Source organism: Alphaproteobacteria bacterium (assembly GCA_033762625.1).
In the GTDB taxonomy this organism is placed as follows: Bacteria; Pseudomonadota; Alphaproteobacteria; order UBA9219; family RGZA01; genus RGZA01.
Window position 1 is genome coordinate 56,345 of sequence record JANRLI010000007.1, and the last position, 56,676, is coordinate 113,020.

58 protein-coding genes and 6 tRNA genes (1 of these 64 running past the window's edge) are annotated in these 56,676 nt (G+C 48.9%); 38 read left to right on the plus strand and 26 right to left on the minus strand.

Annotated features, from left to right (window positions below; all coding sequences use genetic code 11):
- Positions 1-38: 38 nt before the first annotated feature.
- Positions 39-698, minus strand: a complete 660-nt coding sequence (locus tag SFW65_03955) for an SDR family NAD(P)-dependent oxidoreductase (GenBank protein ID MDX1922270.1) — start codon at positions 696-698, stop codon at positions 39-41.
- Positions 699-807: 109 nt separating this feature from the next.
- Between SFW65_03955 and SFW65_03960 the strand changes: the two genes are divergently transcribed.
- Positions 808-1,224: a hypothetical protein gene (locus SFW65_03960; GenBank protein ID MDX1922271.1), complete on the plus strand. Its 417-nt coding sequence runs from the start codon at positions 808-810 to the stop codon at positions 1,222-1,224.
- On the opposite strand, the gene purF is transcribed toward SFW65_03960, so the two are convergent.
- The 4 genes from purF to SFW65_03980 form a co-directional block, all read right to left on the minus strand.
- Positions 1,202-2,701: an amidophosphoribosyltransferase gene (purF, locus tag SFW65_03965; protein MDX1922272.1), complete on the minus strand. Its 1,500-nt coding sequence runs from the start codon at positions 2,699-2,701 to the stop codon at positions 1,202-1,204. The genes SFW65_03960 and purF overlap by 23 nt on opposite strands.
- Positions 2,698-3,327: a CvpA family protein gene (locus SFW65_03970; protein MDX1922273.1), complete on the minus strand. Its 630-nt coding sequence runs from the start codon at positions 3,325-3,327 to the stop codon at positions 2,698-2,700. The genes purF and SFW65_03970 overlap by 4 nt, the downstream gene beginning before the upstream one ends.
- A gap of 136 nt (positions 3,328-3,463) precedes the next feature.
- A complete protein-coding gene (radA, locus tag SFW65_03975; GenBank protein MDX1922274.1) occupies positions 3,464-4,918 on the minus strand; it encodes a DNA repair protein RadA in 1,455 nt (484 codons plus the stop codon).
- 80 nt (positions 4,919-4,998) lie between these two features.
- Positions 4,999-5,157, minus strand: coding sequence for a hypothetical protein (locus tag SFW65_03980; protein ID MDX1922275.1), 159 nt, complete (start codon positions 5,155-5,157; stop codon positions 4,999-5,001).
- Positions 5,158-5,329: 172 nt separating this feature from the next.
- Here SFW65_03980 and SFW65_03985 point away from each other — a divergent pair, with 172 nt between their 5' ends.
- Positions 5,330-6,511 carry a M20/M25/M40 family metallo-hydrolase gene (locus SFW65_03985; GenBank protein ID MDX1922276.1) on the plus strand — a complete coding sequence of 394 codons (1,182 nt, stop codon included), beginning with the start codon at positions 5,330-5,332 and terminating at the stop codon, positions 6,509-6,511.
- A gap of 1 nt (position 6,512) precedes the next feature.
- Here the strand turns inward: SFW65_03985 and SFW65_03990 are convergent, their stop codons facing one another.
- The 4 genes from SFW65_03990 to SFW65_04005 are packed head-to-tail and all read right to left on the minus strand — an operon-like array spanning position 6,513 to position 10,751.
- The gene (locus tag SFW65_03990; GenBank protein MDX1922277.1) at positions 6,513-7,292 is read right to left on the minus strand and encodes an ATP-binding cassette domain-containing protein; all 780 of its coding nucleotides are present in this window, start codon (positions 7,290-7,292) and stop codon (positions 6,513-6,515) included.
- A 6-nt stretch (positions 7,293-7,298) separates the two neighbouring features.
- A complete protein-coding gene (locus tag SFW65_03995) occupies positions 7,299-8,135 on the minus strand; it encodes an ABC transporter permease (GenBank protein MDX1922278.1) in 837 nt (278 codons plus the stop codon).
- A complete protein-coding gene (alr, locus tag SFW65_04000; GenBank protein MDX1922279.1) occupies positions 8,132-9,229 on the minus strand; it encodes an alanine racemase in 1,098 nt (365 codons plus the stop codon). The genes SFW65_03995 and alr overlap by 4 nt, the downstream gene beginning before the upstream one ends.
- A gap of 22 nt (positions 9,230-9,251) precedes the next feature.
- Positions 9,252-10,751, minus strand: coding sequence for a replicative DNA helicase (locus SFW65_04005; protein ID MDX1922280.1), 1,500 nt, complete (start codon positions 10,749-10,751; stop codon positions 9,252-9,254).
- A 230-nt stretch (positions 10,752-10,981) separates the two neighbouring features.
- Here SFW65_04005 and SFW65_04010 point away from each other — a divergent pair, with 230 nt between their 5' ends.
- Entirely contained in the window at positions 10,982-11,446 is a 465-nt protein-coding gene (locus tag SFW65_04010) for a hypothetical protein (GenBank protein ID MDX1922281.1), read from the plus strand.
- Here the strand turns inward: SFW65_04010 and SFW65_04015 are convergent.
- The 3 genes from SFW65_04015 to SFW65_04025 all read right to left on the minus strand — a co-directional run bounded on the left by SFW65_04015 (position 11,443) and on the right by SFW65_04025 (position 13,219).
- The gene (locus tag SFW65_04015; protein ID MDX1922282.1) at positions 11,443-12,060 is read right to left on the minus strand and encodes an NUDIX domain-containing protein; all 618 of its coding nucleotides are present in this window, start codon (positions 12,058-12,060) and stop codon (positions 11,443-11,445) included. The genes SFW65_04010 and SFW65_04015 overlap by 4 nt on opposite strands.
- A 58-nt stretch (positions 12,061-12,118) precedes the next feature.
- Positions 12,119-12,193 (minus strand) — tRNA-Asn (locus tag SFW65_04020).
- Positions 12,194-12,313: 120 nt separating this feature from the next.
- Positions 12,314-13,219, minus strand: a complete 906-nt coding sequence (locus SFW65_04025) for a hypothetical protein (protein MDX1922283.1) — start codon at positions 13,217-13,219, stop codon at positions 12,314-12,316.
- 176 nt (positions 13,220-13,395) lie between these two features.
- Between SFW65_04025 and SFW65_04030 the strand changes: the two genes are divergently transcribed.
- Positions 13,396-13,482: transfer RNA gene (locus tag SFW65_04030), tRNA-Leu, on the plus strand.
- Positions 13,483-13,572: 90 nt separating this feature from the next.
- Here SFW65_04030 and SFW65_04035 read toward each other — a convergent pair.
- Together SFW65_04035 and SFW65_04040 are read right to left on the minus strand one after the other, a co-directional pair.
- Complete coding sequence (locus SFW65_04035; protein MDX1922284.1) at positions 13,573-13,977, minus strand: hypothetical protein; 405 nt, start codon at positions 13,975-13,977, stop codon at positions 13,573-13,575.
- 322 nt (positions 13,978-14,299) lie between these two features.
- Positions 14,300-14,884 carry a methyltransferase gene (locus tag SFW65_04040; GenBank protein MDX1922285.1) on the minus strand — a complete coding sequence of 195 codons (585 nt, stop codon included), beginning with the start codon at positions 14,882-14,884 and terminating at the stop codon, positions 14,300-14,302.
- Between the two features lie 133 nt (positions 14,885-15,017).
- On the opposite strand from SFW65_04040, the gene guaA reads away from it, so the two are divergent.
- Complete coding sequence (guaA, locus tag SFW65_04045; protein MDX1922286.1) at positions 15,018-16,619, plus strand: glutamine-hydrolyzing GMP synthase; 1,602 nt, start codon at positions 15,018-15,020, stop codon at positions 16,617-16,619.
- Here the strand turns inward: guaA and SFW65_04050 are convergent, their stop codons facing one another.
- Positions 16,620-17,450 (minus strand): hypothetical protein, encoded by an 831-nt coding sequence (locus tag SFW65_04050; protein ID MDX1922287.1) that lies wholly within the window; start codon positions 17,448-17,450, stop codon positions 16,620-16,622.
- Positions 17,451-17,583: 133 nt separating this feature from the next.
- Here SFW65_04050 and SFW65_04055 point away from each other — a divergent pair, with 133 nt between their 5' ends.
- The 9 genes from SFW65_04055 (at position 17,584) to atpC (ending at position 24,795) form a co-directional block, all read left to right on the plus strand.
- Positions 17,584-18,051: a hypothetical protein gene (locus tag SFW65_04055; protein ID MDX1922288.1), complete on the plus strand. Its 468-nt coding sequence runs from the start codon at positions 17,584-17,586 to the stop codon at positions 18,049-18,051.
- 36 nt (positions 18,052-18,087) lie between these two features.
- A complete protein-coding gene (locus SFW65_04060; GenBank protein MDX1922289.1) occupies positions 18,088-19,017 on the plus strand; it encodes a branched-chain amino acid ABC transporter permease LivH in 930 nt (309 codons plus the stop codon).
- Positions 19,018-19,019: 2 nt separating this feature from the next.
- Positions 19,020-20,282, plus strand: a complete 1,263-nt coding sequence (gene livM, locus SFW65_04065) for a high-affinity branched-chain amino acid ABC transporter permease LivM (protein ID MDX1922290.1) — start codon at positions 19,020-19,022, stop codon at positions 20,280-20,282.
- Between the two features lie 12 nt (positions 20,283-20,294).
- Positions 20,295-20,612, plus strand: coding sequence for a ferredoxin family 2Fe-2S iron-sulfur cluster binding protein (locus tag SFW65_04070; GenBank protein ID MDX1922291.1), 318 nt, complete (start codon positions 20,295-20,297; stop codon positions 20,610-20,612).
- 143 nt (positions 20,613-20,755) lie between these two features.
- Positions 20,756-21,646 carry a F0F1 ATP synthase subunit gamma gene (locus tag SFW65_04075; GenBank protein ID MDX1922292.1) on the plus strand — a complete coding sequence of 297 codons (891 nt, stop codon included), beginning with the start codon at positions 20,756-20,758 and terminating at the stop codon, positions 21,644-21,646.
- A 57-nt stretch (positions 21,647-21,703) separates the two neighbouring features.
- Positions 21,704-23,131 (plus strand): F0F1 ATP synthase subunit beta, encoded by a 1,428-nt coding sequence (gene atpD / locus SFW65_04080; protein ID MDX1922293.1) that lies wholly within the window; start codon positions 21,704-21,706, stop codon positions 23,129-23,131.
- 113 nt (positions 23,132-23,244) lie between these two features.
- A complete protein-coding gene (locus tag SFW65_04085) occupies positions 23,245-23,787 on the plus strand; it encodes a hypothetical protein (protein ID MDX1922294.1) in 543 nt (180 codons plus the stop codon).
- Between the two features lie 16 nt (positions 23,788-23,803).
- The gene (locus SFW65_04090) at positions 23,804-24,349 is read left to right on the plus strand and encodes a hypothetical protein (GenBank protein MDX1922295.1); all 546 of its coding nucleotides are present in this window, start codon (positions 23,804-23,806) and stop codon (positions 24,347-24,349) included.
- A 26-nt stretch (positions 24,350-24,375) separates the two neighbouring features.
- Entirely contained in the window at positions 24,376-24,795 is a 420-nt protein-coding gene (gene atpC, locus SFW65_04095; GenBank protein MDX1922296.1) for an ATP synthase F1 subunit epsilon, read from the plus strand.
- Between the two features lie 3 nt (positions 24,796-24,798).
- Here atpC and SFW65_04100 read toward each other — a convergent pair whose 3' ends face one another.
- The 3 genes from SFW65_04100 to glnA all read right to left on the minus strand — a co-directional run bounded on the left by SFW65_04100 (position 24,799) and on the right by glnA (position 27,476).
- The gene (locus tag SFW65_04100; protein ID MDX1922297.1) at positions 24,799-25,068 is read right to left on the minus strand and encodes a hypothetical protein; all 270 of its coding nucleotides are present in this window, start codon (positions 25,066-25,068) and stop codon (positions 24,799-24,801) included.
- A 35-nt stretch (positions 25,069-25,103) separates the two neighbouring features.
- A complete protein-coding gene (locus tag SFW65_04105; GenBank protein ID MDX1922298.1) occupies positions 25,104-25,919 on the minus strand; it encodes a hypothetical protein in 816 nt (271 codons plus the stop codon).
- A 144-nt stretch (positions 25,920-26,063) separates the two neighbouring features.
- Positions 26,064-27,476: a type I glutamate--ammonia ligase gene (gene glnA / locus SFW65_04110; GenBank protein ID MDX1922299.1), complete on the minus strand. Its 1,413-nt coding sequence runs from the start codon at positions 27,474-27,476 to the stop codon at positions 26,064-26,066.
- Positions 27,477-27,755: 279 nt separating this feature from the next.
- Here glnA and SFW65_04115 point away from each other — a divergent pair.
- The 5 genes from SFW65_04115 (at position 27,756) to SFW65_04135 (ending at position 32,444) form a co-directional block, all read left to right on the plus strand.
- Positions 27,756-27,831 (plus strand) — tRNA-His (locus SFW65_04115).
- A 115-nt stretch (positions 27,832-27,946) separates the two neighbouring features.
- Positions 27,947-29,641 carry an NAD(P)H-hydrate dehydratase gene (locus SFW65_04120; protein ID MDX1922300.1) on the plus strand — a complete coding sequence of 565 codons (1,695 nt, stop codon included), beginning with the start codon at positions 27,947-27,949 and terminating at the stop codon, positions 29,639-29,641.
- 1 nt (position 29,642) lies between these two features.
- A complete protein-coding gene (locus SFW65_04125; protein MDX1922301.1) occupies positions 29,643-31,013 on the plus strand; it encodes a hypothetical protein in 1,371 nt (456 codons plus the stop codon).
- A 127-nt stretch (positions 31,014-31,140) separates the two neighbouring features.
- Positions 31,141-32,283: a hypothetical protein gene (locus SFW65_04130; protein MDX1922302.1), complete on the plus strand. Its 1,143-nt coding sequence runs from the start codon at positions 31,141-31,143 to the stop codon at positions 32,281-32,283.
- 76 nt (positions 32,284-32,359) lie between these two features.
- Positions 32,360-32,444: transfer RNA gene (locus SFW65_04135), tRNA-Leu, on the plus strand.
- A 3-nt stretch (positions 32,445-32,447) separates the two neighbouring features.
- Here SFW65_04135 and SFW65_04140 read toward each other — a convergent pair.
- Positions 32,448-33,353 carry a glycosyltransferase family 2 protein gene (locus tag SFW65_04140; GenBank protein MDX1922303.1) on the minus strand — a complete coding sequence of 302 codons (906 nt, stop codon included), beginning with the start codon at positions 33,351-33,353 and terminating at the stop codon, positions 32,448-32,450.
- Positions 33,354-33,364: 11 nt separating this feature from the next.
- On the minus strand, positions 33,365-34,279 hold the full coding sequence (locus SFW65_04145; GenBank protein ID MDX1922304.1) for a glycosyltransferase family A protein: 915 nt from the start codon (positions 34,277-34,279) through the stop codon (positions 33,365-33,367).
- Between the two features lie 187 nt (positions 34,280-34,466).
- Here SFW65_04145 and tig point away from each other — a divergent pair, with 187 nt between their 5' ends.
- The gene (gene tig / locus SFW65_04150; GenBank protein ID MDX1922305.1) at positions 34,467-35,798 is read left to right on the plus strand and encodes a trigger factor; all 1,332 of its coding nucleotides are present in this window, start codon (positions 34,467-34,469) and stop codon (positions 35,796-35,798) included.
- A gap of 70 nt (positions 35,799-35,868) precedes the next feature.
- On the opposite strand, the gene SFW65_04155 is transcribed toward tig, so the two are convergent.
- Both SFW65_04155 and SFW65_04160 read right to left on the minus strand, forming a co-directional pair.
- Positions 35,869-36,255, minus strand: coding sequence for a TonB family protein (locus tag SFW65_04155; GenBank protein MDX1922306.1), 387 nt, complete (start codon positions 36,253-36,255; stop codon positions 35,869-35,871).
- A gap of 28 nt (positions 36,256-36,283) precedes the next feature.
- Complete coding sequence (locus SFW65_04160) at positions 36,284-36,937, minus strand: hypothetical protein (GenBank protein MDX1922307.1); 654 nt, start codon at positions 36,935-36,937, stop codon at positions 36,284-36,286.
- Positions 36,938-37,102: 165 nt separating this feature from the next.
- On the opposite strand from SFW65_04160, the gene clpP reads away from it, so the two are divergent.
- Positions 37,103-37,753 carry an ATP-dependent Clp endopeptidase proteolytic subunit ClpP gene (clpP, locus tag SFW65_04165; GenBank protein MDX1922308.1) on the plus strand — a complete coding sequence of 217 codons (651 nt, stop codon included), beginning with the start codon at positions 37,103-37,105 and terminating at the stop codon, positions 37,751-37,753.
- 124 nt (positions 37,754-37,877) lie between these two features.
- On the plus strand, positions 37,878-39,146 hold the full coding sequence (clpX, locus tag SFW65_04170; protein ID MDX1922309.1) for an ATP-dependent Clp protease ATP-binding subunit ClpX: 1,269 nt from the start codon (positions 37,878-37,880) through the stop codon (positions 39,144-39,146).
- A gap of 3 nt (positions 39,147-39,149) precedes the next feature.
- On the opposite strand, the gene SFW65_04175 is transcribed toward clpX, so the two are convergent.
- Positions 39,150-40,304, minus strand: a complete 1,155-nt coding sequence (locus SFW65_04175) for a DUF6782 family putative metallopeptidase (GenBank protein MDX1922310.1) — start codon at positions 40,302-40,304, stop codon at positions 39,150-39,152.
- Between the two features lie 342 nt (positions 40,305-40,646).
- On the opposite strand from SFW65_04175, the gene SFW65_04180 reads away from it, so the two are divergent.
- Positions 40,647-41,015, plus strand: a complete 369-nt coding sequence (locus tag SFW65_04180) for a hypothetical protein (protein ID MDX1922311.1) — start codon at positions 40,647-40,649, stop codon at positions 41,013-41,015.
- A gap of 7 nt (positions 41,016-41,022) precedes the next feature.
- Here the strand turns inward: SFW65_04180 and SFW65_04185 are convergent, their stop codons facing one another.
- On the minus strand, positions 41,023-42,111 hold the full coding sequence (locus SFW65_04185; protein ID MDX1922312.1) for a hypothetical protein: 1,089 nt from the start codon (positions 42,109-42,111) through the stop codon (positions 41,023-41,025).
- A 330-nt stretch (positions 42,112-42,441) separates the two neighbouring features.
- Between SFW65_04185 and lon the strand changes: the two genes are divergently transcribed.
- Complete coding sequence (gene lon, locus SFW65_04190; protein ID MDX1922313.1) at positions 42,442-44,856, plus strand: endopeptidase La; 2,415 nt, start codon at positions 42,442-42,444, stop codon at positions 44,854-44,856.
- Positions 44,857-45,085: 229 nt separating this feature from the next.
- Positions 45,086-45,376, plus strand: a complete 291-nt coding sequence (locus SFW65_04195; GenBank protein MDX1922314.1) for an HU family DNA-binding protein — start codon at positions 45,086-45,088, stop codon at positions 45,374-45,376.
- Between the two features lie 10 nt (positions 45,377-45,386).
- Here the strand turns inward: SFW65_04195 and SFW65_04200 are convergent, their stop codons facing one another.
- The gene (locus tag SFW65_04200; GenBank protein MDX1922315.1) at positions 45,387-45,803 is read right to left on the minus strand and encodes a hypothetical protein; all 417 of its coding nucleotides are present in this window, start codon (positions 45,801-45,803) and stop codon (positions 45,387-45,389) included.
- A gap of 25 nt (positions 45,804-45,828) precedes the next feature.
- Positions 45,829-45,903 (minus strand) — tRNA-Val (locus tag SFW65_04205).
- 175 nt (positions 45,904-46,078) lie between these two features.
- Between SFW65_04205 and SFW65_04210 the strand changes: the two genes are divergently transcribed.
- The 13 genes from SFW65_04210 to nuoL all read left to right on the plus strand — a co-directional run.
- Positions 46,079-46,155: transfer RNA gene (locus SFW65_04210), tRNA-Asp, on the plus strand.
- Between the two features lie 180 nt (positions 46,156-46,335).
- Positions 46,336-46,704, plus strand: coding sequence for an NADH-quinone oxidoreductase subunit A (locus tag SFW65_04215; protein MDX1922316.1), 369 nt, complete (start codon positions 46,336-46,338; stop codon positions 46,702-46,704).
- 11 nt (positions 46,705-46,715) lie between these two features.
- A complete protein-coding gene (locus SFW65_04220) occupies positions 46,716-47,228 on the plus strand; it encodes an NADH-quinone oxidoreductase subunit B family protein (GenBank protein ID MDX1922317.1) in 513 nt (170 codons plus the stop codon).
- The gene (locus SFW65_04225) at positions 47,225-47,851 is read left to right on the plus strand and encodes an NADH-quinone oxidoreductase subunit C (GenBank protein MDX1922318.1); all 627 of its coding nucleotides are present in this window, start codon (positions 47,225-47,227) and stop codon (positions 47,849-47,851) included. Before SFW65_04220 ends, SFW65_04225 begins: the two co-directional genes overlap by 4 nt.
- Entirely contained in the window at positions 47,852-49,033 is a 1,182-nt protein-coding gene (locus tag SFW65_04230) for an NADH-quinone oxidoreductase subunit D (GenBank protein ID MDX1922319.1), read from the plus strand.
- The gene (gene nuoE / locus SFW65_04235) at positions 49,030-49,635 is read left to right on the plus strand and encodes an NADH-quinone oxidoreductase subunit NuoE (protein MDX1922320.1); all 606 of its coding nucleotides are present in this window, start codon (positions 49,030-49,032) and stop codon (positions 49,633-49,635) included. The genes SFW65_04230 and nuoE overlap by 4 nt, the downstream gene beginning before the upstream one ends.
- 3 nt (positions 49,636-49,638) lie before the next feature.
- A complete protein-coding gene (gene nuoF / locus SFW65_04240; GenBank protein MDX1922321.1) occupies positions 49,639-50,913 on the plus strand; it encodes an NADH-quinone oxidoreductase subunit NuoF in 1,275 nt (424 codons plus the stop codon).
- Between the two features lie 4 nt (positions 50,914-50,917).
- The gene (gene nuoG / locus SFW65_04245) at positions 50,918-52,975 is read left to right on the plus strand and encodes an NADH-quinone oxidoreductase subunit NuoG (protein MDX1922322.1); all 2,058 of its coding nucleotides are present in this window, start codon (positions 50,918-50,920) and stop codon (positions 52,973-52,975) included.
- Positions 52,972-54,024: an NADH-quinone oxidoreductase subunit NuoH gene (gene nuoH / locus SFW65_04250; protein MDX1922323.1), complete on the plus strand. Its 1,053-nt coding sequence runs from the start codon at positions 52,972-52,974 to the stop codon at positions 54,022-54,024. Before nuoG ends, nuoH begins: the two co-directional genes overlap by 4 nt.
- Before the next feature lies 1 nt (position 54,025).
- Complete coding sequence (nuoI, locus tag SFW65_04255) at positions 54,026-54,511, plus strand: NADH-quinone oxidoreductase subunit NuoI (protein MDX1922324.1); 486 nt, start codon at positions 54,026-54,028, stop codon at positions 54,509-54,511.
- 7 nt (positions 54,512-54,518) lie between these two features.
- On the plus strand, positions 54,519-55,145 hold the full coding sequence (locus SFW65_04260) for an NADH-quinone oxidoreductase subunit J (protein MDX1922325.1): 627 nt from the start codon (positions 54,519-54,521) through the stop codon (positions 55,143-55,145).
- Positions 55,145-55,453, plus strand: a complete 309-nt coding sequence (nuoK, locus tag SFW65_04265; protein ID MDX1922326.1) for an NADH-quinone oxidoreductase subunit NuoK — start codon at positions 55,145-55,147, stop codon at positions 55,451-55,453. Before SFW65_04260 ends, nuoK begins: the two co-directional genes overlap by 1 nt.
- A 4-nt stretch (positions 55,454-55,457) precedes the next feature.
- On the plus strand, positions 55,458-56,676 hold the 5' portion of the coding sequence (gene nuoL, locus SFW65_04270; protein ID MDX1922327.1) for an NADH-quinone oxidoreductase subunit L. Its footprint extends 728 nt past the window's final position; the window shows 1,219 of its 1,947 coding nt (coding positions 1-1,219); it begins with the start codon at positions 55,458-55,460; the stop codon falls past the right edge of the window.

A 56,676-nucleotide genomic window follows, 5' to 3' on the forward strand; every position in this document is an offset into this window, starting at 1 on the left:
TATACAAAGATACGCTGCGCTCTGCGAGTTTTTATATTTTAACCGTTTACATATCTTAACGCGATGTCGGCGGGCTTATCCAATTGGCTTTGATCCTCGCCAGGATAGGCGTTGCGGCGAAGCTGCGTAGCCATTACGCCAGGGTCGAATACATCAACTTTAAAGCCTGCCTGCTTAGTTTCTACGGCGTAGCTGGCGGCCAATTGATTAAGGGCCGCTTTACTTGCACCATACGCGCCCCAATATGCATCGCCCAAACTGCTGCATGTCACGAAGGTGATGTGCGGATTTCCCGCGTTACGCAACAAAGGATCTAGATGGCGCAGCAAACGTATATTTGCAGTCACGTTTACATCCATCACTAATTGCCAGTCTTTTTCGGTTGTGTGCGCAACAGGGCTTGAGGGGCCAATCGTTGCTGCATTTAAAATCAAACGGTGTAACTTTCCAAAGCGTTCAAACAAGGTTTGCCCCAGCATCGCAAAAGATGTGTCAGGCGAAGTGAGATTGAAGGGAATGAGTGTTGCGTTGTGCCCCGTCGCTTTTTTGATTGAATCATCCAGCTCTGTGAGGCCACCTTGTGTCTTCGCAAGTGCAATAATGTGATCGCCACGTTTGGCATGTTGCGTTGCAAGAAAAAAACCAAGACCGCGAGAAGCACCGGTAATTAGCGTGTTTTTTTTGCTGTTGTCTTGCATGACGATGTGGATAGTTTTGTTAAAAAAATGCTGCGCTGCGAGTTCATAAATAATTAGGTTTCATCCATCAATGATGGCGTATTGCTATTATTGAGAAGGAGGCTGCCCCGTGTCAATAAGTGCGTCAACGCAAGTGAGCCTGCATTTTGCCAAAGCTGTTCGCAATTGCATTTCGGAAAATCCTGTCATTACCAAATCGCTCGCCGAATTGGGTTTAGTGAATGCAAAAGTTACCGTCATTCACCAGAAGGGCACCGATAATCGTCAGGTGAATGTATGCTTTGATTTGGCAGAAGGCGATAACATTGAAGGCATCGCACGTAAATTCGGAATAGGGGTTGTGCCGGCCGTGATGCAGCAGCTGCAAAAGGAAGGTGTCGCCGAAAAACCAGCAACAGAATTTTTCTGCGTGCCGCAAACGCCCGATCATCAAAAAGATGCCGTGGTTGCTATATTTTCGTTTGGCGAGAATATGAAATATACGACGATGGAAATGGGCAGCGCTACTCAGCCGCGGCCGAATTAAGGAAGGAAAGCTGTTGTTCATCCATTCGGCTATTCAAATCGGTCAGCGCCGTCGGATATTCACCGCTGAAACAGGCATCGCAATAGCTTGGCTTCTCTGGATCGCGTTTTTGCTCACCCACAGCGCGGTATAAACCATCAAGCGAAATAAACGCCAAGCTGTCAGCGCCGATCAACTTGGCCATTTCATCCACGCTGAATTTATGTGCCATCAGTTTTTCTTTTTCCGGTGTATCGATGCCGTAGAAGCAGCTGAATTTGGTTGGCGGTGATGAAATGCGCATATGCACTTCTTTTGCACCGGCTTGCCGTACCATTTCTACAATTTTTGTTGATGTTGTGCCGCGCACGATTGAGTCATCAATCAAAATCACGCGCTTGCCTTCCAGCATGGCGCGGTTGGCGTTGTGTTTTAAACGCACGCCCAAATGGCGGATATTGTCGGTAGGTTCAATAAAGGTACGGCCCACATAATGGTTGCGGATAATCCCGAGTTCAAAGGGCAAACCGCTTTGCGCAGCATAGCCAATAGCAGCTGGAACGCCGCTGTCGGGTACAGGTACAACGATATCGGCCTTCACATGTGCTTCGCGCGCAAGCTGCATCCCGATGCGTTTGCGAACTTCGTAAACGGAATGGCCTTGCATAAAGCTGTCGGGGCGGGCGAAGTAAATATATTCAAATACGCAGAAGCGGGATTGTTTTCTTTCCGATGGTGCCTTTTCAAATGGACGGAAACTGGTTACGCCATGTTCGTCCAGCATCACCAATTCGCCAGCTTCAATATCGCGTACAAAATCGGCGCCAATAATATCCAGCGCGCAGGTTTCGCTGGCCAGCACATAGGTGTCCCCGGTTTTACCCAATACCAACGGGCGAAGGCCCAAGGGATCACGCACACCCATAATGCAGGTTGGCGCAAGACAGACGAGCGAATACGCGCCTTCAATCTGTTTTACCGCGTCAATCAAACGATCAATTGGGGATTGCTGCGCAGATTGCGCCATTAAATGAATAACCACTTCGGTATCAGTGGTGGAGTGGAACAAGCTGCCGCGTTTAATCAAATCCTTGCGCAAGCTGTAGGCATTGGTGAGGTTGCCATTGTGGGCAAGCGCAAAACCGCCAAATTCAAAATCGGCAAAAAAGGGTTGCACGTTACGCAACGCCGTTTCGCCTGTGGTGGCATAACGGTTATGCCCAATCGCCATATGGCCCATCAAGCGGCGGATAACGCCTTCCTTATTGAAGTTTTTGCCAACATGCCCCAACGCGTGATGCGCATGGAAATGTTCGCCATCATAGGTAACGATACCGGCCGCTTCCTGTCCACGATGTTGCAGGGCATGAAGGCCAAGCGCAGTAAGGGCGGATGCATCCTTGTTGTTGTAAACCGCAAATACGCCGCAATATTCGTGCAAACGATCATCATCGAATGGCGAAGTGGTGAGATGCGGCGATGGTTCGTCGTTCATCATTTGGGTGCGGCGCTCTTTGTACTGTTTAGAATATTTTGTAACATATCTGAATTCTTATCGGTTTCGTCTGTGATTGCCTGGCCGCTTTCAACAGCATCTTCGCTATTTTCCTGCGTGTTTTTGGCTTTCTTTTCCATTAATTCGCGCTGTTCTTCAGGGATAAGGTTTTTGACCATGTCTGCGCCATAGGCGAGGGCAGGCTTGGTATTCGCTTCCTTTAGCCAAACAGGTTGTTTTTCTTCCGGCAGCAACCACGATATAATCAGATAGATAATCGAGATCAGAAGATAGCCACGCGCTGCACCAAACAAAAATCCAAAGGAGCGGTCAATCGATGTGATGTGTTCACCTTTGATGAAGCTGCGGATGTACATGCTAAAGGGAATAAGCAGCAATAACACACCGCCGAAAATTACAAGGCCACCCGCAAAATCGCGCAGCTGGGGTTGGTGGACATGCTGTTCGAGATAAGGCGTGACAAGCGCGTATTGGGTAAAGCCCAGATAGGCAGCAATCGACCATGTACCAAGGGAGAGAGATTCACGAACAAAACCACGAATGAAAGCAAGACCGGCAGAAAGCAGAATGATGATAATGACGATAATATCGACTGCTGTATTGGGCATGGTCATCTGGCTCTTTCGCAAGGGGGAGTTAACGAACGCGGGACACGTTCTAACTCACCTTATTAACTGGGCGGCGCATCATAACGCAAGGGCTTGAAACTATATAGTCCAGTGAAAGGGTATTTTCCAAAAAATACTAACCTGCAAAACGCTTTAGCGGCGGTTTTTGACCTTGCATGTCACCTCTGTTTTTACCCCGTTTTTGTTGTGGAATCTGGCCGAAAAGTGCCCTTAATTCGCTTACATGACGAAGCTGGGTGAGTCGCAGGCCGTGCGACGGCATGGTTTTGCCTTCCTGCATGGTGGGGATGATGGCCTGCTTAAAGCCTAGCTTGGCGGCTTCTTTCAACCGTTGCTCAATCATTGAAACGGGGCGGATTTCGCCGGACAAGCCAACTTCCCCGAACATAATTGCATCTTCGGGCACCGATTCATCACAAAGGGACGACATAAGGGCAGCGGCAACGGCCAAATCCGCGGCAGGTTCTGCAACGCGCATACCGCCCGCCACATTCAGATAAACATCATTTGGTCCAATGCCGACCCCTGCACGGGTTTCCAAAACCGCAAGCAGCATGGCAAGGCGCGCATTATCCCACCCCACACTGGCGCGGCGCGGATTGCCAAGCGCGGATGGTGCAACCAGCGCCTGAATTTCAATGAGCATCGGGCGTGTACCTTCCATGCCAGCAAAGACAGCCGTGCCGGTGGCTTCCGTTGAACGGTTGGCAAGAAAAAGTGCAGATGGATTTTTGACTTCCTGCAAGCCCAAACTACTCATTTCAAATACGCCGATTTCATCGGTCGCGCCGAAACGGTTTTTAACCGCGCGCAAAATACGGAATTGATGGGTACGCTCACCTTCGAAATACAACACGGTATCCACCATGTGTTCCAATACGCGCGGGCCGGCCAGCGTACCTTCCTTGGTCACATGGCCGACCAGAAGCAGCACGGAACCATGCTTTTTTGCCGCATTGATCAGTTCCTGCGATGACAAACGCACCTGCGCCACCGTGCCGGGCGCGCTATCCAATACATCGGTGAACATGGTCTGGATTGAATCAATCACAATCACATCGGGCGCATCATGCGCATTTAATGTTGCGACGATATCGCGTACATGGTTGCTGGCCGCAAGATGCAGCTTGGCATCGGCAAGGCCAAGACGCGCCGCGCGCAGCCGGATTTGGTCGATCGACTCTTCGCCCGACACATAAGCGCAATTATATTTTTGTGAAAGTTTGGCAAGCGCCTGAAGCAGCAATGTGGATTTGCCAATACCGGGGTCACCGCCAACCAACACTGCGGAACCTGGCACTAAGCCGCCGCCACATACGCGGTCGAATTCGCTAATGTCGCTGACGCGGCGGGGAAGGGGCGTTGATGTTCCCTGCAATTCGACAAACTCAACACCTTTTGATTTTTTGCCCGATGAACTTTTTCCGCCCGCCAAACTTTTGCTAGGGCCAACACTGGCAACTTCCTCCACCATCGTGTTCCAACCGCCGCAGGCTTCGCATTTACCCGCCCATTTGGGCGAAACCCCGCCGCAGCTTTGGCAGACATAGGTGTTTGAGTTTTTTGCCATAAAGTCGCGCTCCGGATAGAGTGTTCACTTTATGTTCTAGTCGATATGATGCGCTAAATCAAGCGGATTTTTGAAGGGCTTTACGATGCCTTTTTAGATTCCTGATAGCCAGCCTTGAGCTGTTCTAACACAGCTGATGCTTCATCATATTTGCCGGCCTGAATATCTTTCATGGCCTTTTCAACGGAAACCAAAACTTCTTCCAGTTGCTTGACGCATTTTTCTTTGAGTTCGGTCATTGGGAATTCCTGAGCTGTTAGGGTAACATCTATTCCAATATTTAAGCCTTTTCTGGCGTGTGACAAGCAAAAAACGGCCAAAAGCCAAGCGATATGTGCGCAAGTAATTAAACCGTTTTCAGGGGCGGTTATTCCTTTATGCTTGCTTACTCAAATATTTATATAACGTATTATGGAACCGCATATTGAAATTCTGAAAGACCTCGTTGCGTTTGATACAACGAGTCACAAATCCAATTTGATGATGATTGATTACATCCGCGCCAAGCTTGCGGTGTGTCATGGCGTGCGCACGCATCTGGATATGAATGCGGATGGCACAAAGGCGAATTTGATTGCCAGCATTGGCCCCGAAGTGGATGGCGGTATTTTATTATCCGGCCACACGGATGTGGTTCCCGTCGATGGTCAGGCGTGGGATACCGACCCGTGGACGCTAACGCAAAAAGCAGATGGTTTTCTATATGGGCGCGGCACAACCGATATGAAGGGGTTTGTAGCCTGTGTGCTATCGCAAGTGGAAGCGTGGTCAACAAGCAAGCTTACCAAGCCTATTCATCTGGTGTTTTCGTTTGATGAGGAAGTGGGATGCAAAGGTGTGATTACAGCGATTGATGTTTTGAAGGCGCAACACATCAAACCGGATTTGTGTATTGTGGGTGAACCCACCGAAATGCAAATGGCGGTTGCGCATAATTCACGTGCCAAAATCTGGTTCAATGCCAGTGCAACTGGTGGTCATGCATCGAAGTACAATGACCCAACGATTACCAGCGCGCACGACGTGATGACTGTTTTGTCTGGAACACTGATGCGTACGCGGGGTGAATATGGAGCCTTGTTGGGCGATGAAATGCTGGGCCATGCATCCATGGCATCCACGGGCGTTAAAACACCCTATACCAATAATGTTATCCCGTCTGGGTACGAAAACCATTATGATTTTCGTGGTCGTCCCGGCATCACTCCGGCTGCGTTAGAAAATTTTTTCAGTCATACGGCGCATGCAGCTGTAGTCGAATATAAAACGCTGATGGATAAAAGTGGCCATGCCGATTTAACCGTGCGCGTTGAAATGATGAACCCCGGATTTAAATGTACGGACGACGCGGCAATTAAAATGGGGCAATTATTCGTGGGTAACGGCGAAGCGATTACCGTACCTTATGTATGCGAAGCGGCGCGGTTCTGGGATGCGGGGTTTGTTAAAACCATTGTGGTGGGGCCAGGAAATATTCTTCAGGCACATCAACCGAATGAATATATTGATCCTGCGCAGCTCAAAGCATGTAATGATTTTTTAGGCCGTGTGGTTGCCAGCATCACTGCGCCTTCACAAGCGCCTGCGCCTTAAATCAGTTCTTTAAAATTTGCATTTGAATGGGGCCTTCGGCGCGGCCATGGATGAATTGATCAACATAGGCGTTGCCTGAATGATCAACATCTTCTTTCTTACCATTCCAGATAATCTGGCCTTGGTAAATCATCGCGATGCGATCGGCGATTTTGCGCGCGCTGGCCATGTCATGCGTAATCGAAATGGCGGTAGCGCCAAGTGTATGCACGCATTTCACAATCAGATCATTGATCACGTCGGCCATAATCGGGTCAAGGCCAGTGGTTGGTTCATCAAAGAAAATGATTTTAGGATCTGCGGCAATCGCGCGGGCAAGGGATACACGTTTTTGCATCCCGCCGGAAAGTTCTGACGGAAATAAATCAGCGACATCTGCGCCTAAGCCGACTTGCGAAAGTTTATCAACCGCGATGTCTTTGGCTTGCTTGGCGGGCATGCGGCGTGCCTGCATTAATTTAAACGCTACATTTTTCCAAACGGGCAAGCTGTCGAATAACGCGGAGCCTTGGAACAACATGCCGAATTCATCAAGCAATACATCGCGTTTGCGGCCCTGCACGGTGCGGGTTTCGTTACCATCAATTTTAATGGAGCCGCTATCCGCTTCCAGAATGCCCAGAATGCATTTCAGCATCACGGATTTCCCCGTGCCCGAACCGCCGATAATGACAAGCGATTGGCCTTTTTCAACGCTGATATCAACGCCATTCAAAACTTTTTTATCGCCAAAGGCTTTGCGGACATTTTTCAGTTCAATTTTTGGAACGGTATTTGTCATGTTCAATTACTTCGCAAAGAAGATGCCGGTCAGCAAATAATTGCTGATAAGGATAAGGATGGATGAAGAAACAACCGCATTTGTGGTTGCCGCGCCCACGCCTTGCGCGCCGCCCTTGGAATTGAACCCGAAATAGCAACCCATAAGGGTAACGATAAATCCGAACACCGATGCTTTTACAAGTCCGGATATAACGTCCATATTTTCAAGATAACGCCATGTTTGATCGACATAGTTGGCGGCATTAAAATCCAGACGATACACGCTCACCAAAAATCCGCCGAATACGCCGATGATATCAGCCAGCAACACAAGGGCAGGGAGCATCGCTGTACCAGCCACAATCCGCGGCACTACGAGATATTTGACAGGATTGGTTGAAAGGGTTGTTAGCGCATCAATCTGTTCGGTCACGCGCATGGTGCCAAGTTCAGCTGCAATCGATGCACCGATACGCCCCGCGACCATAAGGCCAGCCATCACCGGGCCAAGTTCGCGGGTCATCGATAACACAACCACGGTTGCAATTGCCCCTTCTGCCGAAAAGCGGGAAAAACCTGAATAGCTTTGCAGCGCCAGCACCATGCCGCTGAAGAGTGCGGTCAACCCCACGACCGGCAAGCAATAATAGCCAATATCAATAAACTGGCGGATGAATTGTGACATATAAAAGGGTGGGCGGATGCAATGCGAGACAGAACGGATGGTAAAGAATGCAAATGCGCCGGTGGATTGCAGGAATCCCAGCAAGGAAGCTCCAAGCAATTGACATAGCTTCAATAGATTGGTTTTTAAAATATCGCGGATTTGAATGAGTTGCTCGTGGTTTTCTTTGGGGCTCATGATTTCACTTCAATATAGCTTCGTTCGATACGATTTCCTAAATGCGTCATCAATTCATAGCCGAGTGTGCCAATTTGCGCGGCCCAATCATCAACGCTTTGATGCGCGCCCACAATTTCAACCATCCCGCCAACATGCACAAGATTTTCCGGAACCTTGCTTACATCAACCATCACTAAATCCATTGAAACGCGGCCAACAACAGGCACTGCAATTCCATGAAGATAAAAATGATGACCAGTGGTCTGGTCGTTATTGCTAAAAACACGATGCAGACCATCGGCATATCCGTATGCCAAAGCTGCCAGCCTCATGCCTTTTTGAACACGTTGCGTTGCACCGTAGCCAACGGTGCCATCACTGTCAATTGAACGAAGCTGGATAATCGGGGCGTGAACAGATAACGCGTTTTTAAGGCCCTTTAGGCCATTCGTCCCCGAAAGTGCACGGCCAGGGCGCACTTGGTCGAAATGCATGTGTGTCCCTAAAAAAACACCATGCGAATTCGCCAATGTTCGTTTGGCGGAAACAAAATGTTTTGTTGCCCCAATGAATTTGGCCCGCTGCTGCTCGTTCATGGGGTGCAGCGGTTCATCGGAACACGCAAAATGGCTCATCACCATTTTTACATCCACGCCATCCAGCAAACTGGGGGTGTGGATCAGCATGTTCCATTCCGATGCGCCAAATCCAATACGGTTCATGCCGGTATCCACGTGCAGATTGACCGGAATGATTTCCCCTTTTTTCTTGGCGGTTTCGCGCATGCGGGTAAGCGCGCCTAAATCAGTGATGATGGGCGTGATGTTTTTTGTCTGCGCTTCCGCTTCGCTCCCATTTGGAATGCCATGCAATACGTAGATAGTCGTATCACTGTGAAGCGCACGGATGGCTAGCGCTTCTTCGAGATGCGCTACATAAAATGTACGACAACCTGCAGCGTATAATGTTTTGGCTAGCGGAATAGCGCCAAGGCCATATCCATCGGCCTTAATCGTCGCTGCAACCTCGGCATTACCGCACATGCTTTGCAGCACGCGAAAATTATCGGCAATAATCCCTAAATCAATGGTAGCAAGAGCCCCGGCAATCACGCTTAATCATCCGCCCTATTCATCAGCCGTGTTCATCAGAATGGCTTTGTTGCAAATCGGAGAAGCGTGTAAACGCGCCTTCAAAGTGAAGCTCGACCGTGCCAATGGGGCCATGGCGTTGTTTTGCCAAAATAACTTCAGCGATGTTATGAATTTTTTCGCCGCGTTCCTGCCAGTCGGTATAACGGCGGTTGAACTTTGCGTCGTCTTCGTTTTCTCGGCGCATGGGTTCGGTGCGTGAATGATAATATTCTTCGCGGAATACGAACATCACCACGTCGGCATCCTGTTCAATCGCGCCAGACTCACGCAAATCAGACAATTGTGGGCGTTTGTCTTCGCGTGCTTCCACGTTACGCGAAAGCTGTGATAGCGCCAGTACGGGCACATTCAATTCCTTTGCAATCGCTTTCAGCCCTCGGGTGATTTCGGAAACTTCGTTCACACGGTTTTCAGAGCTTTTACTGCCTGACCCCTGCATCAATTGCAGGTAATCAATAACAATCAGGCCAAGTCCATGCGCTGAGCGTTTCATGCGCCGCGCGCGGGTGCGCAGTGCCGCAATGGTAAGGGCAGGCGTGTCATCAATATAAAGCGGGATACGTTCCAGCTCTTTGATGCTTTCGACAATCTTTGTGTATTCCTCGCGCTTGATCTGGCCACGGCGAATATCGTTGGAGGGAATGCGCGCATATTCGCTGACCAAGCGGGTGGAGAGTTGTTCGGCAGACATTTCAAGCGAGAAGAAACCGGTAACAGCGCCCATCTTGCCGCCGGTTTCCACAAAACTGCGCGCAGCATTAAATGCAATGTTGGTTGCTAGCGCGGTTTTACCCATCGAAGGGCGGCCCGCCAGAATAATAAGGTCGGAGCGTTGCAACCCGCCCAGTTTATGATCCATATCGCGCAGGCCCGTGGTGATACCGGTAATATGGCTATCGCTTTTATAGGCGGCTTCAAAGGTTATTTGGGCTTTTTGCAAACTTGCGCCGAGGCTGACAAACCCGCCGCGCGTATCGCCGGTGGTGGCAAGCTGAAACAGTTTTTGTTCGGCTTCTTCAACTTGCTGGATGGCTTGCGTTTCAACTGCACCATCAAACGCATCGGTCACAATATCTGTCCCGATATTGATAAGCTGGCGGCGCAGATGCAAATCATGAATGGTTTGACCGTAATCGGCAGCATTGATAATGCTGACATAACTGCCGGTAAGCTGTGCCAGATAATCATCACCGCCCAATTGGTTGATTTCCGGATCGCTGGCAAAGAAATGCTTGAGTGTAATCGCATCGGCTTTTTGGCCGCGTTCAATCAACGTGATGGCCGCCTGATACATTTTACCAAAGACGGGATTATAGAAATGCTCCGGTCGCAAAAACTCGCTCACTTTTTCATAAGCGAGGTTGTTGCCTAAAATCGCCGCCAGCAACGCCTGCTCCGCATCCAGATTATGGGGCGGCAAACGCGACGGGGCGGGGTTGTTAGGCCGCAATACAACAAGTTCATTACTGGTTTGTGCCATGTGTTTATCTGCGTGCAATTCTATGAGATTCGAAAGGGAGGAGGGTAGGTTTTTGCTGGCTAAATTGCAGCAGTTAATTCATCCACAGGCTGTGAGCGACGGGGATGAATACGCTGCGATGCTATTGAATGTATTCATATTAAGCATATTTTTGCGATGAAACTATTTGCCTGGCTTTATTTTTAGTAGAATGAGGGAGCGTATTTTTTAGAATTATTTTTGGAAAAACCATGTCCGCACCACAAAATGCTACCCCTGCTAAAATTCCAGCTGGCAATCATCCAAGCTTGCGTAATTTCCAGCGCATGTTGCAAGGTCAGCTTACCAATAAAGAGATTGAACGGCTTTGGAGCTATTCTGCCCATGTAGTTGTTTCAAGAATTGAATCAAAGTGGGAAAAGCAAAACGCATTCGTGCGCGGTGGAAGATATGTGATTAACGCGTTGCGTATCCGTGCAATTTTTGGCCCTACTGCCTATGAGCGTGCAAAAGCGCAACATAATATGATTTCATCAGTTATATTGGCGCGCCGTGGTGAAGCAGGCGAAGCCAAACACATTGATTTATTGGGGCCAGAACGCCCAGTTCTTGGTGGTAAGCATGATGAAGCGCTGGTTTACGGCAGCCAATTGGTCTTTGACCAGGCGGTGAAGATTCTCAAACACCCTGAAGCATTAAACTTGGCTATTGCCTAAGCGCGCCATTCGTTGCGCAGGGCTTCGCCGAACCGTGCAAACCAGCTCAGGCCATAAAGGGTTGGCAGGTTTCTGATTTTGCCATCATCCATCCACGCAATTGCTTCCGCGCGGCTTACAATATGCGTTTTGATGTTTTCATCTTCTTCCACTAAACCGAATATTTTCGATGCGTTATCGGGCAGATCAACTTCGCCAACGAAGAAATTAAAGAACTCGTCGCAGCTGCCCGGCATGGTATAGCCGCCCGGCATTGCTTTTACGCGCTTTACGATTAATCCTGCTTCTTCATGGGCTTCGCGCCGCGCAACTTCTTCGGTGCTTTCTGTTTTATCCATCAGTCCTGCGACCATTTCAATCGACCATGGAGTTTCATGTGTTGTGGTGCCGCCCGTGTAAAGCCCGCAGCGGAATTGTTCGATTAAACAGACGCGGTCGGTGATGGGGTCGTAAGGCAGAAGGGCAACAGCGGCATTGCGAATGAACACTTCGCGCGTGAACACGCGGCTAACCCCGCCTTGAAATAACGCATGACGATAACGATGACGTTCCAGACGCAGCCAGCCCTGAAACAAGGTCTCGCGTTCCAGCAGCTCTACATCATCGCGTGTCATAAACGGAAATTGGATTTTTTAGAAATGGCCTGCCATTCGTAGCCGTTTAGGCGAAGAATGGCTCCTCGAGTAGGATTCGAACCTACGACCAAGCGATTAACAGTCGCTTGCTCTACCACTGAGCTATCGAGGAACAGGGGGTGAAGGCAGTCCTTATACAAAGAAAATTCGGGGATGCCAAGGGCGGCGTTGAATTATTTTAAAATGGGGTTTTTGCCTTTATTTCAGCTGATTCAGCATGCTGTATCAAAAACTATTTATCTAAAATCAGCGATAAAGGGAAAATCCAATCTGGCGACTTTACGGGTTGTCCGTTTAACATTGCTGGTCTGCTAACACCCGATAGCGACATTACGCGGGTAGGTTGTCCGGTGAGGGGTGCTTTTTCAAGTAAAGCCTTAAGTTCTTTGAATTCTTGCTCTAGTAGCTCAGGTTTTAAAAATTTAGGATCCTTTGTGCGTTGTTGCGCAGCTAGGTATTCGCCAGCTGGCATTTGTTTTACGCGCCAATTTATTTGATCTTGCTGTCTTGGCTGGAAACTTAAAAAACTTGGTATAACACTAAAAGCAATTTTTTCATTTATATCATAACCAAGATTACCGTAGTTCGGGGAGTGAGCAAATTGCATGCGAAATGATACGCGTAACTCACGTTCAGGATATTGTATGGAATTAATTGTAATCGAATAACCAGCGTCATTTGAAGCCGATGTGAAATTAGAAAAGTACACAGTTCTAATTTTAAAACCTTTTGCGGTACATTCTTCATGCACACACTGAAAGCCAAACGCTATTAATGGATTTTGAATTGTTTCTTTTGCAATTTCTTGTTTACGAGCATCTAATACTGTTCTGTATTTATGCAAAGACTGATTGTCTTTAATTTTACCGTTTGCTTCACTTACATATTTTATTGCGTCAGAGGTAATATGAGTAGTGGCGTTGAAAACTATTGCGGCTGCTCCGAAAGCACATAATCCGATTATACCCCAAGGAACCCCAGCCGTATTAACGCTGACTGATGGCGGATTGTTGGAAGAAGAGTTTAGTAAAGCGTTGCGAGCAATTGCGCCGTCAATCGCGCCTTGGCTGAGCGGGTCTGGTGGCGGCAATCCATTAAAAGCGGCGTTGTAGTTTAACCAATAATTTTCATCATGCATAAAGTATGATCCTGTGTAATATGGCGATACACAAATACATTACTCGATACTAAGTCAATCAAAGATCATAGTTAATAAGTTATATAACCGCATTATTTTGTTAACTTGCACGGCATTAATAAAAATTACTGGCTTGTCATTCATGGGTTGATTATAAATCACGGCAGCACAGTTACGCGGGCATGGCGGAACTGGTAGACGCAAGGGACTTAAAATCCCTCGGGGGCAACCCCGTGCCGGTTCAACTCCGGCTGCCCGCACCAACAGGATCTATCTTGCTTGTATGCAGCAGATGGAATGTTTTTTGAAAATGAAGAGCGTTTGATAACAGCCTTGTGATTGGCTGTTGAGCTCTATGGCCTAAACACAGGCGCGCTGCTTGGTGTTGCTCTAGGAATTGCAGTGCCGCGCTCTGCACCATCGGTTGCCTTGGGTAGAATAACGGGATCTTGTAAACCAGACTGCAAATCGTCAGTTGAAGAATATCTAGCAACAATTCTTTCAACGCGGGCTTCAGCAGCTAGCCTACGTTGCTCAATAGCGGGGTCTGTTGGTGGCAGGCCGTCAGCAATACGGGCGTGAGCTTGAACTTTTTTTGTCACGCCGTTCGCGAATTCTTGAATACGCTCCGAGCCAGTCACGGCAGCTATCAGTTGTGCGGGACCTGCCACAATTATTGCGCCGAGCACAGCAGTGCCAAACGCTTGCGCTCGCCTAAAGAGCGTCGGTTTTTGTGCCCCTTGATCATTTTCTGCCATAAAAAATTCCTAAAAAAATATGCTTAGATCCAACTGTACTAGCAAATTGTTTAGTAATATTTAATTATACTAAGGCGTTGAATAAGGCTGATATTTTTTGCAGGACAAGTTAAGTATCGCTTTATAAAACAAGCAGATTGTGATTTTCCACTATCGCAGTGCTATCTGAACTATATCCCATTTCTTCTGGAAAAAAGCCCAGAATATCGCTAGAAGACCCGCAGGCGAATGGTTCGCCTAAATGAGTAAAACGGTTTTTTGTACAGCTTCTTGAATATATACTCTTTGAAGTTGAAAAAATCCCCAGCTGCCCGCACCATGATCATTCATCGCGCTTCCACAGGAATACAGTTTTGGGTCCATCGGCTGGATACCAATACACATTCGCGCCTTTGAAGCTGAATGGCGGCATCGTTAAATCAATCGAACGCCATTGCCCTGTTTGAATATCGATATTGATACTTTCAGGATGATTTGCAAATAATCCGTTCGTAATCAGTGCAAATTTGAAATTCTGAAGTTTTGGAACAAATGATATAATTTCTGCATTCGACCAATGCATCACAATATCTTTTAGAATTGCCAAATCTGCTTTTGGTAATTCATCTTTCAGTGCATTCGCTTCAAGAAAAGTAATGTTGGAGCGCGCATAGGTGCGCGTGTTTTGTAGAACAACATCCGATACATCAAGCCCGATGTAATTCACGCCTGTCCAGTCAATCATTTTTGAAAATTGCCAGTCGCCACAACCGATATCGAGAACACTGGTAATGCGGTTGGCGCGCATGAAGTTTTGAAGATACCAACGGTATTGATGTGTGTGCTCAGGTGTAGAGCCGGGGCCAGAGCCGCCACCCCATAAATCGCGGCTATAGATGTTATTAAAAATTTCTTTGTGATCGGTCATAGTAAAACTATCCTAGATTATATGGCGATAGGTAACTGCGGAATATAAGCAGATTCGTAGGGTTAAGGCACTATGTGTAATAACCTTTTGGATTTTTGTGGAAAATACCACTGAACATCGCTAAAAACTCACCATGTCACCGCAAGCAATGCCAAAACAATCACCTGAAACGCATCATGACCGCATCCTGATTTTGGATTTTGGCAGTCAGGTGACACAGCTGATTGCGCGCCGTGTGCGCGAAGCGGGTGTGTATTGCGAAATCTGGCCATTTAGTTTTGCAAGCGGCAGCGCAGCTTCCGACAGAATAAAAGCCTATGGCGCAAAGGGTATTATTTTATCCGGCGGGCCTGCTTCCGTTCTGGAGAAAGATTCACCGCGCGCGCCGGAAATAGTTTGGCAACTTGGCGTGCCGGTATTGGGCATTTGCTATGGCCAACAAACCATGTGCGCGCAATTGGGCGGCAAGGTGGAACAAGGCCACACCCGCGAATTCGGCAAGGCCGAGGTCGAAGTCATTGATGCCAACCCGTTATTCGAAGGCGTATGGGCAAAGGGCAATAAACAACAAGTGTGGATGAGCCATGGCGACCACGTGGCGGAATTGCCCAAAGGATTTAAGGTTGTTGGGCGCAGCGTTGGCGCGCCATTCGCCATGATTGCCGATGAAGCGCGGCGTTTTTACGGCGTGCAATTTCACCCCGAAGTCGTGCACACGCCGCAAGGCAAGGCATTACTTGGCAACTTTGTGAAAAAGGTTGCAGGCTGCAACAGCGATTGGACGATGGCGGCATTCCGCCAAAGCCAGATCGATGCGATACGTGCGCAGGTGGGTTCGGCAAAAGTTATTTGCGGTTTATCGGGCGGTGTGGATAGCGCCGTTGCCGCAGTACTTATTCACGAAGCAATCGGTTCGCAACTCACCTGCATCTTTGTTGATACGGGAATGATGCGCATGGGCGAAGCGGAGGAGGTGGAGACGTTATTCCGTCATCACTATAATATTCCGCTGATCGTGGCGAAGGCGCAGGATAAATTCCTTGGTGCATTGAATGGCGTAAGTGACCCCGAGAAAAAACGCAAGATCATCGGCGGATTATTCATCGAAGTATTCGAACATGAAGCCAAAGCAATAGGCGGCGCGCAGTTCTTGGCGCAGGGTACGCTGTATCCCGATGTGATCGAAAGTGTTTCATTTACGGGCGGCCCCAGCGTAACCATCAAATCGCATCATAATGTGGGCGGTTTGCCGGAACGCATGAACATGAAATTGGTGGAACCGCTGCGCGAATTGTTCAAGGACGAAGTGCGCGCTTTGGGCCGCGAATTGGGTTTGCCTGAACAATTCGTTGGTCGTCACCCATTCCCTGGGCCTGGTTTGGCCATCCGCATTCCGGGTGAGATCACACGCGAAAAATTGGATATCTTGCGCAAGGCCGACAGCGTATATCTGGATGCAATCCGCAAGGCCGGATTATACGATGAAATTTGGCAGGCATTCGCCGTGCTCCTTCCTGTGCGCACCGTGGGCGTGATGGGCGATGGTCGTTCCTATGATTACGTATTGGGCCTTCGCGCGGTCACATCGGTGGATGGCATGACGGCAGAAAGCTATCCGTTCGAACATAAATTTTTGGCGGATGTAGCAACGCGTTTGATCAACGAAGTAAAAGGCATCAACCGCGTTGTGTATGACGTGACCAGCAAACCCCCCGGAACCATCGAGTGGGAATAATCATTTCTTCTTAAAATAACCCCACGGCGTTGCGCCGGCGCGGTTTTCGTAAGACAGCAAACATAGATCCAGATCATCGATATTCGGCAGATCGATATTGAATTTGCCCCAGCGCAGTTCGGGTTCTTGCCATGTGATGTCATGGGTTTTTGAAAACCGTTCGATGAATACCTTGCGTAATTCCGGAATGAAGCATTCATGGCATTCCAACAAAATATCCATATTGAGCAGTTCGGGATAGGCGGTGGGGTCGATCAATTCGCGTTCCGCACCTTCAATATCGCAGAATACCAATGTGCGTTTGCCTTTGAATTCCGCAAAACGCGAACCATCGAATAATCCGCCGATTTTTATACGATGTGCCACATTGTTTTTTTCGGCAACGCGCTGGGTTACGGCTTGCAGCTTTTCATCAATATCATGGGCGTGGATAACGCTGTTCGGCATTGTGGTGGCAAAGCCAACCGCGTAATAGCCTTCCGCGCAGCCAATATTGATGACCGCTTCATATTGTTTGGCGATGGCTTGGCGGATAAAATTGTGCATTTCCATTTCATAGACACCCAAAAGTTTGGGCGCGTAGCAGCCAAGTGTATCGTTGAAATAGAAATTCATCCCTTGGAATGGGCCGCTCATCACGCGGCCTTGCGCGATATCTAGGCGCGATTGAGCGAGTTGGTTGGCGCGCCACGATGCCACCATGTAAAGAATGCTGTTAATAGTTTTAACGGGGTTAGACTTATCAGAGGCCGCCCGTTTAATGATTTCCAGCACGGCTTCGTTGGGCGACAGGCCCTGGGGCGCAAGATTGGAAGATGCGGGGTTTGACATAATGGCCTTAAAGGAGTCTTGTTTTTGATGGTATTTCGCTTTGTTCTTACGGTAGTCTTGCCAGCAACCGCCCTTCGCGCAAGCGAGAATCCATCACTACGCCAAATTAACGCAATCCTTGGGAATAGAACGAATGAAGCAAAGCCTACTCATCGCAATTTTTTTGGCGTTAATGCCTATCCTTGCGGTTGCAGGCGAATGTTATACCCCAGAGGAGTTTGAAGCGGAGCAGGGGCTGCGCCTGCATACCGATCTCGAAGTCATTATGCTCACCTGCAAATATGATGGCTATCGCCGTCCCTTGAAAGATAGCTATGCCGTGTTCTTGAAAAAGTATTCAACGCAAATCCGTAAATGGGAAAATACCATCGCCCGTGTGTACGCCGCAACCGGTGGTAGCCGCAATGAAGTGATAGATAATTTCAGAACCGCATTGGCAAACCAGAAAAGCGGGGAGTCCAGCACGCTCACCCCGCGCCAGTTCTGCATCAAATATGCGAATTGGGTTCCTGCGGTGGCGGCATGGTCGCCCGACCAAGTCATAGTATATGTGCGCACACCAGACGGTGCGCGCAACCCGCGCAAACCGCTTTGTCAATAAGGTACACTTTGGATTAATGGGGCAGGGCTGCTGATCATGGAATATTTCCTTCAACAGCTTATCAACGGGTTAACGCTTGGCAGCATCTACGCCCTTATCGCCATCGGCTACACCATGGTGTATGGCATCATGGGCATGATTAATTTCGCACATGGCGAATTGTATATGATTGGTGCGTTTGTGGCGGTGGTGACGGTGGTCGCGCTAAATACAATTGGGAACACCGTGGGCGTTGCGGCCGTGCCGCTGGTCATTTTGGCGGCGTTTATATTCAGCATTGTTGTTACATCCACTTACGGGTTCGTGATGGAAAAAATGGCTTATCGGCCATTACGCAACGCGCCGCGCATTGCGCCGCTGATTTCTGCAATTGGTGTTTCCGTGTTGTTGCAAAATTTTGTACGTATGGCACAGGGCGCGCGCGTCAAACCATTGCAACCCATGGTAGAAGGGCGCATCACCTTGATGGAACGTGCGGATGGATTTGTGGTATCGCTTTCATATCTGCAAATCGTGATTGTGGTGTTGGCTGTTTTGCTGATGCTTGGCTTAACGCTACTTATTCACAAAACCCGACTTGGCCGTGCGCAACGCGCGTGTGAGCAAGACATGAAAATGGCGTTACTACTGGGTATTCCAGTGGAGCGAATTATTTCCATCACCTTCATGCTGGGTGCTGCACTGGCGGCGGTAGCTGGTGTAATGGTGGTTTTGTATTACGGCGTGGTCGATTTTTACATCGGTTTTCTGGCGGGGATGAAGGCATTCACGGCGGCGGTGCTAGGGGGTATCGGGTCATTGCCCGGTGCAATGATTGGCGGCGTATTAATCGGATTAATCGAAGCGTTCTGGTCGGCCTATGTCAGCGCGGAATACAAGGATGTTGCGAGTTTTTGTATTCTTATTCTTGTGCTGCTGCTGCGCCCGCAAGGCCTGCTTGGCAAACCGGAAATTGATAAGGTTTAGCCATGGAAATGTCAGCCAAAACCAAGATCGGGGAGTTGATAGCGCAAAGTTTTGTCGCTGCATTGCTTGCCGCTGTTTTGTTTTTGCATTTCATTGGATTGCGCACAGTTGATAACGCGCAGGGACTTTCAATTGTGCCAGAATGGAATAATTTTGCATTATGTGTGGCAGGTGTGTTTGTTGCGCGGTTTGCGTTTGGCATTTTTGGATCTTTAAAAACGCATGAGAGCAAAAAACCGCTTTTCGTATTTCCAAGCAATCACGCGTTTTATAATAAACTATTCCTCGCGATGTTTGTTATCGTCGTGGTCTTGCCTTTTACCCCTGTGTCCAGTCGCTATGTTTTGGATGTCGTGACGCTGATCCTTACCTATATGGTGCTGGCGTACGGGCTTAATCTGGTTGTCGGGCTGACAGGCCTGTTAGACCTTGGGTTTGCTGCATTTTATGGGCTTGGCGCCTATGCTTTTGCGTTGCTGGCGTTGCAGCTGGGTTTGAATTTCTGGGTGGCATTACCTCTTGCCAGCATCATCGCGGGCGTTGCGGCGTTTTTGATTGGTATTACGGTGCTGCGTTTGCGCGGCGATTATTTTGCGGTGGTGACGCTCGGCTTTGCAGAAATTCTGCGTATCGTCTTATTGAATTGGGTTTCGCTTACCGGCGGACCAAACGGCATTAACGGCGTGCCGCGTCCAAGCTTGTTTGGCTTGTCGTTTGAACGCGCGGTACCTGAAGGCATGAAATCATTCCACGAATATGTTGGACTTGAATTTTCATCCACCACGCGCGTGATATTTTTATATTATCTGGTGCTTGCGCTGGTTGTGCTGGTTCACCTGCTGGCAACACGGCTGCGCCGGTTGCCATTAGGCAGAGCATTCGAGGCGGTAAGGGAAGATGAACGGGCGAGCGAGGCAGTGGGTATCAACCTGACCCGCACCAAACTGGCTGCCTATGTTATTGCAGCGGCAATTGGCGGCGCAGCGGGTGCATTTTTTGCTGCGCGCCAAGGATTCATCAGCCCTGAAAGCTTTACATTTATGGAATCTGCGCTGGTTCTCGCGGTGGTTGTATTAGGTGGAATGGGGCACCCGCTGGGGCTTGCAGGTGCGGCAATCTTTCTAGTAGGTTTGCCCGAAATCTTCCGGGAGTTGCAGGATTACCGGATGATTGCCTTTGGCGCTGGTATGGTGGTTATCATGCTGCTGCGACCTTCTGGCCTGTTCTCAAAACGCGAGCCTGCAATTAGATTGTTTGAAAAGTGAGTATTGAACGATATGCCCAAAGTTATTTTTATTGAACGCGATGGACGCGAACGCGAAGTGGAAGCGCCTGTTGGCAGCACGTTATTAAGCATCGCGCACATGCATAAGATTGATTTGGAAGGCGCGTGCGATCATTCATTGGCCTGCGCAACTTGCCATGTAATTGTGGATACGGGTTGGTATGATGTGTTGCCCGAGCCCGAAGCCGATGAAATGGATATGCTGGATTTGGCTGTGGGCCTCACTAAAACGTCCCGCCTTGGATGCCAGATTATTATGCGCGAGGAATATAACGGCCTGACCGTTAAGCTGGCTGGCAAAGCAAAGTAGAAAAACCAGCCCAAAAGCAGACCTAAAAGCCTAATAAATGAAAGAGGTTAGGCGCACTTCCTTTCCGCTTGACTTAAACGGCTGAAAACAGGAAAAAGATGCGCCTTTCAACGATTCCACATACTTAGGAAGTCTCCTAACGCATGCCTAGTTTAAAAGACCTCAAAGTTCGCATCGAGAGTGTGAAGTCCACTCGCAAGATTACCTCGGCCATGAAAATGGTAGCCGCAAGCAAATTGCGCCGCGCGCAAGAACAAGCCGAAGCGGGTCGTCCATATGCCGATGCCATGACGCGTATCATCGCATCGCTTACTGCCAATCTGGTGGTTGATAGCTCATCACCAAAATTGCTGAGCGGTTCGGGCAAAAAAGAAATTGTCGCGTTGATTGTGGTTACCTCTGACCGCGGATTATGCGGCGGGTTCAATTCATCCATCGTGCGCGAAGCGCGCAAGCAAATCCGCAAACTGAAAGCGGAAGGCAAGCAGGTAAAACTTATCACTGTTGGACGCAAAGGACGTGACCAGCTGCGGCGTGAATATGCGGACATGATGCTGGCAACTTATGAAGATGTTGGTCGCCGCAAGCTCAGCTTTGCCGATGCGGATGCTATTTCGCAGAAAGTTCAGGATTTGTATGAAGAAGGCGCGTTTGATGAAGCGCACATGATTTACAACCGCTTCAAAAACGTGATTACACAGGTTGTAACGCAGCAACAAATCATTCCTGTTCCGATGCCGGAAGTGGATGCGACCAAGCCAAAAGAACAAACCGCATCTGCCGTCTATGAATTCGAACCAGATGAAACAGCAATTCTGGCTGATTTATTGCCGAAGAATATTTCCGTGATGCTTTACAGTGCGCTGCTTGAAAGTGCAGCGGGCGAGCAGGGCGCACGCATGAACGCAATGGATAATGCAACGCGCAATGCAGGCGACATGATTGGCCGCTTGAGCTTGCAGTACAACCGTGCGCGTCAGGCATACATCACCAAGGAAATGATTGAAATCGTAACCGGTGCAGAGGCAGTTTAAACCACAACTTTTAAATAACCAAACAACTCACTTTAATAACATTAAGGACTAAGAAAAATGACTACAGCTTCAGTTGGAAAAGTAACGCAGGTTCTAGGCGCCGTGGTTGACGTGCAATTTGATAATGCACTCCCCGCCATTTTGAATGCTATTGAAGTGGATAACGATGGCAAGCTTCTGGTGATGGAAGTTGCGCAACATCTTGGCGAAAACACCGTTCGTGCCGTTGCGATGGATTCAACCGATGGTCTGCAACGTGGCGCCAAAGTGACCGATACCGGCGCGCCGATTTGTGTTCCCGTAGGCGAACATACCCTTGGCCGCATTCTGAACGTGATTGGCGAGCCCGTGGATGATCGCGGCCCCGTACAGTACACCAAGAAGCTTCCAATTCACCGTGAAGCACCACCACTTACCGAACAATCAACCGAAGCGCAGGTTCTGGTAACCGGTATTAAGGTTATCGACTTGCTGACCCCATATGCGAAGGGTGGTAAAATCGGCCTGTTCGGCGGTGCGGGTGTGGGCAAAACCGTTTTGATTATGGAGCTGATCAATAACATTGCAAAAGCACACGGTGGTTTCTCCGTATTCGCTGGTGTGGGCGAACGTACCCGCGAAGGTAACGACCTTTATCACGAAATGGTTGAATCAGGTGTTATTAAGCCAGAAGGCCCTGGTTCAAAAGCCGCGCTCGTGTATGGTCAGATGAATGAACCCCCCGGCGCGCGTTCACGTGTTGCGCTTACCGGTTTGACCCAAGCGGAATACTTCCGTGATGAACAGGGCCAAGACGTGCTGTTCTTCGTGGATAACATCTTCCGCTTTACCCAAGCAGGTTCGGAAGTATCCGCGCTTCTTGGCCGTATTCCTTCGGCTGTGGGTTACCAACCAACCCTCGCAACCGATATGGGCGCGATGCAGGAACGCATTACCACAACGAAGAAGGGTTCGATTACGTCTGTTCAAGCTGTGTACGTACCGGCAGACGACTTGACCGACCCCGCGCCTGCAACCACATTCTCTCACTTGGATGCGACAACCGTGTTGTCACGTTCGATTGCCGAACTTGGTATTTACCCAGCGGTGGATCCTTTGGATTCAACCAGCCGTATTCTTGACCCGCGCGTTGTGGGTAAGGAACATTACGAAGTGGCACGTTCGGTTCAAAAGATCCTGCAAACCTATAAATCCTTGCAAGATATTATTGCAATTTTGGGTATGGATGAATTGTCGGAAGACGACAAACTGGCCGTTGCCCGCGCACGTAAAATCCAACGCTTCCTCTCGCAGCCATTCCACGTGGCCGAAGTGTTCACGGGTTCACCTGGCGCTCTGGTTTCCCTTGCGGATACCATTAAGGGCTTCAAGGCGATTGTGAACGGCGAGTACGACCACCTGCCGGAAGCAGCGTTCTACATGGTTGGCGGTATTGATGAAGCCGTTGCCAAAGCCAAGAAGATGGCCGAACAAGCAGCCGCTTAAGCCAACAATTACAGCTTTTACCGCGCTCCTCCTGATTACGAAAGTAAAAGGGCAGTGGCAGTGGCGCGTGTGAATTCATTAGAATGACCTAAGAAGCATTTTTTAGGTGATTAATGAGTGACCAAAAACGGCCTGCCCTAACAGGGCTATTGCAGGACATTGACCATAAACTGACGCCCCATGGCTTCAAAAAGATTGATAGCCCGAAAGCATGGGCTGATTTGCAGCAGTATCTGCACGTTACTGACCTCACCGGAGCGGGTGAAGTTCCGTTACGTGCGAACGACCATATCTGGGTTCGGGTGGAGCGTGACGCGGAAGGCACCCTCCACCATGGGATGGTTGTCGTTCCATTTGATCCGTCAGTGACGATTGAAACACCGGCACTACATCTCTATGGCACCATTACGCCAGAAGGCGGATCGTTAGAAGATGCCGTGGTCACTGCTGGCAGTAGGGTAATGAATATCTTTACGTTGCTGCATTTGCCGGATGCACATTTTGCTTCGAAGCTGGAAACAAGCCAAGCCGCGCAACGCCAACAAGGTGAGACAGTGCCCGTAAGACCCGGTTTGCAGCCTGAACCCGAAGGCTTGAAAGCCATAGCATTAAAGGGGTTGCGTGCTGCATTGCGGTACCTGACCAGAAAGCCATAAGCTTAGTTGTGTTGGAGTGACCATGTCACAATTGTCAATCACCGCCCCCCGCGTTCCGATACAAACTGTTGTTGCGACGGTGGACGATGTGTTTCAGCAAAATGGTTTTATCAAAATCAATTTTAGTGATGAAGAAAATATGGAAGCCCACATGCTGCGCGAATATTCGCGGCTGCATCTTCACTTGAAGGGGAGCCATGTGTTCGCTGAGCGTGATCAGGTTTGGGCCAGCATGACGCCAATAGCATCAGGCGCGGTTGTGTATGTCATCTTCCATATCAAGCATAGCGACCTAAATGGCTTTTCGCAGAACAGTACCATCCACCGCCATGACGCCATCCTGCAATATGAAGGAACAAGAGAGGATGGGCATGAAAACTCCACGCTTGAGAGCAGGGATACAACCTTGCTGGCGCGTGAATTGGTCAATATGCCGGACTTCTTTTTCCGCCCGCGCTTTAAAGGCCGGCAGGCGGGAAGGGGATCGTTTATGAGCACCCTAAGGCCGTCTTTATTATCGATTGGCAGGGTCTTCAGCGGGTTAAAAAGCGGCTTGCAATAGCCTGAAAAATTGCTAAAAACATCCCTATGAACACACTCCAATTCGACCTTGTTTCCCCTGAAAAAAAGCTCTTCTCCGCGCCGGTTGCGATGGCAACTTTGCCCGGTACCGAAGGTGACTTCAGCGTGCTTGCTGGCCATGCGCCCTTCATTTCCACGATGCGCGTGGGCGTTATTGATGTGTATGAAGAAAAAGAAACCCAGATCACCAAGCGTATGCTGGTTTCCGGCGGCATAGTAGAAGTAAACCCGACCGGCTGCACCGTATTGGCGGAAGAAGTGGTACCATTGGAAGACGTTTCGGTTGAATCGCTTGGCGTTGAACACACCAAACTGGTGGAACGTCTGGCCGTTGCCGAAGGCGATGCAAAGGTTGCGCTGCGTGCTGCCGTTGAACTTTCGGAAAAGAAGCTGGAGCTGCTCCGCTTCCTTCGTTACCACCACTAAGTTTTATTCGCCGCGCTTCAACAAACTGCACATGGCTGCTTCGCATTTAATCAGCATCGTGCCATTGGCTTTCTTTTCTTCGGCGCTCGCGCTTTGGGGCAGCTCGCAATCAACCTTGTAGGTTGTCTCGAAATTCTCGCCCGAACTTTTGTTGGCAACCACAATCGCCTTAACCTGACAGTTCAACGTCTTGGCCAAATCCTTCGCTTCTGCCATGCCCGCAAAAGCAGGAAGGGGTAGAGCCAATAAAAGGATGAGTAACAGGATGCGCATAGGAAAACCGTAACGCAGCGGTGGTTAAGAATGGGTTATTGCACCAGAACCGTGCAGTAATAGACATTCGCCTGATAGGGGGCCACATAACCTGTTGCCGAGGAAGATTGCTTGCCGCACATTTCGCGCACGGTTGAACCCGAAATTCCGCCCGAGGTTCCAACACTGACGCCGGTGCGCAATCCCCAACCGGCATACATATTATATCCAGCTGAATCATTCGTGTTGATAACCGAAGCACTGGATGTGTTGTTTTTCAAAATGCTATTCACTTCATCGCACACATCCTGCCGGATTGGAAAAATATGAAGGGTCATATTGGCCCGGCGGGATGAACCTGCATTGCAAGTACCGACACCCGTTATGCAATGGGTTCCGCTTAACATCGGATAACCGGCCCAATAATCCATTTGCGGATCGCCATACCCGCCGCCCCAAAGCCCGGTCGATGGTGTGGCCAAGGTCGCTGATGGTACTTGGGTGAAGGTCATGGTTCCGCCACGCGGATCATAAAGTGCGCAATTTCCGTTGCCGGCCCTGTTGGTGCCGTTGCTTGATGTGAAATCGCCATTTGTCCATGTCGTGCCAGTAGGAAAAGTAGGCGGCGTAATATCCAAACGGGTAGGATCGCAATTATGACCCATCAATAATCTGTCCATTGCCGCTTTATAGGCGCTGCATTGGTCGATTAATGCGGTTGCCAATGTTCGTGCGCTTTCCTGGGTGCTGCTTGCACTAAATGTGCTACTTCCTGCTGCAATTGCCGTTGCCAGAATAGCCAGCAATGCCACTACAAAAAGAATGGGTCCGATTGCGATGCCAGTGCGGGAATCAATGCGTTTATGGGTCATATCCAATACTAATCGATTTACCTGATGCGTTAAAAGTAGAAATGGAGTTGTAATGACCAGGCCATCATTGACAATACTCAATTCTAAAAAAAAGGGGGCTAATCCTGCGATTAGCCCCCTGTATCGATTTACACCGAACCACTCTTAAACTGAGTAGTACATCTTGAATTCGATTGGATGTGGTGTGGTTTCGTATGCCAGAACTTCTTCGCTCTTGAGGGCGATATAGCCATCAATCAAGTCCTTGGTGAAAACGCCGCCTTCCAAGAGGAATTTGTGGTCGTTTTCAAGGCTATGAAGTGCTTGGCCTAATGAATGGCAAACGGTAGGGATTTGAGCCAATTCATTTTCTGGCAGTTCATAAAGGTTCTTATCCATTGCTTCGCCTGGATGGATTTTGTTCTTAACGCCATCCAAACCAGCCATAAGCATCGCGGTGTAAGCAAGGTATGGGTTTGCTGCCGGATCAGGGAAGCGAACTTCAATACGCTTCGCCTTTGGACCTTCCACATAAGGAATGCGGATCGATGCCGAACGGTTGCGTGAGGAGTAAGCAAGCAATACCGGCGCTTCATAACCTGGCACCAAACGCTTGTAGCTGTTGGTGGTTGGGTTGGTGAATGCGTTGATAGCGCGTGCGTGCTTGATGATACCGCCAATATAGAACAACGCCATTTCGGAAAGGCCAGCGTACTTATCGCCAGCAAAGAGTGGCTTGCCATCTTTCCAGATGGATTGGTGGCAGTGCATGCCCGAACCGTTATCGCCGAATACTGGCTTTGGCATGAAGGTTGCGGTTTTGCCGTATGCTTGGGCAACATTGTGCACCACATACTTATAGATCTGCATGTTGTCGGCGCACTTGGTCAGCGTACCGAACTTGATACCAAGTTCGTGCTGTGATGGCGCAACTTCATGGTGATGCTTTTCAACTTCAACACCCATTTCCGCCATGGTGGTCACCATTTCGGAACGGATATCTACGCAGCTGTCCAACGGTGGAACAGGGAAGTAACCACCTTTAACCGGTGGGCGGTGGCCAAGATTACCTTCGGGGTAAGCTTTACCGGTGTTGCTAGGGCTTTCATTGCTGTCGAGATGGTAATAGGCTTCGTTCATGCCTGTGCCATAACGAACATCATCGAAAATGAAGAATTCAGCTTCTGGACCGAAGTAAACGGTATCACCGATGCCAGCAGTTTTAATGAATGCTTCGGCGCGTTTTGCTACAGAGCGTGGATCGCGGGAGTACGCAGTTGCGCTATCTGGGTCTAATACATCGCAGAACACATTCAAGGTTGGTTGCGCGGTGAATGGATCCATCACGGCTGTTTCAGGATCTGGGAGAAGGGTCATATCGGATTCATTGATAACTTTCCAACCGGCGATGGATGAACCATCGAATTGCAAACCTTTTTCCCACATCGCGCTATCTACCGTGCAGATATGCTGGGTAACTTGCTGCATCTTGCCGCGTGTGTCGGTGAAGCGGAAGTTGACGTATTTCACATCACGATCTTTGATGAGTGATACCGCCTTATCGTAGCTTTTAGTCATATATTACTCCCTTGGGTTGTATAAAAAGTTCGTAAAAAACCGATAGTGATTAGACTCTAATCTCACGTTTGTAAGTTCAATTTGAGGGGATCCCAAAAAGCGAAAACCCAAGACTTTAGGCTAAACAGAGCTTGATGGACTACTTTTATGGCACTTTCCTTTGGGGTGCGCAAGAAAACCTTTTGGTTGATTTTCAATGCTTTTGGCCATATTGTTCACGCCCTTCCTTAGGGAACCTCCATTGTTATCGGGGGTTATATTGCGTATGCGAAGGGTATGGCGGTCGTAGCTCAGCTGGTAGAGCCCTCGGTTGTGGTCCGAGTTGTCGCGGGTTCAAGTCCCGTCGATCGCCCCATTCTTCCCATGTGCCCCTTACTCATTTTAATGCGGGAATGATTTTTGAATCCGGCGTATGCCTGAATTTTTTGCATAAGGTTATGTCTTTAAAAAAAAAGGTGGTATGAAAAGCCATGCCCGATAACGATAAAAAACCGCAAAAAAATAATACGCCTGCTACTGCCGCCAAAGCAGCGCCTCCCGAAAAGGTTTCTGATAAAGCAGAAGAAAAAGTTTTTGATGCAAAATCTGTCGCAGCGTCATCTGATGCTATTTCGAATACGCCGCCCCCTAATCCACCCAGTATTCCACCAAGCGTATTCTCGGTTTTAACAGCGCAGCAAATGCGCCTTGCAGAACAATCGGCTGTTCAGGCTGGAACACCGCTCATTGTGTTGATGGAGCGTGCAGGTCTGGCGGTTGCCGAACAAGTGATGGCGCGTTACACCAAATGCCCCACCATTATCTTATGCGGCCCTGGGAATAATGGCGGCGATGGTTTTGTGGCCGCCCGCCATATGGCAGCAAAAGGTTGGCCAGTACGCATATTATTATTCGGAAAACTTGAAGATTTAACGCCCGAGGCCAAGGTTGCGGCATCGCGTTGGCGCGGCGCGGTGATTACCGCCAGCGTGTCGGTTTTAGAGACAGCACTGCAAAAAGGGGCGCAGCTTGTGATTGATGCGCTGTATGGCATTGGCCTTCGCCGCGCGGTAACGGGCGAAGCGGCGCAACTTCTTCAGCTTATCAACCGTTCAGGATTACCGATTGTGTCGGTGGATATTCCAAGTGGTCTTAACGCGGATACCGGGCAGGTGTTTGGCCAATCTGCGGTTGCTGATTTGACGATTTGTTTTTTCCGCAAAAAACTGGCGCATGTGTTGATGCCGGGCCGCATGCTATGTGGCGAGATTATTTTAATGGATGTGGGCATTCCCGAGCAAACCTTGCTCAATATTCCATTGCAGGTATGTGAAAATCATCCGAATTTGTGGATCAGCTATTATCCGCAACCCCAGCTTAGCCATAACAAGTTCGACCGTGGGCATGTCATGGTATTGGGTGGCTCGCAAATGACTGGCGCTGCACGTTTAGCAGCGCAAGCAGCGCAGCGTATTGGCTCCGGCCTTGTAACTATTGCCGCACCGCAAACGGCATACTTTATATATGCGGTCTCCAACACCAGTATTCTGGTCAATCCGGTGATTGAAGGGGAAGGCTTTATGCATTCCTTCCAGAAACTTCTGGAAGACAGACGCATGAATGTAGTGTTGCTTGGCCCTGGCGCGGGTGAAAACGAACAAACACGCCAAGCCGTGCAATTGGCATTAGCAGCTGGAAAGCCATGCGTGCTTGATGCGGATGCCTTGAATGTATTTGCTGGCGATGCCGAAAGCCTGAAGCGCATCATCAATCCGCAATGCATCATTACGCCGCATGAAGGGGAGTTCAGCCGGTTATTCGACCGTGTCATTGATGCGCGCCTTGATAAGGTCAGCCGCACCAAAGCAGCCGCAGCGTTCCTTGGGTGTACAGTGGTGCTTAAAGGCGCGGATACAGTTATTGCATCACCTGAAGGTCTTGCAATTATCAACAGCAATGCGCCTGCAACATTGGCAACGGCGGGCTCAGGTGATGTGTTGGCAGGCTTTATTGCTGGATTGATTGCGCAAGGTGTTGAAGTATTCCCGGCAGGATGTATTGCCACGTGGTTGCATGCCGCGGTTGCAAGCGAATATGGTCCATGCCTGATTGCAGAGGATTTAATCGCCGGCCTTCACAATGTGTTGCGGCCAAAAACCGAAGCAACCAATCCCCAAAAGAGTTAGTATGATGAAATTTGCTTGGCTATTTATATGGGTCATGCTGGCTTTTCCTGCCTTTGCGCAAGCGCCAGCAAATGCAACCGCAACGCCTAAAGTTGAAGCGCTACCAAAAATAAATCCGGATGATTTTTGCAAAGGCCGTAAGGGGTGCAAATATCTTTGGTCGGGGGATGCTGGAAGCCTTGATAAAAAACGCTTCATCATCAGCGAAATCGTGCTGCCACATCCCGCCAAAGATGGCGAGAAGAAATGCCGCCGTCCACAAGATAAGCGCTATGGCGAATTTCTTGATAACGTCAGCCAGGAAATATGGTTTTCAACCTATGGCGGATTATTACCCGAGCATAAAAAACTGTTTGAATTATGCAATGACGGTTATGGCGCTGCCAATATTGGCGAAGACAGCTTCAGCTTTGGCAAACAGCATGTCACGTATCGTCAGGCGGGCGGGGATAATAATCGCTGGGTCTGGGCGCGAAGCTATGCGCTGCCAAGCTTGAGTTATACGGGAACCATGTTGTGTGATTACCGTACCAATACATCGGGCGGGCACATCCGTTTGATGAATTATGAAACAGGCGCATTCACCAGCGGGTATTCTCCGCAGGAATCCGATGACAGCCAATCCAGTTTTGTCGATTGCAATAGCGAAGATCTTGGCGCTGCAAAACCAAAATATAAATCGATTGATACGAAACAGATTTCGTCATTTTTAGGTTTGAAGCTTGGCGATGTTAAAATGATTGGCACGTGTGGCAGCCAGCTTACATCGCAGCCGGGGCCGTATCAGGGCTACACGATTTATGGGCAGGATGATGGCGCGGATGTGACGGTCAGATACTTGCGCATCAATGATGACAGGTTGTGGGTTGAACTGCGTGATGTGGAAGCCGATAAAACGCCGCGTATATTTAAATCAACTGATAATTGGGCGAACGATGACCGCATCGAAATCTGGTGGCTTGATCAACGGCAAATTCCGGGTAAAGGCGCAGTTGATTTGGAAGATGCACCGCGCAAAGCACTGCGCCAATTCTCGGTGCGCTTATCTGACTTGAAAGTGTTTGCAGGCTATGGCTATAGCGGTAATCAAAAAGTACCGGAAGTTGAACGCAGGCAAGGGAGCTTACCCCTTGCATTCCAGATTATCTGGCCGCCTGACCAGTTTCCATCGCCTGCGGGTCTTACGCTTTCCTATGCGCATGCCGATGGCAACGCGACCAAAGTCATGTGGGCCAGCAGCACATTCAAATATGCAGACCCGCAAAGCCTTTCCCCAATCTTTAATTTGCAGGGCGATGGCCGCGATCCGCGCGAAGCATGTGTTATTACCAAAGATGGCGTGCTTGATTTGATAACGCCAAAAGGGCTCTGAACTGCAAACCGTTAAAAGATATAGTTAATGCTGTATTTCAGCGTTGCGAAAGTAAATTTGCAAAAACAGGTCAGGCATGCGTTGTGGTAAATTGCCACCACAACGTACAACCTTTTGGGTGCATGCTATGCCGACAGAATATGAAGATAGACACGAATTTTGGGCAAAACTTCACCGCGAGCGAGTGGAGCGCAGAGCGCGTGATTTGGAACTCTACGGTCCTGGCTATCAAAAACGCCGTGAGCGGATGCATGATCTTTTCACAGGTAAATCTTTGCTTCGGGCCGCAGATCGAATAAGCCAGATGGTGCAAGGCGCATTCAAGCAAACAGATGCATTATTTGATGTGCTATCTGAAAAACTGGGCACAAAAGTTATTGAAATCGATCGCACCAAAGAGCCTGAGTTTGACTTAAATCCTAAGGAACTCTATGCGCGTGATCATACAGCGCCTATCGCGAATGCCGAATTTCTGCAAGCGATTGAGGATGCGATTAAAAGCCTATATGGCAATGAACAACTTCCCGCAACGCTTACGCAAGGTACTTCCACCGCAGTTCAAGCAGCTTCCGCTGAATTAACCGCGCCATTAGAACCACGTGGCATGGCATTGGAATTGCCGGGGGCACGTGTTGCGATTATTCACGGGTTTGATTCATTTGAAGAAATTCTGGCCAAAGTGGAATATGGATTTCCAGAAAACGAATTGCCTGAATTACTGAATATGCTGCGCACCCAGCGCGAAGGCGTGGAAGAGGTGAGCGATGCATTCGCGCGCCAATTATTCTACCGTGCCAGTGTGCGTTTTGTGGAACGCAGCATGGATCCGGAATTTGCCGATGGCCCCGAACGCGACCGTTTATTGTATTTTGCATTAGCGATTAAAGGCCTGCGCCCTGACATTGATCAGGATGATACATTCGATAAGATTTATGATGGTGTTTATGAACATTTACAAAAACAAAAAGCAGCAGGCCGTGAGTTTGCGGGCACTGTTGATAAACTGAATGTCATCAGCATGTTCGATAAGGTACGCGAACGTCATGTGAAGGAAGCGATGCACGCCAGCACGCATGAGCTTGGCGGCACAGAACAGGATGATACTATAGCTCCGATTATAACCGATGAAGCAGAAGCCGCACGCCGTTTGCAAGAAGGATTAGCACAAATCCCTGAAAGCGAAGGCGGAACACAGCCCAATAAAGTCGTGCCATTCCGCCCTGTAGTTAAACCCAGAGGCCCAGAAGGCGAAGAGCCTGGCGGCCAATAATTAAATAAAGCATATTCTGCTGCATAAATATGCGTATGGACAAAGCGCGCGCGGGCGCATACAAACATCGTCTGCTGCGGGCGTGGCGGAATTGGTAGACGCGCTGGATTTAGGTTCCAGTGGGGTGACTCGTGGGGGTTCAAGTCCCTCCGCCCGTACCACTTTTAAGAAGTGGTTTTAAATGGCAAACGCTTAGCGATATAATTTATCGCGCGTTTGAAAAAATTCGGCGGAATAACTGCCTTCATAAAAAAATAATATCCCTGCAATAAAATATTATTGGTCTGCAGCGCAACATAGAGCAGATGCACATTCTTGCCGCCCAGAAAATAACGGCTGGCTTCAAACCCCAGAGTTTTTTGTATATCCGCTGCATGCTGCGTGTACAGCCGGTGAATATACGCGATATGGTTTTTATAAGGTTTCAACGGCTCGGAATGATAGGTAGCAAGCACCTCATTTACTGCCATGCTTTTGCCGCCGCGTAGCATGTGGCGGATAAGCCAGTCGTAATCTTCAGCAACAGTCACATAACTTTCATCAAAACGATAGGGCGGGGCAAACACACTGCGATGGGCAAGCAATGTGGTGCCCATGTTATAAAGCGTGCCACCCAGTATACTCATATTCAAATCGGATTTTTGTGACGGTCGTACCGTGACAATATGTTTTTTACCGGTTTTGGGAATGGATAAGTAATCACACAGGCAAATCATCAATCGATTATTTGCGGCGATTAGCGCTTTGAGTTGCATGTCCAGCTTATTAGCATGCCATTCATCATCACTGTCTAGCAGGGCAATATATTCGCCCGTAGACGCAGCAATGCCGGTGTTGCGCGCACCGCCAACACCCTTGTTTACTTCATGCTTGATCAGGCGGATTTTATCGGGATGGCGTGCAATGTGCGTTTCAATTGCCGCGATAGTTTTGCCGCCATCTGTGGATGCATCATCCACAACGATAATTTCAAAATCCCGAAAGGTTTGTGCCATCACCGTTTGGATGGCGCGGGTAATATCATCTGCCCGGTTATAAACAGGAATAATAACGCTTATTGTTGGCGGCATTTGAATTCCATTTATGAAGTGGCACTACGGGGTGATAAGTGATGGACAAGATAATTGCGAAGGCGCTTAAAAAAATTCGGCGGGATGACGGCCATCATCGTAAAATGATAAGCGCATTTCAGCCTTTGTTTCTTTTGGCGTGCCACAAACAATAAATGCGCATGAATCCCGCCCATGAAATGGCGGCTGGCATTAATTCCTAATGTTTTGCGGATGTTGTCATAATGCAGTCTGCGCAAGATAAGCAGGGATTCGCGATGATTTCGGTACGGTTTTTTCAATTCTGATTTCCAAATCGTCAACACTTCATTTACGGCGATGATATTCCCGCCGCGTAGGATATGCCGGATAAGCCAATCATAATCTTCGCAAATTGTGTTGAAGCTTTCATCAAACATGCTGGATGGATTGAATGCGCTGCGGCGAATGAGCATATTTGAACAAATGTTGTAAACACGGCCATACAGTATATCCATCTTCAGATCAGGTTTTTGGGATGGTCGCAGGGTGATTGGTTTTTCATCGCCGTATTTGGGAACCTGTAGGTAATCGCATATGCACAGCGTAGTTGGATCGGGGGTTGCGGTTAACGCCGCAAGTTGTATTTCTAGCTTGTTGGGAAACCATTCATCATCACTATCAAGTAGCGCGATGAATTCGCCTTTCGCGGCCAAAATACCGGTATTGCGGGCTGCTGCCGCGCCGCGATTGGTGTTATGTTTGATGAGGCGAATTTTTGCAGGGTGAGCCGTGACCATGGCTTCGATAGCAGCAACAACTTTTTCATCCGGCGATGCATCATCGACGATAATGATTTCAAGGTCCTGTATGGTTTGTGCCATGATGGTTTTGACCACTGGCTCGATATCGCCCGCGCGGTTATAGGCCGGAATGATAACGCTTATTTTCTCGGGTGCGGGTGGCATCACAAATCCATAAAAAATAGGCGCTCGCGGCCACTTTCTGGCAGTTTTGCGGCAGCCGGGTCAATTCAGTTAACGACTTTAAATCCGCGTCTTAATTCAGGCAATACAATCTTAAAACAGCCGCTAGACATGTACGAAAAAGCGTTCTAGAACCTACGCTTTCAAACGATTACCAAGAGGTTTTTTAATGCAGGTTAATGCGCTTAGCACCAAGGGTCTTGTGCACAATTATGAAGTAACCGTTCCGGCCGCTGATTTACAGCGCCAAATTGAAACGCGGTTAAAGGGCATGCTTGCGACCGTGCAAATGCCGGGCTTCCGTCCGGGTAAGGTTCCGTTGGCGGTTGTTGAAAAACGCTATGGTACCTCTGTGCTCGGTGAAGTGGTTGAAGAAACGGTGAACACGGCTGCCATGAAAGCGGTAAGCGAAAAGGGTCTTCGCCCTGCAACCGAACCAAAGGTTGAATTTGTTGGTATGCCATCTGAAGTTCCTGCGAACAAGGATCTGGTGTTCAAGATGGAAGTTGAAATTATTCCAGCCATCGAACCAATGGATTTTTCAAAACTGTCATTCGAAAAGATGGTTGTTGAAGCCAGCGAGAGCGACATTAACGAAGCATTGGAACGCATTGCCAAGGGCAACCGCAAGCAAGAACCAGCACCTGCAGGCTATGCTGCCAAACTGGGTGATGTAACTACCATTGATTTTGATGGTTCAGTTGGCGGCGTAAAGCGTGATGGTATGAAGGGTGAGGATTTTCCGCTTGAACTTGGTTCAAACCGTTTCATTCCCGGCTTTGAAGAACAATTGGTTGGCGTAAAGGCTGGCGATAAGCGTGATGTGAAGGTAACTTTTCCAAAGGATTATCACGCAACTGAACTTGCTGGCGCTGAAGCTGTATTCGCTATTAATGTAAAGGCTGTCAGTACCATGGCCGCGCCAACAATTGATGATGAGCTTGCCAAGGCCGCAGGGTTTGAAACGCTGGATGCGTTGAAGAAGCATTTGGGCGAACAAATTTCCCAAAACTTCGGTCAGGTTAGCCGCGCGATTATCAAGCGCAAGCTGATGGATGCGTTGGCCGATGGCCACAACTTTGAAGTGCCGCCAACCCTTGCAACACGTGAATTTGAGCAGCTTTGGGCACAAGTTTCCCAAGCCAAGCTTGCAGGTCAGTTGGATGATGAAGATAAGGGTAAATCAGACGAGCAATTGAAGAAAGATTACGAAGCAATTGCCAACCGCCGCGTGCGTTTGGGCTTGCTGCTTTCCGAAGTTGCACGCAAGAACAAGATCGAGATCAATCGCGAGGATGTGCGTAAAGCGATTATTCAAGAAGCGATGCGTTTCCCCGGTCAGGAAAAGAAGGTAGTGGATTATTATACCAAGGATGCTTCGGCCCGCGAACAACTCACCGCGCCGATGCTGGAAGAAAAGGTGGTTGACCTTATTCTTTCCAAAGCAAAGACCACGGATAAAAAAGTAACGCGTGATGAATTGCAAAAAGCTGCTGAATAATTCGTTTGCAACGTGAATACAAAAAACCCCGCGCCCTTAACAGGATGCGGGGTTTTTTATTGGTGATTGTTTATTCACCTAAATGCCAGCTGGTTATGGTCAAATACCACTGGTCGGGTTTGGCTGGCTTTTCGTACAAGTTGCGCTTTGCCTGCGCGGCGGCAGTGTTGCCTAAATCATAACCTTTTGGTTCTTCGGCCAACACGCGCACATTCTTCACATTCCCGTTCTTGTCGATCTGGTATTCGTAACTGACGCATCCATTGATTTGTGCGCGTTGCGCTTTTTCAGGAATATCGGTCTTGCCGGATGCGCGTTCAATCAGTGCGGGTGGCTCGGTTATATATTTTCCCCCAGACGAAATCTGGCAGGGTTCGGTCAGGCTTTTTTTTACGGGGGTATCGGTCACGCAGCCAGCAAGAAGGAATGCAAGGCCTGCAATCATAACTTTTTTCATCAGGGGCTTTCTTTATGAGTATTTGGCTTTAACGGTATTTGATGGTAATGGGCGCTTGCGTAATGGCTTGCGCTTCAAACAAAGGCGCACATTTTGCGTTCGGACCGCAATCATAAATGCCTTTTATGTAAATCCAGACTTTATACTGTCCTTCGCCCGCAGCCGTGTGGCCATAGGTCATTTCCGTTTGCGAGCCGGGGAGGAACTGATACGTGCCCTTTGCAAGGTCTTGCTCCGTTAAAAAAGCGATGCGCAAATCCTTCTTGTTCGGGCTTTGGTCGATTAACCGCAGTTCGCCCATCAATTTATAACCGCGCTGTTTATACGCATCAGGGATTTCAGGAACATTTGCATGCCATGAAATGGGGGTGCGGTTACCATTCACAAAAGTTTCACCGCCAACTGGCGTAACGATGGTGACATCGGCTTTCAGTGGAAGCTGCATAGCGGGCTGTGGTGCAATTTGCGCGGGAAGGGGCTGCAATTGACCAACAGGCTGGATTTGTGGTTGCCCAATCGTTGGTACGCCAACAGGTTTAACGCCATGTGTGGTTGCAGTCGCTGCCGGTGATGCCGCGACAGATTGTGCATACGCATCATAAGGAATAAGGGACGCGAATAAGCACAACAATGACATAAATCTGATTGAAAAAAAGGCAATTGATGGCAACGATTTTTTCATGATTTCCGCCTATTCCTTGGAATTGCCAGTGAAATACTAAGAATAATTCATTACACGTGCTTCGGCACATGACAATTAAAAAAAGAATGCTATGTTTATTCTTATGTTTCGGTTGTTTGATTCTAATCTTACCCACCATTCACCCCTATGAGGAGCGCTTATCCTATGTCCGATTTTGATTATAACGATGCTCCCCGCATGAATAACCTTGTTCCAATGGTTATCGAACAAACTGCGCGCGGCGAACGCTCATTTGATATCTATTCGCGTCTTTTGAAGGAACGCATCATCTTTCTGGTGGGCGAAGTAAACGACCATGTTGCCAGCTTGATTTGCGCGCAATTGCTCTTTTTGGAATCTGAAAATCCAGCCAAAGAAATCAGCTTTTATATCAACTCTCCGGGCGGCGTTGTGACCTCCGGTATGTCGATTTACGATACGATGCAGTATATTAAGTCGCCTGTTTCAACCATTGTGATGGGGCAAGCGTGCTCTATGGGTTCTTTATTGCTTGCTGGTGGCGCAAAAGGTAAGCGCTACAGCTTGCCTAACAGCCGCGTGATGATCCACCAACCATCGGGCGGTGCGCGTGGTCAGGCAACGGATATCGAGATCCAAGCACGTGAAATCCTTACGCTGCGCAAGCGCCTCAACGAAATTTATGTCAAGCACACTGGCCAGAAGCTGGATGCGATTGAAGCTGCCGTTGAACGGGATAACTTCATGTCACCCGAAGAAGCCAAGAAGTTTGGTTTGATTGACGAAGTAATTATTGAACGTCCAACACCTTCCGTTAACGAAAAGAAGGCGGCGTAAGGGCTTACCGCGGTGCAAACCACGGGTGATTGTTTGTTTAGAAAGCCTTAAGGACTAGCGTTCTAATCTTAAGGTGTGCTTTTGTAGTTTAGTAGTTTGTTGTTTTCGAATTTGAGGAGTTTTCATGTCTAAAGCGGGTAGCGATACCAAAAATACGCTTTATTGCTCATTCTGCGGCAAGAGCCAGCACGAAGTGCGCAAGCTTATCGCGGGTCCAACCGTATTCATCTGTGATGAATGCGTTGAACTGTGCATGGACATCATCCGCGAAGAGACGAAAACCAGTATTGCGAAAACACGCGATGGCGTTCCTACACCCAAAGACATCCGTGGTGTGCTTGACGATTATGTAATCGGGCAGGATCATGCAAAACGCATTTTGTCGGTTGCGGTTCACAATCACTACAAACGTCTGTCACACGGTACCAAGAGTGCGAATGAAATCGAACTCGCAAAATCCAATATCTTGCTGATCGGTCCAACCGGTTCGGGCAAGACCTTGCTGGCGCAAACGCTTGCCCGCATTCTTGATGTGCCATTCACCATGTCGGATGCGACCACATTGACCGAAGCAGGTTATGTGGGTGAAGACGTTGAAAACATCATCCTCAAATTGTTGCAGGCTTCCGATTACAACGTGGAACGCGCACAACGCGGCATCGTGTATATCGACGAAATCGATAAGATTAGTCGTAAGTCCGATAATCCATCCATTACCCGTGACGTGTCGGGCGAAGGCGTGCAACAGGCATTGCTGAAAATCATGGAAGGAACGATGGCTTCCGTTCCGCCGCAAGGTGGCCGTAAGCATCCACAACAAGAATTCCTGCAAGTGGATACCACGAACATCCTGTTCATTTGCGGTGGTGCGTTTGCGGGTCTTGAAAAAATTATTTCAGGTCGCGGTCGTGGCACATCCATCGGCTTTGGCGCTGACGTGCGCGGGCCCGATGAACGCCGTGCAGGTGAGATCCTTCACACTGTTGAGCCCGATGACTTGCTCAAATTCGGTTTGATCCCTGAATTTGTCGGTCGTTTGCCGGTGATTGCAACCTTGCAAGATCTGGATGAAGCAACCTTGGTTGAAATTCTCTCCAAGCCGAAGAACGCGCTTGTTAAACAGTATCAGCGGTTGTTCGAGATGGAAGATGTGAAGTTGGAATTCAACGACGAAGCCTTGCATGCGATTGCCAAGAAGGCCATTCAACGCAAGACCGGTGCGCGTGGTTTGCGTTCGATCATGGAAACCATTTTGCTTGAACCGATGTACGAACTCCCAGGTATGGGCACAGTGGACAAGGTTCTGGTGAACAAGGACAACGTCGATAACGGCACCAAGCCGATCTACAGCTTGTCCGAAGGCAAGAAAGAAAAAGAACCCAAAAGCGCCTAAGCGTTAGGGTTCTGGTTTCTGTCCTTTGGCTTTTGCTTCAAGGGCTGCTTTTTCCAGCCGTTCAAGAACTTCCGGCAATTTTTGCGTGATCATTTCGCGTACCGCCTTCATGCCTTCCGCATCAAGGTAGGATACGTTCTCTGTAACCTGGGAAAGCCGCGTCAAGAATGCTTTTTCCAAAAGCGTACTTTGATCAATTTTGCGGGTTGCAGTACCAAGCTTAAGCCCACGTTCTACATATCCATACACATAACTTTTTATGTAAACGGGTTGTGTTAGCTCCTTATAAATAAAAGCTATGAAGCAATCTTGGGTGGCGCGTTGTACGCGACGCGACACTGGTAGGCCACTATATAATGGCCTTGTATAGTATTTATCAAAATCATGTGCTGCAGAGGCATACGTACCAACGGGTATTTTTTTATTGCGAAATGACCATGCTACTTTTCTGTAAACGGATTGAGCATCTGCTTCGTCAAGCAGGGATGCGATTATTTGATCCTGGGGTTCTAATGCGTCATGTTCGGCGATATTGAACAGTGACTTGAAACGGAAATGGCGCAACTCGTGGGCAATCGTGATTGCATGTTCAGATGCTGTTTTAACGGCGTTTTTAAATGCAGTTATTAAATGAAAAGTCTGACCTTTTTGATATTCAGGTGAAGCTAATGCGCCGAGTGCCAATTTAAAAGCTGCGCTTTTAAATGTTGTTTCATCTATTTCATATTCAGCAAATACAATCGGAAGATGCCGCTCTTTTGCATGTTCCAGTAACATTTTTGCTGTAGTATCCGCCTGTAGCGCTTGTTCAACCTCTACCAATAAATCAGGATCATAATGCGCCCTGAAGAGTACCCCTTGGGTAACTTTTCCATCTCTTCCATATTCGTTTGCCAATTGTACTGCAATAACTATCTTGTTACGCATGATTTGCGCATCTTCACTAAGATTGCGGATATCAAACGCGTCGAATTTCTTATTCTGGATTGCTTCATATTCGTGCGGTGTCAACCAGATATCCGATGCGGATAATTTTCCCAAGGCGGTTTTTATATCTGTGGCTTTTGTTAATTCAGCGCTTGCTGCGCTTGTTGGCTGTTTTGATACGACGACAAACGCACGTTTTGCTGCTTGGAATTGTGCTTCCAGTTCTCCCACGCGTTTGGCATAGGCGGCGGCATCCAGCGCACCCCCTGCGTTTGCAATAACGTCTTCGGTAGAAAAATAGCGTGGGCTGTGATCGTCATTCTTGAACGGGTAGCTTTCCAACACGCGGAATGCGTCCAGTATCCCTGATGCAGAGACTGGCGTATTGCCGCCGATGAATGCATCAATTCCCTTCGCTATTTCAGCGATGTTGTATTGCTTTAGTTCCGTTTTGGCCATATACGCATTTTAACATGTACGTATGGTTAAAATACTTTCACATAACACCCTTTTCATGCTGCAAAACATTGACTAAAACCCTTTTTAGTCATTTTTTCAAAAGCAGCTATATTCATGTCGGCAGCACAAAAAATTGCATTGCTTGAAGAACAAATTATTGATGCAGGGACGCTCACCTTAAAACGCATTTCCGATGGTGGGCTTTCCATCACCGCAAATGGCAAACCGGTTGCCACCTGTTTGCGCTCCGATGTATTTGCTGCTGCGATTACTGATCTGGTTTATCCAGAGATTGATGTTACGCAGGTTGCCCGCGTTGAGCTAACGCCAGTTGCGCCACAAGTAATGTTTACCGAAGGACATATCCCGCGCTTTTATAATGTCGCAGTTTATTCAACCGATAATGTACGCCTTGGCGAGCGTGATGGCTTGAGGCATCAAGAGCAGGTGGTCACATCCTTGGCTGCTAAATTGGCGCTTTAGTTCCGCGTTACGGCGTATTTTTGGGTGCTTTGATATTCGCGCTTGGCCCATAAATGCTATGCGCGGTGTCATACCATTCTCTTAGCGACCAGTGTTGCTGCCGTTCATAATCCCATACTCGTGCATCCCATTTAATGCCATAGGTTTTTTCGAATTGGGCCACGTACTTGTGCAAGGTTGCCGCATCCTGCTTGGTTATCACAATAACGCGAGCAGTGTGGCCATCTTGGCCAAGTGCCTTGGCTTGGGTTTCAAGTTGGTCGGGTAATGAAGCGCCGTTCACTGTTAACATGCCATGCGCTGCGCCAAATTTGAGTAATGCACGTTCATCTGGCTTTAGAATGCTTAACAGATAAGCAGCAGATAGGGCGTCGCATGCGCCTTCAATCCGAAAGCGTGCTTCCAGCTCTTTCAGCAACTTCCATTCATGCTGAATTTTTGCTGCAAACGCTGCTTCTCCGCCCATTTTTTCAACCGCGCGTGCCAAAACCTTTGGATGCACATCTTCAAAAAAGATCTGACGTATATCAACAATGCCATGCGGGTTTATGTTCATGGTGTTGCGATGCACGCGCCCCGTAAACTGGTTCAGAATAAAAGCTTCGGGAATGTCCTTGAAACTAGTTTTTCTCTTGGTTTCTTCGATAATCAACTTTTCAATCAGATAAAAAGGACGTGCTTTTCCTTGCACATTTGGCGCACTCACATGGGCTAATATTTCTTCATTGGTAACTAACTGGTGATCTATCGCGTGCGCCGTAAATGCGGGAGTGTTAGCAGCCTGAAGCGTGAGAAAGGGATGCGTAATACCCTTGCGCCCTAAACGCTTATCAAGCTTGCGGCGGATGATTTCAACATCGCGCGGGTATTCGGAGCCATAGTGATGGATATTGGCGGCAACTAAAATAGCTTGTGCATCACCTTTCAACACGTCTTCGTTGAATGGCCTGAAATGAAGTTCAAGCAACAGAATGAAGCGTTCGCCAAAGCTTGCTAAATACTGCGCTAGCGCTACGTCATTTGGCAATCCTCCCGAAGAATTATTGGAAGAACTGCCTGGACGAGAAGGTGCGGGTGACGCTGTGTTATTATTCATAAAAAAATCCGTGTGCTGTATCGCTAAAAACTATCCCCAATTTTGTGAAACTATAAGCAATATTAGGGTGGGCGGCTGTTAAGGGGTTCCCTAGCGAAGGTCGTTGCCAAACCGCCACTTTGCCCGAATATGCGGCAAATCACCTTGTTTTGCTTGCCGAACAGGGTTGAGTGGGGGGGATTGAAGCTGATAACTTACGTAACCATATAATTAAGAAAGGATTCTGGATTTTATGGGCATTCTAACGGTATCGGGATGCCAATTCCGGGTTCTACTAAAGGGCTAAGTCCACATTCGGGCAGCCCTGTCATTTTGAAAGGTTTTGTTTTCATGCAGGTTCCTCCACGTAACGCGCCAGACCAGCTTTATCCGGTGCTTCCACTACGTGATATCGTTGTGTTCCCACACATGATCGTGCCGCTATTCGTTGGCCGCGAAAAATCGGTTCGCGCACTTGAAGATGTGATGCAGGACGATAAACAGATTTTGCTGCTCACGCAGAAAAACGCATCGCAGGATGAGCCGGGTGTTGAAGATCTGTACACCATGGGCACGGTGGGCACTGTGCTGCAATTGCTCAAACTTCCTGATGGTACTGTAAAGGTATTGGTGGAAGGGAACTTCCGCGCCAATGTGACGAAGTATGTTGAACGCGTGGATTTCTTCCAAGCCTTCGCGCGCCCGATGAATGAAAAGCCATCGGACAAGACAGAGATCGAAGCATTGATGCGCGCGGTGGTCACGCAGTTCGAGCAATACATCAAACTGAACAAAAAAATTCCGCCGGAAGTTCTGGTTTCAGTTGGCCAGATTGATGATAGCAGCAAATTGGCAGATACGATTGCATCGCATCTGGCGCTGAAAATCCCTGAAAAGCAGGCCTTGCTGGAATTGGATTCCGTCAACGACCGTCTTGAAAAAATCTTTGGCTATATGGAAGGCGAAATCGGCGTTCTTCAGGTTGAAAAACGCATTCGCACCCGCGTGAAACGCCAAATGGAAAAGACGCAGCGCGAGTATTATTTGAACGAGCAGATGAAGGCCATTCAAAAAGAACTCGGCGAAGGTGAAGACGGCAAGGACGAAGCAACCGAGCTTGAAGAAAAAATCAAAGCCTTGAAGATGTCGAAAGACGCGGAAGAAAAAGCGCTAGGTGAAGTCAAAAAACTTCGTACCATGTCGCCGATGTCGGCCGAAGCAACCGTCGTGCGCAACTATCTGGACTGGATTACCAATATTCCGTGGAGCAAGCGCACCAAGGTCAAGAAAGACATCAAGCTTGCCGAAAAAGTATTGAACGAAGATCATCATTCGTTGGAGAAGGTCAAGGAACGTATTCTGGAATACTTGGCGGTTCAGCAACGCTCATCCAAGCTTAAAGGCCCCATTTTGTGCCTCGTTGGCCCCCCAGGCGTTGGTAAAACATCACTCGGTAAATCGATTGCGAAGGCAACGGGCCGAAACTTCGTGCGCATTTCGCTTGGCGGCGTACGTGATGAAGCGGAAATCCGCGGTCACCGTCGCACCTATATCGGTTCGATGCCCGGCAAGATTATTCAGGCGATGAAAAAAGCCAAATCATCCAATCCGCTTTTCTTGCTCGATGAAATCGACAAGCTGGGCTCCGATTGGCGCGGCGACCCATCATCGGCATTGCTTGAAGTGCTCGATCCCGAACAGAACAGCAATTTCAATGATCATTATCTGGAAGTGGATTATGACTTATCGGATGTGATGTTTGTGTGCACAGCAAACAGCATGCGCATGCCGCAGCCGCTGCTTGATCGTTTGGAAGTGATCCGTCTATCCGGATACACCGAAGACGAAAAGGTGACGATTGCGCAAGAGCATTTGATTGATCGCCAGATTAAAGCAAATGGTCTTAAGAAAACCGAATTCGCGATTTCCGAAGATGCGCTGCGCGATCTTATCCGCAATTACACGCGGGAAGCCGGCGTGCGTAACCTTGAACGCGAACTTGCCAATCTGTGCCGCAAAGCGGTGAAAGACATTTTGATGAAGAGCCTTGATAAGGTTCACATCAGCCGCCGCAATCTGGAAAAATATGCAGGCGTGAAGCGTTATGTTTACGGCGAAAACGAAAAGGAAGATCTGGTGGGTGTAACCAATGGTCTGGCCTGGACGGAAGTCGGCGGGGAAATGCTGATGATCGAAGCCTTGTTATTGCCGGGTAAGGGCAGGGTGCAAACCACAGGTAAGCTCGGAGATGTGATGAAGGAATCCGTCCAAGCTGCTGAAAGCTTTGTGAAATCACGGGCTTTATCGTTTGGTATCAAGCCAACCGTATTCCAAAGCAAGGATATCCACGTTCACGTGCCCGAAGGCGCAACGCCAAAGGATGGCCCTTCCGCAGGTGTTGGTATGGTAACATCTATCGTGTCAGTGCTGACGGGAATACCTGTACGTAAGGATGTAGCGATGACGGGTGAAATCACCCTTCGTGGCCGCGTGCTTCCTATTGGCGGCTTAAAGGAAAAGCTGCTGGCGGCATTGCGCACGGGTATCAAAACCGTGCTCATTCCCAAGGAAAACGAAAAGGATTTGCCGGAAATCCCCGATAATGTGAAGAAGGGCATGACCATCATCCCTGTCACAACGGCGGATGAAGTACTGCATCATGCATTGGCATCGGCGCTTGTTCCAATCGAATGGAAAGAGGAAGAACAAGCCATCAAAGCCACCCCTGTTGCGGGCGGCGAAGATGACGAGATTATGCGTCACTAAGCACCACAGGTTTTTCTTAAAATTCCGGCCATGCCTTGCGTTATGCGCGGGTATGGTTGGGTTTTTCTCTAATCTCACGCGTGCTTATTTCGGTTATGTAAGGCAGTAAGCAAATCATGATAGGTTACGTTTTCCGAATCCCTTGAACCAATGGTCAAATAGACCATAAAGTCTCATCCACAAAACAATAGCAGAGCCAAGCTGTTTTAAACGAAAAAGGATATTACGAATGAATAAGAGTGAATTTGTTGCCGCCGTTGCCGATGCTTCCAGCCTTTCCAAGGCTGATGCGGAACGCGCAGTAGATGCGTTTATCAATACGGTTTCAAACCAATTGAAAACCGGCGGCGAAGTGCGTCTGGTTGGCTTTGGCACATTCGAAGTGCGCAGCCGCGGCGCATCCGAAGGTCGTAACCCGCGCACAGGCGAAACCATCAAAATCAAGGCCAGCAAGCTGCCACGCTTCAAGGCAGGCAAGGCATTGAAGGATGAAGTCAACGGAATTGAAACAAAGAAGTAGGATAAAATAGCTACGGCTTAGTCTTTCTGAGAGCTTCAGCTTCTGCCTTGTTACAAACAATGCTGCGGATGTATTTCCTTGAGCATAAGTATGCGGGAGTCGATAATATTAGCAGCACAAACGCAATAATAATAAAAATTTTGATGTTAGTATTTTTTGATATTTCAAAAATGTTTTCTGCTAACTCGATGATATAACCTAGAATCAATATTATTATTCCAAATTGGGCATCTGTGCGTTGGTCAATTTGCCCTTCTATGTATGGCTTGTTAAAATCAAATAGCGGATTTCCAAGCTCAACAATTCTTTTAGTTGACGTTGAGGCTAGCGCCCAACCAAGCACCATCGTGCCAGAAAGTTGGTAAAATAGGATTAGATTTTGTAATGACAATAACTTCTCAAGAAACTTGGTAAGTTCAATGCACATTATTCTATTTGTTATCTAAGGAAAATGGTAGGCGATGACAGTTTCGAACTGCCGACCCTCTCGGTGTAAACGAGATGCTCTACCGCTGAGCTAATCGCCCTCATCATTAAGCTATTGGCTAAGAGCCAATCGATAAGAAGGCGGCACAATAACCCCGTGTTTTAGAAAAAACAACAGCTAAAACAGGGTCCAAAAACATTAAGCAAATCAGCCCACTAATTGATTTGACATTGCCCTGCCAAGCGCCTAAAAAACGGCTCGCTTTTAATACTAAAGCGGGTGTAGCTCAGCTGGTTAGAGCGCCTGCCTGTCACGCAGGAGGTCGCCGGTTCAAGTCCGGTCACTCGCGCCATTTTGTTTAAGGGCGTGGGCATAAGCCCACGGAACGGCGGTCGTCGTTCTTAGGCTTATCCAATCATTTCGCTAGTACTCACGTGACAGAGTAGTTGCAAGTTATTCTAAACACATCAGACTCGGAAGATCGCTTCAGAATATTCTGTAATCTGAGCGGTAAAATCTGTAGTTTCGCCTCATGTCTTCTGAACTTATCCAAACCTACTTTCCCGTATTTGTGTTCCTGTTATTAGCTATCGGCATGTCCGGGGTCATGATTGGCCTCTCGTTCTTGCTGGCGAAGCAAAAACCGGATGCCGAAAAACTTTCACCCTATGAATGTGGCTTTGACCCGTTCAGCGATGCGCGTCACAAATTCGATGTCCGCTTTTATCTGGTTTCCATTCTTTTCATCATTTTTGATTTGGAAATTGCGTTTTTATTCCCATGGGCGGTTTCGCTAGGCGCAATTGGCATGTTCGGCTTCTGGTCGATGATGGTGTTTTTGGGCGTATTAACAATTGGCTTTATTTATGAATGGCGCAAGGGTGCGCTGGAGTGGGAATGAGTAATATCATTATGAAAAACCCGCAGGAGTTAACCGCCGGCATCAATAATGTGGTGCAGGAAAAAGGCTTTCTGCTGACCAAGCTGGATGACTTGCTCAATTGGGCTCGTACGGGCTCCATGTGGCCCATGACATTTGGGTTGGCGTGCTGCGGCGTTGAAATGATCCATGCCTATATGTCCCGCTACGATTTAGACCGGTTTGGGATGATGCCGCGCCCATCGCCGCGTCAATCGGATGTGATGATTGTTGCAGGAACGCTTACCAATAAAATGGCGCCCGCGCTGCGCAAGGTTTATGACCAAATGGCCGAACCACGCTGGGTCATTTCCATGGGCAGCTGCGCGAATGGCGGCGGCTATTACCATTATTCCTATTCGGTGGTGCGCGGGTGTGACCGCATCGTTCCCGTTGATATTTTTGTGCCCGGTTGCCCGCCAACTGCAGAGGCATTGCTTTACGGCATTATGCAATTGCACCGTAAAATCCGCCAGGGTAACCGTGTGATAAGCAGGGCATCATGAGTTTGGAACAGTTAACTGTATTGCAAACACAAATCACCGAATTGTTGGGTGATCGCCAAAAATCATCCGAGTTCATCTACGGTGAACTGGTTATCACTATTCCGCGTGATGCTGTTGTATCGGTGCTTATGTCGTTGCGTGACAAGCTTGGCTTTGAAAGCATTATGGATGTAACGGCGGTGGATTATCCCGAACGCCCTGAGCGTTTTGAGCTGGTATATAATTTTATCAGCCTGACCCGTAACCTGCGCCTGCGCGTGAAACTGTCAACGGATGAACAGCAACCCGTGCCATCGGTTGTGTCAGTTTACCCGGCTGCAAACTGGTATGAGCGCGAAGTCTATGATTTATACGGCGTGCTGTTTTCCAGTCATCCTGATTTACGACGCATCATGACCGATTACGGTTTTGAAGGTCACCCGCTGCGTAAAGATTTCCCGCTGACCGGTTATGTGGAAGTGCGATATGACGATGCACAAAAGCGCGTGATTTATGAACCCGTGAAACTCACACAGGATTTCCGCAATTTCGATGCGCTCAGCCCATGGGAAGGCATGACCAATGTTCAGCTGCCCGGCGATGAAAAAGCAGCAAACCCCATTAAGCTGATGAAGAAGGCATAGATGAGTCAGGAAGTTCAAATCAAACCATTCACAATCAATTTCGGGCCGCAGCATCCGGCAGCGCATGGTGTATTGCGTCTGATTTTGGAAATGGATGGCGAAATTGTTGAACGCGCCGACCCGCATATTGGGTTGCTGCACCGTGGCACAGAAAAGTTGATTGAACATAAAACGTATTTACAGGCCATTCCGTATTTTGACCGCCTTGATTACGTAAGCCCGATGAACCAAGAGCATGCGTTTGCATTGGCGGTTGAAAAGCTTTTGAAAATCACGCCGCCGATCCGCGCGCAATACATCCGCGTGATGTTCTCGGAAATTACCCGCATTCTGAACCACTTGCTCAACATCACCACCTTTGCGATTGACGTAGGCGCGATTACACCATCCCTTTGGGCATTCGAAGAACGCGAAAAGTTGATGGAATTCTATGAACGCGTTTCGGGCGCCCGCATGCACTCGAATTATTTCCGTCCGGGCGGTGTGCATCAGGATTTGCCAAAGGGTTTGGCGGAAGACATTTGGGAATACACCGAAAACTTCCCGCGATTCATGCAAGACATCGAAAACTTGCTCAATGAAAACCCGATTTTCAAGCAGCGCACGGTGGATATCGGCATTGTTTCAAAAGAACAGGCATTGGCGTGGGGCTTTACGGGGCCAATGCTGCGCGCATCGAATGTGGCGTGGGATTTGCGTAAATCGCAACCTTATGATGTGTACGATAAAATGGAATTCGATATTCCGGTGGGGTTAACGGGTGATTGTTATGCGCGTTATCTGGTGCGCATGGAAGAAATGCGCCAGTCCAATAGCATCATCCGGCAGTGTTTAAAACAAATGCCGCAAGGTCCGATTAAGGTGGATGACCGCAAAATCGCGCCGCCGCCGCGCGCGGAAATGAAATCATCGATGGAAGCGCTTATCCATCACTTTAAATTATATACCGAAGGTTATCACGTGCCAGCGGGCGAAACCTATACAGCCGTTGAAGCCCCAAAAGGTGAATTCGCCGTGTATCTGGTTTCCGATGGTTCGAATAAACCCTATCGCTGCAAAATTCGCGCACCGGGATTCCCGCATTTGCAAGGCACCGATTTCATGTGCAAAGGCCACATGCTGGCCGATGCGGTGGCGATTGTAGGCAGCATGGACATTGTATTCGGAGAAATTGACCGATGAGCGCGCCAGCCAACATCAACGCCAAGCAACCTAAAACCTTTGCTTTCACGCCGGAAAATCTGGAAAAGGCCAAATGGTTTATTGCCAAGTATCCAAAGAACCGTGAAGCAAGTGCGGTAATACCTTTATTGCAGCTTGCGCAAGCGCAGCACGATAACTGGCTGCCTGTTGCGGCGATGGATGTTGTCGCCGAAATGCTGGAAATGCCGCCCGTGCGCGTTTATGAAGTTGCCAGTTTTTATACGATGTTCAACCGCGCGCCTGTTGGCAAATTTCTGTTGCAAGTGTGCACAACAACCCCATGCTGGCTGCGTGGCAGTGATGATATTAAGCACGTATGCAAATCCAAACTGGGCATCACAGACGGCGAAACATCCAAAGACGGCATGTTCAGCATGATGGAAGTCGAATGCCTTGGCGCATGCGTGAATGCGCCGATGGTACAAATTAATGATGATTATTATGAAGATTTAACCGGCGAAAGCTTCGCGCAGATTTGTGATGATCTGGCGGCTGGCAAGAAACCATCCATCGGCTCGCAAACCGGACGGCAAGGAAGCCATCCGGCCAATATAAATCAAAACGGGGCAAAGAAGGCGTAAACGATGCTCGCAGAAAAAGACAAGGTTTTTACAAATCTGTACGGCTTCGAAGACTGGAAGCTGGCTGGCGCCCGCAGTCGCGGCGTGTGGTCAAACACCAAAGAATTATTGGCGATGGGCCAAGCCAAGATTATAGATGAAGTTAAAAATTCTGGTTTGCGTGGCAGAGGTGGCGCAGGTTTTTCGACGGGCATGAAGTGGAGCTTTATGCCCAAACCATCGGATCGCCCACATTATCTGGTGGTCAATGCCGATGAATCCGAACCCGGCACATGCAAAGACCGCGACATCATCCGTTTTGACCCGCACCGTTTGCTAGAAGGCATTGTCTGTGGTGCATTCGCGATTAATGCGCATGCTTCCTATATCTATATTCGCGGCGAGTTTGTGAATGAAGCCAAGAACTTGCAAATCGCAATTGAAGAAGCATATGCCGCTGGCTTAATCGGCAAGAACGCATGCGGCAGCGGTTGGGATATCGATATTTATCTACATCGCGGCGCTGGCGCATATATTTGCGGTGAAGAAAGCGCGCTGCTGGAAAGTTTGGAAGGCAAAAAAGGCCAACCACGCAACAAGCCGCCATTTCCAGCCAATGCCGGTTTATACGCATCACCCACAACCGTGAACAATGTTGAAACCATCGCTGTGGTTCCTGAAATTCTGCGCCGCGGGGCTGCTTGGTTTGCAGGCATGGGCCGTGAAAAGAATTCCGGCAACAAGGTGTATTGCATTTCAGGGCACGTGAACCAGCCATGCAATGTCGAAGAGGTGATGAGCATCCCCATGCGGGAGCTGATTGATAAATACGCGGGCGGCGTGCGTGGCGGGTGGGATAATTTGCTGGCGGTCATTCCCGGTGGTTCATCAACCCCCTTATTGCCAAAGGAAATCTGCAATACCGTATTGATGGATTTTGACAGCTTGAAGGCTGTGCAATCGGGTTTAGGTACCGCGGGTCTTATCGTCATGGATAAATCGACCGATTTGATTTATGCCATCGCGCGTTTATCGCGTTTCTATATGCATGAAAGCTGCGGTCAATGTACGCCATGCCGTGAAGGCACGGGTTGGATGTACCGCGTGATGCAACGCATGGTGAAAGGCAATGCACGATTAGAAGAAATCGACATGCTGATTGATGTCACCCGTGAAATTGAAGGCCACACCATTTGCGCCCATGGCGATGCTGCGGGTTGGCCAATCCAAGGTTTAATCCGTCATTTCCGCCCATTGGTGGAACAACGCATTCTCGATTACCGAAAGCAGGCTGCGTAGCATCATGCCCAAACTTAAAATCAACGACATCGAATTGGAAGTGGCGCCGGGAACCTCGGTACTGCAAGCATGCGAACAGCTTGGCATCGAAGTGCCGCGGTTTTGCTACCACGATAAGCTTTCTGTTCCTGCGAATTGCCGCATGTGCTTGGTGGAAGTTGAAAAGACACCAAAGCCACAGGCCAGCTGCGCATTACCATGCGGCGAAGGCATGGTGGTAAAAACCAATACGCCCGTTGTTTTGCGCGCGCGCAAAAACGTCATGGAAATGTTGCTCATCAACCATCCGCTGGATTGCCCCATTTGCGATCAAGGCGGGGAGTGCGATTTGCAAGACCAAGCCGTTGCTTATGGCTTTGACCGTGGCCGTTATGCCGAAGCAAAACGCGCGGTGAAAGATAAAGAATTAGGCCCGCTTGTTAAAACGGTGATGACCCGCTGCATTCACTGCACGCGGTGTGTTCGCTTTGCCGATGAAATTGCGGGTACGCCTGTACTGGGTGGGTTTGGCCGCAGCGAACATTTGGAAATCGGCACCTATATTGAAAAAGCGGTTTCCAGCGAATTATCTGGCAATCTGGTTGACGTGTGCCCCGTTGGTGCATTGACCAATAAGCCTTACGCATTCGAAGCACGCCCGTGGGAACTTTCAAAAACCGAAACCATCGACGTGCTCGATGCCGTTGGCTCTAACATCCGCGTTGATACGCGCGGGCAGGAAGTCATGCGTATTTTGCCCCGTTTGCATGAAGATGTGAACGAAGAATGGATTAATGATAAGACGCGCTATGCATGTGATGGCCTCAAGCGTCAGCGTCTTGATACACCTTATGTGCGCGGCGTTGATGGTAAGTTGAAGCCTGCCAATTGGGGCGAAGCATTTGCCGCGATTGCACGTCAGTTAAAGGGATTGCCGGGTGAAGGCATCGCTGCCATTGCCGGCGATTTGGCAGATGCGGAGGCGATGTTTGCGCTCAAGCAATTGATGCAGCAGCTTAAGTCCCCCAACATCGATTGCCGTCAGGATGGCGCGCAATACGATGTATCGCAGCGCGCGGGCTATACCTTCAATTCCAAAATCTCCGGCATTGAACAGGCCGATGTGATTTTGTTGGTGGGCACCAATCCGCGCGTTGAAGCATCGCTTATCAACGCACGTATCCGCAAGCGCTGGCTGCGCGGTGGTTTAAAGGTGGGCGTGATTGGCGAGCAAGCCGATTTAACCTACCCAACCAAATATTTGGGTGCGAACCCTTTGGTATTGGACGAAATTCTCCAAGGCCGCAATGCATTCTCTGAGTTGCTGAAGAATGCAAAAAATCCGATGATTATTGTTGGGGCAGGGGCGCTGGCGCGTAAGGATGGCTTGTTCATCCAATACCGTGCACGCAAAATTGCCGAAACCTATAATATGGTTCGCGAGGGATGGAACGGGTTTAACATTCTTCAAACTGTTGCATCGCGCGTGGCTGGTTTGGATATGGGCTTTGTTCCCGCTGCTGGCGGCATGGCAACGAATGATATTATCACCGCCGCAGGGCAGGGCAGAATTGGTTTGCTGTATTTATTGGGCGCGGACGAAATCGATATGGGCAAATTGGGTAACACCTTTGTGGTGTATCAAGGCCATCATGGCGATGCCGGTGCAAGCCGCGCAGATGTGATTTTACCAGGCGCGGCCTATACTGAAAAGAGCGCGCTTTACATGAATACCGAAGGCCGTTTGCAATCCACGCGCCGCGCAACTTTCCCGCCGGGTCAAGCGAAGGAAGATTGGCAAATCATCCGCGCATTGTCGGAAGTGTTGGGCCAAGCCTTGCCATACGATACGCTTCCACAAATCCGCCAAAAAATGGTTCAAGCGCATGCGCTGTTCGCACGGCTAGACCATGTGGAGCCCGCGCCGTGGAATAATTTTGCACGTGATGGCGTTTTGGAATCCGCGCCGCTCCGTTCATCCATCACCAATTTCTATCAAACCGATGTGATTAGCCGCGCATCACCTACCATGGCGCAATGTGTAGAGGCGTTCCTTAAGCCAGTTGCGGAGGCTGCGGAATGAACGAATTATTAGAAGCCTTTAACGCATTCATCCAAACGCCAATTGGCGCCATCATCTGGCTGGTTGTGCGTATTTTTGCAATTATGGTTCCAGTGCTTTTGGGCGTTGCTTATCTGATTTACGCAGAACGCAAGGTTCTGGCGGCGATGCAATTGCGCATGGGCCCTAATGTGGTTGGGCCGTTCGGTCTGTTCCAGCCCTTTGCGGATGCGCTGAAATTGATGGGCAAAGAAACCATTATCCCCAGCGGTGCAAACCGTTTCATTTTCATCGCTGCGCCAATGCTGACCTTCTTCCTCTCGCTGGTATCATGGGCGGTTATTCCGTTCAGCGATAAATTGGTGCTGGCGAATGTGAATGTGGGTGTTTTGTACCTGTTTGCGGTGTCATCGCTTGCGGTCTATGGCATCATCATGGCGGGTTGGGCATCCAATTCAAAATACGCATTCCTTGGTGGTCTTCGCTCGGCTGCGCAGATGGTTTCATATGAAGTATCCATCGGTCTTGTGATTATCAATGTGTTGCTGTTGGCCGGTTCATTGAATTTGTCTGACATTGTGCGCGGGCAAACCAATATGTGGTACGCGATACCGCTATTCCCGATGTTTATCGTATTCTTTATTTCAGGACTTGCGGAAACCAACCGCGCACCCTTCGATTTACCGGAAGGTGAATCTGAACTGGTTGGCGGGTTCAACGTCGAATACTCCTCCATGTCCTTTGCGCTGTTTTTCCTTGGCGAATACGCGAATATGATTTTGATGAGCGGCATGACCGTCATCCTGTTCCTTGGCGGCTGGCTGGCGCCGTTTAACTGGCAATGTCCGATTGAATTCCTTGAACCATTATGGGGTATTTTCTGGTTCACCAGCAAAATCTGCTTCATGCTGTTTATGTTCCTTTGGGTCCGCGCAACGCTGCCGCGCTACCGCTATGATCAATTGATGCGTTTGGGCTGGAAAGTGTTCCTGCCGTTCTCATTGATTTACGTAATTGGCGTTGCGGGCTATCTGGTTTCGACGGGAAATTTCCCGAAAGTTGGGGTTTAATATGAGCATATTTCATTCCGTAAAACGCTTTTTGTTGTGGGATATTATCAAGGGAATGGCGTTGACCTTCTCGTATATGTTCCGCCGCCGTGTGACGATTAACTATCCGTTTGAAAAAGGGCCGATTGGTCCACGCTTTCGCGGTGAACACGCACTTCGCCGCTACCCAAACGGCGAAGAACGCTGCATTGCCTGCAAGCTGTGTGAAGCGATTTGCCCTGCGCAAGCAATTACCATCGAAGCAGAACCACGCGAAGATGGTAGCCGGCGTACCACGCGCTACGACATCGATATGATTAAGTGCATCTATTGCGGCCTATGCCAGGAAGCATGCCCCGTTGACGCCATTGTGGAAGGCCCGAATTTTGAGTACGCGACGCTGACGCGCGAAGAACTTTACTACAACAAGGAAAAATTATTGGCGAACGGGGACCGCTGGGAACCCGAAATTGCAGCCAATATGACCAAAGATGCCCCTTATAGGTAAGCCTTAAATGAACGCTGAACTTATTCCTACTTTTTTATTTTATCTGTTTGCTGGTGTGCTGGTGCTATCAGCCATGATGGTGATTGCATCACGCAACCCTGTGCATTCGGTTCTATTCCTTATCCTTGCATTCTTTAATGCGGCGGGGCTGTTCTTGCTGCTGGGCGCGGAATTTGCGGCCTTCATTTTGGTGATTGTGTATGTGGGCGCGGTCGCCGTGCTGTTCCTGTTCGTTGTGATGATGCTGGATATCGATTTCGAAGCCTTGCGCAAAGGCGCATGGAAATCACTCCCTGTCGGCATTCTGGTTGGTCTTGTGCTGGTATCGCAAATGGTGATGACCGCGATAAATTGGCAGAGCCTGCCAACGGCTGGCTCTAGTATTCTCTCTCCTGCTGCCAAACACGCTGCTGCAACAAATACGCAGGCGATTGGTCAGATTTTATATACCGATTATGTCTATCCGTTCCAGATTGCGGGCCTGATTTTGCTGGTAGCCATGATCGGCGCGATTGTGCTTACGCTGCGTGATCGCGGCGGCGTATTGCGCCAGAACATCAATAGCCAGATTACCCGCAAGCGCAGCGATGCCGTTGAAATCCGCAAAGTTCAGAAAGGCGCAGGCATATCATGATGCCCATTACCATTCATCACTTTCTGGCCGTTGCCGCCATTTTATTCACCATCGGTGTGTTCGGGATTTTCCTGAACCGCAAGAACATCATCGTCATTCTTATGTCGATTGAACTTATCTTGCTGTCGGTCAACATCAACTTTGTCGCTTTTGGCGCGCAGCTGGGTGATTTGACGGGGCAGGTGTTCACCTTATTCGTGCTGACTGTTGCGGCTGCTGAAGCTGCCATTGGCCTTGCCATTCTTGTGGTCTATTTCCGCAATCGCAACACGATTGCGGTTGACGATATCAATATGATGAAGGGCTAAGCTGATGCCAATCGAAGTACTTGCCCTGTTTTTTCCACTCTTCGGCGCGCTGATAACGGGCTTCTTTGGCCGCAAGCTGGGTGACCGCGCATCGCAAATTATTACCTGCGGGTTCATGCTCGCATTGTCGGTTGTGGCGGTAATGCAATTCAATAATGTTGCACTCAATGGTCACAATAGCAGCTACGTTATTGCTACATGGATACAATCGGGTGATTTGCGCGCCAATTGGAGCGTGATGTGGGACACCTTGACCGCCATCATGGTTGGTGTGGTGGCGATTGTGTCAACCTGCGTGCACATTTATTCGGTAGGCTATATGAGCCATGATAAGTGCCAGCCACGTTTCATGTGCTATCTGTCACTGTTTACCTTCTTCATGTTGATGCTGGTAACGGGCGATAACCTAATCCAGATGTTCTTTGGCTGGGAAGGCGTGGGGCTTGCGTCCTACCTACTCATCAATTTCTGGTTTGAAAAGGAAAGCGCCAATAATGCATCCATCAAGGCGTTCCTTGTGAACCGCGTGGGCGATTTTGGTTTTGCTTTGGGTATCTTTGGTTGCTTTATGCTGTTCGGGTCGGTTGAATTCTCCGCCATTTTTGAACAGGCCAAAAACTTTGTTGGCAAAGACATCCACTTCCTTGGCATGAACCTGTCTGCCCTTGATACCGTTTGCTTGCTGCTGTTTGTCGGCGCGATGGGTAAATCTGCGCAATTGTTACTGCACACCTGGCTGCCCGATGCGATGGAAGGGCCAACGCCTGTATCTGCTCTTATTCACGCTGCCACCATGGTTACGGCGGGCGTCTTCATGACCGCTCGTTTGTCGCCGCTGTTTGAATATGCACCTGTTGCCCTAATGGTCATCACGGTTCTTGGCGCTTTAACATCGATTGTTGCGGCAACCATTGGTTTAACGCAGTTCGATATTAAGCGCGTGATTGCGTATTCCACTATGTCGCAATTGGGCTATATGTTCTTTGCCGCAGGCGTGTCTGCGTATTCTGTTTCTATTTTTCACTTGATGACCCATGCATTCTTCAAGGCGCTGTTATTCCTTGGTGCCGGTTCGGTTATCCATGCGCTATCGGGTGAGCAAGATATGCGCAAAATGGGCGGTATCTGGAAAGTTATTCCAACCACCTATGTGCTGATGTGGATTGGTTCGCTTGCGCTTGCAGGTGTGGGCATTCCAGGCCTTTATGGGTTTGCGGGTTTCT

Bases quoted from the DNA above. Each gene is read 5' to 3' on its own strand.
- SFW65_04075 (MDX1922292.1), top strand. From the start codon at position 20,756: ATGCCTAGTTTAAAAGACCTCAAAGTTCGCATCGAGAGTGTGAAGTCC.
- SFW65_03955 (MDX1922270.1), bottom strand. From the start codon at position 698: ATGCAAGACAACAGCAAAAAAAACACGCTAATTACCGGTGCTTCTCGC.
- SFW65_04025 (MDX1922283.1), bottom strand. From the start codon at position 13,219: ATGCATGATGAAAATTATTGGTTAAACTACAACGCCGCTTTTAATGGA.
- nuoE (MDX1922320.1), top strand. From the start codon at position 49,030: ATGAGCGCGCCAGCCAACATCAACGCCAAGCAACCTAAAACCTTTGCT.
- livM (MDX1922290.1), top strand. From the start codon at position 19,020: ATGGAAATGTCAGCCAAAACCAAGATCGGGGAGTTGATAGCGCAAAGT.
- SFW65_04180 (MDX1922311.1), top strand. From the start codon at position 40,647: ATGTCGGCAGCACAAAAAATTGCATTGCTTGAAGAACAAATTATTGAT.
- SFW65_04125 (MDX1922301.1), top strand. From the start codon at position 29,643: ATGATGAAATTTGCTTGGCTATTTATATGGGTCATGCTGGCTTTTCCT.
- SFW65_04140 (MDX1922303.1), bottom strand. From the start codon at position 33,353: ATGCCGCCAACAATAAGCGTTATTATTCCTGTTTATAACCGGGCAGAT.
- tig (MDX1922305.1), top strand. From the start codon at position 34,467: ATGCAGGTTAATGCGCTTAGCACCAAGGGTCTTGTGCACAATTATGAA.
- SFW65_04085 (MDX1922294.1), top strand. From the start codon at position 23,245: ATGAGTGACCAAAAACGGCCTGCCCTAACAGGGCTATTGCAGGACATT.
- SFW65_04120 (MDX1922300.1), top strand. From the start codon at position 27,947: ATGCCCGATAACGATAAAAAACCGCAAAAAAATAATACGCCTGCTACT.
- nuoK (MDX1922326.1), top strand. From the start codon at position 55,145: ATGCCCATTACCATTCATCACTTTCTGGCCGTTGCCGCCATTTTATTC.
- radA (MDX1922274.1), bottom strand. From the start codon at position 4,918: ATGGCAAAAAACTCAAACACCTATGTCTGCCAAAGCTGCGGCGGGGTT.
- nuoH (MDX1922323.1), top strand. From the start codon at position 52,972: ATGAACGAATTATTAGAAGCCTTTAACGCATTCATCCAAACGCCAATT.
- clpP (MDX1922308.1), top strand. From the start codon at position 37,103: ATGTCCGATTTTGATTATAACGATGCTCCCCGCATGAATAACCTTGTT.
- lon (MDX1922313.1), top strand. From the start codon at position 42,442: ATGCAGGTTCCTCCACGTAACGCGCCAGACCAGCTTTATCCGGTGCTT.
- SFW65_03970 (MDX1922273.1), bottom strand. From the start codon at position 3,327: ATGCCCAATACAGCAGTCGATATTATCGTCATTATCATCATTCTGCTT.
- SFW65_04230 (MDX1922319.1), top strand. From the start codon at position 47,852: ATGAGTCAGGAAGTTCAAATCAAACCATTCACAATCAATTTCGGGCCG.
- SFW65_03985 (MDX1922276.1), top strand. From the start codon at position 5,330: ATGGAACCGCATATTGAAATTCTGAAAGACCTCGTTGCGTTTGATACA.
- SFW65_03990 (MDX1922277.1), bottom strand. From the start codon at position 7,292: ATGACAAATACCGTTCCAAAAATTGAACTGAAAAATGTCCGCAAAGCC.
- SFW65_04160 (MDX1922307.1), bottom strand. From the start codon at position 36,937: ATGAAAAAATCGTTGCCATCAATTGCCTTTTTTTCAATCAGATTTATG.
- SFW65_04155 (MDX1922306.1), bottom strand. From the start codon at position 36,255: ATGAAAAAAGTTATGATTGCAGGCCTTGCATTCCTTCTTGCTGGCTGC.
- nuoG (MDX1922322.1), top strand. From the start codon at position 50,918: ATGCCCAAACTTAAAATCAACGACATCGAATTGGAAGTGGCGCCGGGA.
- SFW65_04040 (MDX1922285.1), bottom strand. From the start codon at position 14,884: ATGACCGATCACAAAGAAATTTTTAATAACATCTATAGCCGCGATTTA.
- SFW65_04100 (MDX1922297.1), bottom strand. From the start codon at position 25,068: ATGCGCATCCTGTTACTCATCCTTTTATTGGCTCTACCCCTTCCTGCT.
- SFW65_04195 (MDX1922314.1), top strand. From the start codon at position 45,086: ATGAATAAGAGTGAATTTGTTGCCGCCGTTGCCGATGCTTCCAGCCTT.
- SFW65_03995 (MDX1922278.1), bottom strand. From the start codon at position 8,135: ATGAGCCCCAAAGAAAACCACGAGCAACTCATTCAAATCCGCGATATT.
- guaA (MDX1922286.1), top strand. From the start codon at position 15,018: ATGTCACCGCAAGCAATGCCAAAACAATCACCTGAAACGCATCATGAC.
- SFW65_04145 (MDX1922304.1), bottom strand. From the start codon at position 34,279: ATGCCACCCGCACCCGAGAAAATAAGCGTTATCATTCCGGCCTATAAC.
- SFW65_04010 (MDX1922281.1), top strand. From the start codon at position 10,982: ATGTCCGCACCACAAAATGCTACCCCTGCTAAAATTCCAGCTGGCAAT.
- SFW65_04130 (MDX1922302.1), top strand. From the start codon at position 31,141: ATGCCGACAGAATATGAAGATAGACACGAATTTTGGGCAAAACTTCAC.
- SFW65_04200 (MDX1922315.1), bottom strand. From the start codon at position 45,803: ATGTGCATTGAACTTACCAAGTTTCTTGAGAAGTTATTGTCATTACAA.
- SFW65_04055 (MDX1922288.1), top strand. From the start codon at position 17,584: ATGAAGCAAAGCCTACTCATCGCAATTTTTTTGGCGTTAATGCCTATC.
- SFW65_04220 (MDX1922317.1), top strand. From the start codon at position 46,716: ATGAAAAACCCGCAGGAGTTAACCGCCGGCATCAATAATGTGGTGCAG.
- SFW65_03980 (MDX1922275.1), bottom strand. From the start codon at position 5,157: ATGACCGAACTCAAAGAAAAATGCGTCAAGCAACTGGAAGAAGTTTTG.
- SFW65_04070 (MDX1922291.1), top strand. From the start codon at position 20,295: ATGCCCAAAGTTATTTTTATTGAACGCGATGGACGCGAACGCGAAGTG.
- SFW65_04005 (MDX1922280.1), bottom strand. From the start codon at position 10,751: ATGGCACAAACCAGTAATGAACTTGTTGTATTGCGGCCTAACAACCCC.
- clpX (MDX1922309.1), top strand. From the start codon at position 37,878: ATGTCTAAAGCGGGTAGCGATACCAAAAATACGCTTTATTGCTCATTC.
- SFW65_04105 (MDX1922298.1), bottom strand. From the start codon at position 25,919: ATGACCCATAAACGCATTGATTCCCGCACTGGCATCGCAATCGGACCC.
- SFW65_04050 (MDX1922287.1), bottom strand. From the start codon at position 17,450: ATGTCAAACCCCGCATCTTCCAATCTTGCGCCCCAGGGCCTGTCGCCC.
- SFW65_04225 (MDX1922318.1), top strand. From the start codon at position 47,225: ATGAGTTTGGAACAGTTAACTGTATTGCAAACACAAATCACCGAATTG.
- atpD (MDX1922293.1), top strand. From the start codon at position 21,704: ATGACTACAGCTTCAGTTGGAAAAGTAACGCAGGTTCTAGGCGCCGTG.
- glnA (MDX1922299.1), bottom strand. From the start codon at position 27,476: ATGACTAAAAGCTACGATAAGGCGGTATCACTCATCAAAGATCGTGAT.
- SFW65_04060 (MDX1922289.1), top strand. From the start codon at position 18,088: ATGGAATATTTCCTTCAACAGCTTATCAACGGGTTAACGCTTGGCAGC.
- SFW65_04185 (MDX1922312.1), bottom strand. From the start codon at position 42,111: ATGAATAATAACACAGCGTCACCCGCACCTTCTCGTCCAGGCAGTTCT.
- SFW65_04260 (MDX1922325.1), top strand. From the start codon at position 54,519: ATGAACGCTGAACTTATTCCTACTTTTTTATTTTATCTGTTTGCTGGT.
- nuoF (MDX1922321.1), top strand. From the start codon at position 49,639: ATGCTCGCAGAAAAAGACAAGGTTTTTACAAATCTGTACGGCTTCGAA.
- atpC (MDX1922296.1), top strand. From the start codon at position 24,376: ATGAACACACTCCAATTCGACCTTGTTTCCCCTGAAAAAAAGCTCTTC.
- nuoI (MDX1922324.1), top strand. From the start codon at position 54,026: ATGAGCATATTTCATTCCGTAAAACGCTTTTTGTTGTGGGATATTATC.
- SFW65_04035 (MDX1922284.1), bottom strand. From the start codon at position 13,977: ATGGCAGAAAATGATCAAGGGGCACAAAAACCGACGCTCTTTAGGCGA.
- SFW65_04215 (MDX1922316.1), top strand. From the start codon at position 46,336: ATGTCTTCTGAACTTATCCAAACCTACTTTCCCGTATTTGTGTTCCTG.
- SFW65_04015 (MDX1922282.1), bottom strand. From the start codon at position 12,060: ATGACACGCGATGATGTAGAGCTGCTGGAACGCGAGACCTTGTTTCAG.
- purF (MDX1922272.1), bottom strand. From the start codon at position 2,701: ATGATGAACGACGAACCATCGCCGCATCTCACCACTTCGCCATTCGAT.